This window comes from Acidobacteriota bacterium, from assembly GCA_028875575.1.
Lineage (GTDB): Bacteria > Acidobacteriota > Terriglobia > Versatilivoradales > Versatilivoraceae > Versatilivorator.
The window spans coordinates 90,472-134,412 of record JAPPDF010000100.1 but is presented as its reverse complement, the minus strand read 5'-3'; the positions used below and the strand labels follow the sequence as shown (position 1 = coordinate 134,412).

35 protein-coding genes and 2 tRNA genes (1 of these 37 only partly in view) are annotated in these 43,941 nt (G+C 59.1%); 16 read left to right on the top strand and 21 right to left on the bottom strand.

Features of this window, described 5'->3' with window-relative positions; all coding sequences use genetic code 11:
* Positions 1 to 39 precede the first annotated feature (39 nt).
* A complete protein-coding gene (locus tag OXI69_17495) occupies positions 40 to 1,257 on the top strand; it encodes an acetyl-CoA C-acyltransferase (GenBank protein MDE2667938.1) in 1,218 nt (405 codons plus the stop codon).
* A 246-nt stretch (positions 1,258 to 1,503) separates the two neighbouring features.
* Here the strand turns inward: OXI69_17495 and OXI69_17490 are convergent, their stop codons facing one another.
* Positions 1,504 to 1,782 (bottom strand): helix-turn-helix domain-containing protein, encoded by a 279-nt coding sequence (locus tag OXI69_17490; protein ID MDE2667937.1) that lies wholly within the window; start codon positions 1,780 to 1,782, stop codon positions 1,504 to 1,506.
* Entirely contained in the window at positions 1,779 to 2,135 is a 357-nt protein-coding gene (locus tag OXI69_17485) for a type II toxin-antitoxin system RelE/ParE family toxin (GenBank protein ID MDE2667936.1), read from the bottom strand. The genes OXI69_17490 and OXI69_17485 overlap by 4 nt, the downstream gene beginning before the upstream one ends.
* Positions 2,136 to 2,533: 398 nt before the next feature.
* Between OXI69_17485 and ahcY the strand changes: the two genes are divergently transcribed.
* Positions 2,534 to 3,802 (top strand): adenosylhomocysteinase, encoded by a 1,269-nt coding sequence (gene ahcY, locus OXI69_17480; GenBank protein MDE2667935.1) that lies wholly within the window; start codon positions 2,534 to 2,536, stop codon positions 3,800 to 3,802.
* A gap of 553 nt (positions 3,803 to 4,355) precedes the next feature.
* Here ahcY and lptF read toward each other — a convergent pair.
* Positions 4,356 to 6,698, bottom strand: coding sequence for an LPS export ABC transporter permease LptF (gene lptF, locus OXI69_17475; protein MDE2667934.1), 2,343 nt, complete (start codon positions 6,696 to 6,698; stop codon positions 4,356 to 4,358).
* Between the two features lie 636 nt (positions 6,699 to 7,334).
* Between lptF and OXI69_17470 the strand changes: the two genes are divergently transcribed.
* The 4 genes from OXI69_17470 (at position 7,335) to OXI69_17455 (ending at position 12,936) form a co-directional block, all read left to right on the top strand.
* Complete coding sequence (locus OXI69_17470; protein ID MDE2667933.1) at positions 7,335 to 9,311, top strand: cation:proton antiporter; 1,977 nt, start codon at positions 7,335 to 7,337, stop codon at positions 9,309 to 9,311.
* A gap of 366 nt (positions 9,312 to 9,677) precedes the next feature.
* Positions 9,678 to 10,580: an aldo/keto reductase gene (locus OXI69_17465; GenBank protein MDE2667932.1), complete on the top strand. Its 903-nt coding sequence runs from the start codon at positions 9,678 to 9,680 to the stop codon at positions 10,578 to 10,580.
* Between the two features lie 257 nt (positions 10,581 to 10,837).
* On the top strand, positions 10,838 to 11,638 hold the full coding sequence (locus tag OXI69_17460) for an SDR family NAD(P)-dependent oxidoreductase (GenBank protein ID MDE2667931.1): 801 nt from the start codon (positions 10,838 to 10,840) through the stop codon (positions 11,636 to 11,638).
* Between the two features lie 5 nt (positions 11,639 to 11,643).
* On the top strand, positions 11,644 to 12,936 hold the full coding sequence (locus tag OXI69_17455; protein ID MDE2667930.1) for a putative sulfate exporter family transporter: 1,293 nt from the start codon (positions 11,644 to 11,646) through the stop codon (positions 12,934 to 12,936).
* On the opposite strand, the gene OXI69_17450 is transcribed toward OXI69_17455, so the two are convergent.
* Positions 12,933 to 13,325, bottom strand: coding sequence for a 6-carboxytetrahydropterin synthase (locus tag OXI69_17450; protein MDE2667929.1), 393 nt, complete (start codon positions 13,323 to 13,325; stop codon positions 12,933 to 12,935). The two genes, OXI69_17455 and OXI69_17450, sit on opposite strands and share 4 nt — an antisense overlap.
* 167 nt (positions 13,326 to 13,492) lie before the next feature.
* Here OXI69_17450 and OXI69_17445 point away from each other — a divergent pair, with 167 nt between their 5' ends.
* Positions 13,493 to 16,105, top strand: coding sequence for a DNA internalization-related competence protein ComEC/Rec2 (locus OXI69_17445; protein ID MDE2667928.1), 2,613 nt, complete (start codon positions 13,493 to 13,495; stop codon positions 16,103 to 16,105).
* Positions 16,106 to 16,208: 103 nt separating this feature from the next.
* On the opposite strand, the gene OXI69_17440 is transcribed toward OXI69_17445, so the two are convergent.
* The 7 genes from OXI69_17440 to recO all read right to left on the bottom strand — a co-directional run bounded on the left by OXI69_17440 (position 16,209) and on the right by recO (position 26,680).
* On the bottom strand, positions 16,209 to 17,402 hold the full coding sequence (locus OXI69_17440) for a hypothetical protein (protein ID MDE2667927.1): 1,194 nt from the start codon (positions 17,400 to 17,402) through the stop codon (positions 16,209 to 16,211).
* 60 nt (positions 17,403 to 17,462) lie between these two features.
* Positions 17,463 to 18,491, bottom strand: coding sequence for a FecR domain-containing protein (locus OXI69_17435; protein ID MDE2667926.1), 1,029 nt, complete (start codon positions 18,489 to 18,491; stop codon positions 17,463 to 17,465).
* 92 nt (positions 18,492 to 18,583) lie between these two features.
* The gene (locus OXI69_17430; protein ID MDE2667925.1) at positions 18,584 to 19,744 is read right to left on the bottom strand and encodes a 6-phosphofructokinase; all 1,161 of its coding nucleotides are present in this window, start codon (positions 19,742 to 19,744) and stop codon (positions 18,584 to 18,586) included.
* A gap of 71 nt (positions 19,745 to 19,815) precedes the next feature.
* Positions 19,816 to 22,575, bottom strand: a complete 2,760-nt coding sequence (gene ppdK, locus OXI69_17425; protein MDE2667924.1) for a pyruvate, phosphate dikinase — start codon at positions 22,573 to 22,575, stop codon at positions 19,816 to 19,818.
* 331 nt (positions 22,576 to 22,906) lie between these two features.
* Entirely contained in the window at positions 22,907 to 24,997 is a 2,091-nt protein-coding gene (glyS, locus tag OXI69_17420; GenBank protein MDE2667923.1) for a glycine--tRNA ligase subunit beta, read from the bottom strand.
* Between the two features lie 75 nt (positions 24,998 to 25,072).
* Positions 25,073 to 25,921: a glycine--tRNA ligase subunit alpha gene (locus OXI69_17415; protein MDE2667922.1), complete on the bottom strand. Its 849-nt coding sequence runs from the start codon at positions 25,919 to 25,921 to the stop codon at positions 25,073 to 25,075.
* A 3-nt stretch (positions 25,922 to 25,924) separates the two neighbouring features.
* The gene (recO, locus tag OXI69_17410) at positions 25,925 to 26,680 is read right to left on the bottom strand and encodes a DNA repair protein RecO (GenBank protein ID MDE2667921.1); all 756 of its coding nucleotides are present in this window, start codon (positions 26,678 to 26,680) and stop codon (positions 25,925 to 25,927) included.
* 345 nt (positions 26,681 to 27,025) lie between these two features.
* Between recO and OXI69_17405 the strand changes: the two genes are divergently transcribed.
* A complete protein-coding gene (locus OXI69_17405; protein MDE2667920.1) occupies positions 27,026 to 28,513 on the top strand; it encodes an ATP-binding protein in 1,488 nt (495 codons plus the stop codon).
* Between the two features lie 318 nt (positions 28,514 to 28,831).
* Here OXI69_17405 and OXI69_17400 read toward each other — a convergent pair whose 3' ends face one another.
* Positions 28,832 to 29,989 (bottom strand): site-specific tyrosine recombinase XerD, encoded by a 1,158-nt coding sequence (locus tag OXI69_17400; GenBank protein ID MDE2667919.1) that lies wholly within the window; start codon positions 29,987 to 29,989, stop codon positions 28,832 to 28,834.
* A gap of 81 nt (positions 29,990 to 30,070) precedes the next feature.
* On the opposite strand from OXI69_17400, the gene lpxD reads away from it, so the two are divergent.
* Positions 30,071 to 31,087, top strand: coding sequence for a UDP-3-O-(3-hydroxymyristoyl)glucosamine N-acyltransferase (gene lpxD, locus OXI69_17395; protein ID MDE2667918.1), 1,017 nt, complete (start codon positions 30,071 to 30,073; stop codon positions 31,085 to 31,087).
* 30 nt (positions 31,088 to 31,117) lie between these two features.
* Entirely contained in the window at positions 31,118 to 32,701 is a 1,584-nt protein-coding gene (murJ, locus tag OXI69_17390) for a murein biosynthesis integral membrane protein MurJ (GenBank protein MDE2667917.1), read from the top strand.
* 42 nt (positions 32,702 to 32,743) lie between these two features.
* On the opposite strand, the gene OXI69_17385 is transcribed toward murJ, so the two are convergent.
* Together OXI69_17385 and thiS are read right to left on the bottom strand one after the other, a co-directional pair.
* Positions 32,744 to 33,019 carry a cupin domain-containing protein gene (locus OXI69_17385; GenBank protein MDE2667916.1) on the bottom strand — a complete coding sequence of 92 codons (276 nt, stop codon included), beginning with the start codon at positions 33,017 to 33,019 and terminating at the stop codon, positions 32,744 to 32,746.
* Between the two features lie 34 nt (positions 33,020 to 33,053).
* The gene (gene thiS, locus OXI69_17380) at positions 33,054 to 33,344 is read right to left on the bottom strand and encodes a sulfur carrier protein ThiS (GenBank protein ID MDE2667915.1); all 291 of its coding nucleotides are present in this window, start codon (positions 33,342 to 33,344) and stop codon (positions 33,054 to 33,056) included.
* 213 nt (positions 33,345 to 33,557) lie between these two features.
* Between thiS and OXI69_17375 the strand changes: the two genes are divergently transcribed.
* The gene (locus OXI69_17375) at positions 33,558 to 33,803 is read left to right on the top strand and encodes a type II toxin-antitoxin system Phd/YefM family antitoxin (protein MDE2667914.1); all 246 of its coding nucleotides are present in this window, start codon (positions 33,558 to 33,560) and stop codon (positions 33,801 to 33,803) included.
* Positions 33,800 to 34,186 (top strand): type II toxin-antitoxin system VapC family toxin, encoded by a 387-nt coding sequence (locus OXI69_17370; GenBank protein MDE2667913.1) that lies wholly within the window; start codon positions 33,800 to 33,802, stop codon positions 34,184 to 34,186. Before OXI69_17375 ends, OXI69_17370 begins: the two co-directional genes overlap by 4 nt.
* Before the next feature lie 46 nt (positions 34,187 to 34,232).
* Here OXI69_17370 and OXI69_17365 read toward each other — a convergent pair whose 3' ends face one another.
* The gene (locus OXI69_17365) at positions 34,233 to 34,814 is read right to left on the bottom strand and encodes a class I SAM-dependent methyltransferase (GenBank protein ID MDE2667912.1); all 582 of its coding nucleotides are present in this window, start codon (positions 34,812 to 34,814) and stop codon (positions 34,233 to 34,235) included.
* A gap of 266 nt (positions 34,815 to 35,080) precedes the next feature.
* Between OXI69_17365 and OXI69_17360 the strand changes: the two genes are divergently transcribed.
* The 4 genes from OXI69_17360 (at position 35,081) to OXI69_17345 (ending at position 40,025) form a co-directional block, all read left to right on the top strand.
* Positions 35,081 to 35,156 (top strand) — tRNA-Thr (locus OXI69_17360).
* A 237-nt stretch (positions 35,157 to 35,393) separates the two neighbouring features.
* The gene (locus OXI69_17355; GenBank protein ID MDE2667911.1) at positions 35,394 to 37,370 is read left to right on the top strand and encodes a radical SAM protein; all 1,977 of its coding nucleotides are present in this window, start codon (positions 35,394 to 35,396) and stop codon (positions 37,368 to 37,370) included.
* Between the two features lie 81 nt (positions 37,371 to 37,451).
* Positions 37,452 to 38,264: a phytanoyl-CoA dioxygenase family protein gene (locus tag OXI69_17350; GenBank protein ID MDE2667910.1), complete on the top strand. Its 813-nt coding sequence runs from the start codon at positions 37,452 to 37,454 to the stop codon at positions 38,262 to 38,264.
* Between the two features lie 210 nt (positions 38,265 to 38,474).
* Positions 38,475 to 40,025, top strand: a complete 1,551-nt coding sequence (locus OXI69_17345; GenBank protein ID MDE2667909.1) for an altronate dehydratase family protein — start codon at positions 38,475 to 38,477, stop codon at positions 40,023 to 40,025.
* 122 nt (positions 40,026 to 40,147) lie between these two features.
* Here OXI69_17345 and OXI69_17340 read toward each other — a convergent pair whose 3' ends face one another.
* The 6 genes from OXI69_17340 to OXI69_17315 all read right to left on the bottom strand — a co-directional run.
* On the bottom strand, positions 40,148 to 40,990 hold the full coding sequence (locus OXI69_17340; protein ID MDE2667908.1) for a tetratricopeptide repeat protein: 843 nt from the start codon (positions 40,988 to 40,990) through the stop codon (positions 40,148 to 40,150).
* Positions 40,991 to 41,028: 38 nt separating this feature from the next.
* The gene (locus tag OXI69_17335) at positions 41,029 to 41,844 is read right to left on the bottom strand and encodes an SAM-dependent chlorinase/fluorinase (GenBank protein MDE2667907.1); all 816 of its coding nucleotides are present in this window, start codon (positions 41,842 to 41,844) and stop codon (positions 41,029 to 41,031) included.
* Between the two features lie 131 nt (positions 41,845 to 41,975).
* Positions 41,976 to 42,812 (bottom strand): M23 family metallopeptidase, encoded by an 837-nt coding sequence (locus tag OXI69_17330; protein ID MDE2667906.1) that lies wholly within the window; start codon positions 42,810 to 42,812, stop codon positions 41,976 to 41,978.
* A gap of 405 nt (positions 42,813 to 43,217) precedes the next feature.
* Positions 43,218 to 43,307 (bottom strand) — tRNA-Ser (locus OXI69_17325).
* Positions 43,308 to 43,448: 141 nt separating this feature from the next.
* Positions 43,449 to 43,856, bottom strand: a complete 408-nt coding sequence (locus OXI69_17320) for an MOSC domain-containing protein (GenBank protein MDE2667905.1) — start codon at positions 43,854 to 43,856, stop codon at positions 43,449 to 43,451.
* A 25-nt stretch (positions 43,857 to 43,881) separates the two neighbouring features.
* Positions 43,882 to 43,941, bottom strand: the end of a protein-coding gene (locus OXI69_17315; GenBank protein MDE2667904.1) for a hypothetical protein. It continues 132 nt past the right edge of the window; the window shows 60 of its 192 coding nt (coding positions 133-192); the start codon falls outside the window, past its right edge; its stop codon occupies positions 43,882 to 43,884.

Sequence of the window (43,941 nt, the reverse complement as noted above, 5' to 3'; positions counted from 1 at the left end):
GCCGCTGCGGAACTGAAGCAAACCACCGGGAAGAGACCCATGAAAGAGGCTGTCATCGTCGCCGCCACCAGGACTCCTGTCGGGAAAGCCAAAAAGGGAGCCCTGAGACATACCCGACCCGACGACCTGGCTGCCGTCGCCATCTCGGAAGCGGTCCGGCGCGCCCCCGGACTGAAGACCGGCGAAATCGAAGACCTCATCCTGGGGTGCGCCATGCCGGAGGCGGAGCAGGGAATGAACGTGGCCCGTATCGCGGGATTGAGGGCCGGTCTTCCGGTCGAAGTCCCGGCTGTCACGGTCAATCGCTTCTGCGCCTCGGGCCTCCAGTCCATCGCCTTCGCCGCCGAGAGAATCCGATGCGGCTCGGCCGAGATCATCGTGGCGGGCGGAACGGAAAGCATGAGCCTGATCCCCATGGCCGGCCGGCATTTCTCGCCCAATCCCGAGTTGGTGGATTCCTACCCGGACGTCTACCTCAACATGGGATTGACGGCGGAAAACCTGGCCCGCAAGTACGACATCTCGCGCCAACAGCAGGACCGCTTTGCCCTCCAAAGCCACCGCAAAGCGCTCCAGGCCATGCAGGACGGACACTTTAAGGATGAAATCGTTGCGTTGGAGCTGACCGCGGATGGACTTGGCCGTGCCGCATCCGATTCTCTCGAGGGCCAAGGCAACGGGCAGGGGAAGAGAGAGACAGTCCGCACCCGTTTTGATGAGGACGAGGGCCCACGAAAGGACACCAGCCTCGAAGCCCTGGCTCAACTGAAGCCCTCCTTTCACGCCAGGGGTTCCCTGACTGCCGGAAACTCCTCGCCCATGAGTGACGGCGCTGCCGCAGTGGTGCTGTCGTCTCGCGAGAGGGCCAGGGATCGGGACTGGAAAATTCTGGGAAGGTTCGTTTCCTTCGCCACTGCCGGAGTGCCTCCCGAGGAGATGGGTCTCGGCCCCGTCCAGGCCATTCCCAGGGCACTGAAGCAGGCGGGCCTCGATCTCCGGCAGGTGGGTCTGATTGAATTGAACGAAGCCTTTGCCGCTCAAGCGCTGGCGGTCATTCGCCAATCCGGCCTGGACCCCGACCGGGTCAACGTCAACGGAGGTGCGATCGCCCTCGGCCATCCCCTGGGCTGCACAGGCACCAAGCTGACGGCAACCCTGCTTGGCGAGATGCGGCGGCGACAGGTTCGGTTCGGAATGGTCACCCTATGCGTCGGAGGCGGAATGGGCGCCGCGGCAATCCTGGAGCTGGTCGATTGACCGGCACGAACCGGATTTCCGCTACCAACCTGTTTTCGAAATTGGCTTACAGGTGGAGGAGACATTCGAGTAGAAACCAAAACAGGTGGTGGCGGATGCGGGTTATTGCAATAAGGCGGACTTGCAGGAGCTGGAAGACAGGGGGTGGACGGCAACGTCACACTGGGGCGTGAGGTGAAACGGGCGGTCGGGGTAGATCCCGGCCGGTATCCGACCAGGAGTCGTATACGGTTCCGTTTGCTTCCACTACACCAACTCGATGTTAACGCGGCGCCCGACCATGGCAGCAGCTCGTTGCAGGCTGCCAAGCGTAATGTCGCTTTCCGGATTGAGCAACCGGTCCACCTGGGTGCGGCTCGTCTTCAGCAGCTTCGCCATCTTGTTCTTGGAAATTTTCTTCTTCCTCATGGCTTCTGCAAGCTGCCATGCGACGACTTCCTTGATTGCCTGCGCCTGCGCTTCCTCGAAGATGCCTTCCTCCTGGAGAAAAGCATCGATGCCGGATCCCATATGCTGCTTGCTCATCGCTCCAATTCCTTTCGACGCCTTCGCGCCGTTGCCAAATCCGAATCCGGTGTTACCCGCGTTTTCTTGATGAACCCGTGCAGAACCACCAAGTGCTTGCGGTAGAGACAAAGCAGCACGCGCGCTGACCGTTTCGTTGGCAGGTCCGTCCGGATTTCCCAGAGGCCGTCTCCCATAGGGCGGCACAACGGCATGCCTGCCGGCCAGTGCCATTGTGCCCGCAGCAGGTCCTTCCCTATCTCGCGACGCTCGACCTCATTCAGCCCCCTCAACCACTGCCTTACGGGTTCGTTCCCCGACCGCGTGCGGTAGAAGACCAGCGGGATTTTCTGTGGCTTTGGTTCATCAGCCATCCCGAACCTTTCAATGTACAGTGAACCATATAAAGTGCATATCTGCAAGCCTTGTCGGCTGCTGACTGAAGAGCCTTGCTTGGGACGTTGTTGAGTTACTGGAGTAACTTGTAAAGACCGCGCAGGAGACGATATTGAATCAGAGCTATTCAGCAGTAGCTGATCGAAGTTATTCCAGTAATTCAACAACGTCCCCTATTCACTCACGATGAGACATATTGTTTTGTGACTGTTGTGCTTTTTGTGGTGAACCCGCCTTTCTCGCCAGATCGCACCTGACTCGGTAGCGTGGGATATTCCTGCCATCAGTCCCTCCGTATTTGACCCCACCTCGGGCAATGTGCTAGGGTGCCGTCTCCATTCAGTGATTCCTTTGCTATCAAGGAGATACAACGTCCATGTCAAATGATATCCAGTGCGACATCAAGGATCCGTCCCTGGCCTCGACCGGCCGGAAGCGGATCGATTGGGCCGGCCGATCCATGCCGGTCGTCCGGCAAATTCGCCGGCGCTTTCTCGAGGAACAACCGCTCAAGGGCATTCGCATTTCGGCCTGCCTGCACGTCACCACCGAAACCGCCAACCTGATCATTGCCCTACGGGACGGCGGAGCCGATGTCACCCTGTGTGCCTCCAACCCGCTGAGCACCCAGGATGACGTGGCTGCCTCCCTGGTCGAAGACCATGGGATATCGGTCTACGCCATCAAGGGCGAGGACAATCCGACCTATTATTCCCACATCACCGCAGCCCTGGATCGACGCCCCCAAATCACCATGGACGACGGCGCCGATCTGGTCTCCACCATACACTCGGACCGCCGGGAACTCCTGCAGGAAATTATTGGAGGGACCGAGGAGACCACCACGGGTGTCATTCGATTGCGCAGCATGGCCAACGACGGCGTGCTGGAGTTTCCCATCGTCTCTGTGAACGACGCCGACACCAAGCATCTGTTCGACAATCGTTACGGCACCGGGCAGTCCACCCTGGACGGGATCATCCGCGCCACCAACCTGTTGCTGGCGGGACTCAACGTGGTGGTGGCCGGATACGGATGGTGCGGACGAGGGGTGGCCAGTCGGGCCAGGGGGTTGGGAGCCCAGGTGATCGTGACCGAAGTCGATCCCACCCGAGCCCTGGAAGCGGTCATGGACGGCTTTCAGGTGATGCCCATGCTGGAGGCCGCTGAAATCGGCGATATCTTCATCACCGTCACCGGAAACAAGACGGTCATCGCAGGATCCCACTTCCAAAAGATGAAGGACGGGGCCGTGGTCTGCAACTCCGGTCACTTCAACGTCGAGATCGATATACCGGCGCTGGAATCGCTTAGCCGCGGCACGGAAACCGCCCGGGAGTTCGTGGAACAGTACAATCTGAAAGACGGTCGAAAGATCTTTCTGCTGGGGGAGGGACGCTTGATCAACCTCTCCAGCGCCGAAGGCCACCCGGCCTCGGTCATGGACATGAGTTTCGCCAATCAAGCGCTGTCGGCGGAATACCTGACCAAAAACTTCAGAAACCTGCCCAAGGACGTGGTTCCGGTTCCTCCCGAAATCGATCGGGAAATCGCACGGCTCAAGCTTCAATCCATGGGCTGCCGCATCGACGATCTAAGCGCCGAGCAGGAGAAATACCTCGCCTCCTGGTCGGAGGGAACTTGACCCGCGCTTCTCACCAAGGGCAGGGCGTATCGGTTGTCAATCCACGGAGGCATCGGAAGGACAAAAAGATATCCACGAAGGGGCACGAAGGACGACGAAGGTACACGAAGAAAGTGTATCTTGCGACTTTCTAAACTGGCCAGGTCATTGTGTCGCCGAAAGTGATGTCCTGCCTTTTTCAATATCGGGTGCGACCTGGTGAGCGATGCGGGTTCACCACAAAAAGCACAAAAGTCACAAAACGCGTTGTCTAATTTCGAGTCTTGACGATCCGAAGTTGATTCGCATGGCGTCGCCTTGACCGGCTTTTTTGTTATTTTGTGCCTCTTGTGGCCATTCCCTGCAAAGATCCCCCTGACGAATTTTGCAAACGCCTCGAAGAAGGGCTGGACGAAAAACGAGTTCTCTCGCCACCAAGCAGCGGTAACCGCACTCGAACTCCACAGTGCCGACCCTGGTTCCCGGACTGATCTACACGAATGGACAGGATGAAAAACCCGATCGGCTGCTCCCTCGGCTGCTTAATGAGTCAACGCAATTTAAAAGCCCAACGCTAGGTTCGAACGGTAAAGAGCAGATAGACGCCTCCGGCCCCGAAAACCAGGTTGGGGGCCCAGGCGGCCAGTAGTGGCTCCAGCTTGCCCGCGCTCCCGATCTGTTCGAAGAACCCCTGCAAGACCCAGTAGCTGATTCCGACTACGATGCTGAGGCCGATACCGTAGAGTGAACCTCGCCGGCCCGTCGAAAAAGCAAAGGGAATCGCAATCATGGCCATGGTCAAGCTCACCAGCGGAAAGGACAGCTTGCTGTGCCAGGCGACCTTCAGCCGCACGACGTCGAACCCGCTCCGACCCAGATCCTCAATATAACTCCCCAATTCCTGGTAACTCATTTTGGACGACTGACGCACTTCTTTCTTGAAGTAGTCGGGCCGCTCTCCAATGGACCCGATCAGCTCTCGGTCAAACGTCAGAAACTGGGCCTGCTGGGGCCGGTCATGGCTGAACCCCTGAGCCCAGCCCTCCTCGAACACCCATCCGGACCGATTCCGGTCCCACCCGGCTTTCTCGGCAAAGACCATCCGGGTCACCGCAAGCGTCTGCGGATCGAAGTCAAACACGGAAATTCGATTGAAGACATTGATCTCATCGTCGAAAAAATTGTAGTGGAAGATACGGTTCCGTTCGCCCATCATCCATTTGCGGGTGGGGCGTTTGGTCTGAGGATTGCGCCCCTTGATGACACGCCTCAAATCATCCTGCTTCTGGTTGGCGGATGGGAGGATGTGTTCCTGCAACATGAAGGAACCGGCGCTGAACAAGAGGGCGGCAAGCAAAACCGGAGAAGATAGCCGGTAAAGACTGATTCCAGAGGATTTCATGGCCACGATCTGCGAGGTTCGCGTCAGCAGGCTGAAGCTCACCAGTGCGGCTACCAGGACGCTGAACGGGATCATCTGCACCAGGATGTGGGGAATCAGGAAAAGGAAGTAGTCGAAAACGGTCCAACCGGAAATGCCTTGCTCCACGATGTCACTGAGCAGTTCAAAGAAGGTAAACAGCACGAAGAGCACGACGAAGGCGGAAAGCACCAGAAGGAAAAATTTCAGGAAGCCGCTGAGGATGTACTTGTCCAGGGTCCAACCGGCAGGGAAGTGCATGATGCCGCCCCGTGGACTCCTTTGACTTCGAATGGGAGCGCGGGAACCGACACCGTTCTCGCGCAGTCTGCGGGCAACGCCCCAGAGAGAGTTGACCAGAGGACGAAACAGCCTCCCCCAGGAAAACTGTCTTTCCGCGGTCAGCAAGAGAAACAATCCCAACATCAGAAACACCAGGTTCGCCAACCAGGGACCCAGGAAGGCCGGGATATGACCACTTTCGGCAAAAGCCAGACCCTGGGAAAAAAGGATGAAATAGACCAGGAAGATGATCAGGCTGATGACGAACCCGAAAGACTTGCCGCTCCTCCTGGTGACAACTCCCAGTGGGAGCCCGAGAATGGAAAACACAAAGACCGCCAGGGGAAGCGCCAGTCGACGATTGAACTCAATGACCGCCTTTCTGCGGTGGATGTCGCTGCCGGTCGAGGCCTCGGAGATCAGCTTGCCATAGAGCTCGAGCGAATCCATCTCGGCTATGGTCCTGTCCCTGGGTGCATCGGCGGGGGCACCCATAGCCTTGAAGAGGGGAACCGTAGCTTCCTCGAAGGAAGTGACACGCACGGTGCCTTCTTTTCCCGGCACCACCTCGTAGGTCGCACCCTGTTGAAGATTGAGCTGCAGCTCACGCCGGCCCGGACGGTTGAGCAGTCCACCCTGGCGGGAAAAGGTGGTCTTGGGCCAATTGGCCTCGGTTACCTCAGCCAGAAAAATACCCTTCCAGGAACGCCGGTCGGGGGTCGTATCCATGACGTAGACCACTCGACCGGGAAAACGCTCTTCGAAAACGCCTCTCCGGACGGCGGTGTTGAGCGACTTGAGCGCAATTTCATCCTTGATCAGTGTCAAGCGGTGAGTGGCTCTGGGAGACCACAAGTTGGAATTCAACAGGGCCAGAGAACCCACCACCGCCGAAAAGATCAATACCGGCCACAGCAAGTTTCTGAGACCGATTCCGGAAGATCGCATGGCAGTAATTTCACTGTCGGCGGACAGGCGCCCAAAGCAGATCAGAATGCCCAACAAGACCGACATGGGAATGGAGAAGGTCAGCACCTTGGGCAGGATGCAAAGGAAAAGCAAACCGGCTTCCTGCAGGGTGATGTTCTCCTGAACCAGGGTCTCCATCAGCCGACTGGACACTTCGTTGGTCAACAGGACAGCACTAAATACCAGCGCGCCCAGCCCGAAGGAGCCTGCGATTTCCAGGAATATCGATTGGCGAAGAATTCTCATTGGGCGCCGCCGGCCACTGCTTCCATGCTCATCGGCATGCCTGCCACGTTCGGTTAACCACCGCTACGCCTATTCTAGCCCGCATTTCTCACCAGGGGGCATGATCATGGCGCAGGAATTTTCCCTTCAGCGCGTGCTCGCGACCGAAGAGCGTAGCGGTTTCTACGGTCGAGGGAGCCTGTGCGCGCTGAAGGGAAAAGGACAAGCCAGGGCATGCCCAGCGCCGTCTGTTTCCCGCATGGCCTTTATTGGGAGCCAATCAACCTACTGAAGATTAACTGCTTTTCATCATGCCACCAGAGGCCTGGTGAGGAATGCGGGCTAGCCAAGACAGCTGCTTCGACATGATCTTCACGCTCCGGACTTGTCCCGCCCGGCAGGGAACCGATGTCCACCCAAGCCACCCTGCACACTCGCAGGTTCACGCGGTTTTTATAAAAGTTGACATAAGATACGTTATCGGAAGTTGTGCTCGGAGGCCCGGATGCGCCGATTCTTCCCGAAGCCGTGCCTGAAGGGCCAGCCAATATGGCATGGAACCATTCCAGCGGCGCTCGATATACTACCCATTGCAGGCTCTGTTCCATTCCGCGCTTTCGGGCCGCCTGCCTGTAATCTCTCAATTTTCTCATTGCCATGAATGAAATAGGCCTCGCAAACGTTCTCCTGCTTCTGGGATCAGCCGTGTTGGTCGTAACCGTATTCCGGCGACTGGAGCTTCCAACGGCGCCGGGATACATCCTGGTGGGAATGCTGTTGGGGCCCGCTGTGTTCGGCTTGTTCTCCTCATCCGGCGAAACCGGATTCCTGGCGGAGTTCGGGGTCGTTTTCCTGCTCTTCACACTGGGCCTTGAATTCTCCTTGCCCCGAATGGTCGCCATGCGCTGGCAAATGATCGGCGTTGGAGGCGCCCAGGTTCTGGTGACTACGCTACTTGCTGCAACGGTTGCCTCTTGGGCGGGGCTTCCACTCTCCTCTGCGGTCATTCTGGGCGGCGCGGTGGCCATGTCTTCGACCGTGATCGTGATCAAGCAGCTTCGCGAGCAACTGGAGTTGGACCAGAGCCACGGCCGTTGCGCGGTGGCGACTCTCCTGTTTCAGGATATGGTCGTCATTGCCTTTCTCATGCTGATCTCGTTGGCTGCCCAAGGCGATCGGCTGCCGCCCGTCCAGATTCTATTGGCACTGGGTGAAGCCGTTGCAGCGCTGGTCATCGTCCTGGTGGCCGGCCATCGCTTGCTGCGGCCACTCTTTCACGAGGTCGCCCACAGGCGCAGCCCCGAGCTCTTTACCTTGACCCTGTTGCTGATTGTACTGGGCGCGGCATGGTTCATGCACGCCGTCGGCATGTCGCTTGCCGTAGGTGGTTTCCTTGCCGGCCTGATGCTTTCGGAGACCGAATACCGGCACCAGGTTGAAGCCGACATTCGGCCCTTTCGGGACGTCCTGCTGGGACTGTTTTTCATCGTCATCGGCACCCGGCTGGATTTTCTGGTGCTGGCCGACCAGATCGCCTCGGTGGGCTTGACGGTGTTGGCTCTAATAGTTGGTAAGGGAGTGATTATATGTATTTTATCTCGTTTTTCCCTTGGCGGTTGGCATGCCTCGCTTCGGGCCGGGCTGGTTCTGGCCCAGGGAGGCGAATTCGGCATCGCTCTGCTGGCGCTGGCATTACAGGAGAACGTGCTGGACCCGGGTGTCGCCCAGTTGCTGCTGGCGGGCATCGTCGCCAGCATGGTCCTGAGCTCAATGCTGATTCGCCATAATCGGACCCTTGCGGGATGGCTGATTTCCGGAGAAGATCCCGAGGCCCATCAGTTGGCTCTTCAGCAAGCTGCCACCAAGGCAGTAGCCAAGCGGCGGCACGTCATCATCTGCGGCTACGGCAGGGTGGGCCAGAACCTGGCCCGAATTCTCGAGCAGGAGGGCTTCGAATATATTGCACTGGATCTGGATGCCTACCGTGTACGGACCGCCAGGCAGGCCGGCGATCCGGTCAACTTCGGGGATGCGTCTCAACGCGATGTCCTGGAAAGCGTCGGCCTCGCCAATGCCAGCGTGGTTGTCATCAGCTTCTCCGACAGCCTGGGCGCCCTCAAAGTCGTCCGGACGGCAAAAGAGCTACGCCCGGACGTGCCCATTCTGGTTCGCACGCGCGACGATACGGAACTGAACAGCCTTCAGACTGCCGGGGCCACCGAAATCGTCCCGGACTCCCTGGAAGCCGCGCTCATGCTGGCTTCTCACCTCTTGCTCCTTCTGGACATGCCCATCTCTCGAATTGTGCACAAGGTGGCCAGAATCAGGGGCCACCGCTACCGCATGCTCCGCAGCGTCTTTCCCAGGGAAGACGCCCAGGTGCTGGACGAGTCCCATGCATTCCGGGAGCAATTGCAGGCGCTGACCCTTCCTGAAGGAGCCGCCGCAGTGGGTCGTTCCCTGGCCGAACTGCGTCTTCCCGACGAGGGAATTCTGGTCACCGCAATTCGACGGCAAGGGATCGTCGGACGACAACCGAACGCCGACACCGTGTTGAAGCAAGACGATGTGCTGGTGCTTTACGGCACCCCGGAATCGTTGGAGCATGCAGAAACCCTGCTGCTCAGCGGCTGAGTTGCCGGGTTGACCGCCGCCTGCCTTGCCTCGCGGATCATTCAAAGGAAAACAGCCCATCGATTTTGAAGACGAACCACGCATGAGCACCAATAAACGGATTGATGCGTTGAGCCTTTTGCAAGATTCGGCAGCGGGACGCTTACCAGGATTGGCCACAAGAGGCACAAAAACAAATTGTGACTCTTGTGCTTTTTGTGGTTGGAAAGGTTGATCTGAATTCGTGTCTATTGGTGTTCATTTGTGGTTCATCTTGACTAACGATTGACCGATTTTTCTCGAATGATTCGCACCGTAGGGTGGTGACACGGCTATCCACCAGTCACTGTGATAGGCTAATCGACCAAGCCGGAATGAGGAGTGGAAGTGGAACTCAGAAGACTGGGCAAAACCGACATGGAGGTCAGTATCCTCGGTTTCGGGGGCGCCGAAATCGGTTTGGAAAGTCCGGGGGCATCGCTGGAGACGGTGACACGCCTGCTCAACGCTGCTTTGGACGAGGGATTGAACCTGATCGACACCGGCGAGTGCTACGGGTCCAGCGAGGAGCTCATAGGGCGGTCCGTTTCGGGACGCCGCCAGGATTACTACCTGTTCACCAAGTGCGGCCATCCGAATGGACTGCCGGGGGAGGACTGGCGGCAGGACTCGCTGCTGCGGAGCATCCAACGCAGCTTGCGGCGACTGCGGACCGACTGCCTGGACCTGGTCCAACTGCACAGTTGTTCGGAAGACGCTCTGCTCGAGGGAACGGTGATCGAAGCCCTGCAGCGTGCACGGGAACGGGGCTATTGCCGCTACATCGGTTACAGCGGCGACAGCCGGGCCGCCTATTACGCGGCGCAATGCCAGGCCTTCGATTGCCTGCAGATTTCCATCAGCATTGCCGATCAGGAAGCGCTGGATCTGGCGCTTCCCCTGGCCCATGAACAACACCTGGGCGTGATCGCCAAGCGCCCGCTGGCCAATGCTGCCTGGAGAACCGGAAGGCAGCCCGCCAATTCCTACCACCACACCTATTGGGATCGCCTCCAGCGGTTGAACTATCCCTTCGTCAAGGACGAACTGGAGACTTCGATTTCGACGGCGCTGCGTTTCACCTTGAGCGCCCCCGGCGTGCACACGGCCATCGTGGGCACGCTGACGCCAGGGCGGTGGAGACAGAACGCTGCCCTGCTCGAAGCCGGTCCCCTGCCCTCCTCTCAATTCGATGCGATCCGTAAGCGTTGGAGCGAAGTGGCGGAGGCATCCTGGTTCGGACAGACTTGAGGCCAATCCTCCGGTTTCCCCGGCACTATTTCAGCCACGGATTTCATGGGGCTGACCGACCGCGGAGCAGGATTGACAAGCTCAGCCCTTTCAGGCCGCCTGGTCAGGCTTGCCAATAGCCAAAGGGTTCCCATCACTCCTTATCGAATCGGTTTAACACATGACCTTCAAGTTATTGATGGCTTGAAATTATTCTTCACAAGGAACGAACCGGCGAGATATTTCGGAGCGGCTCGTCCTTAACCAAAGGAGGCAGGATGCGACTCAAGGACAAAGTAGCTGTAGTGACCGGAGCCTCCGGTGGCCTGGGAGCCGGCATCTGCGAGGCTTTCGCCTCGGAAGGCGCCGACTGCGTGGTGGTCTATCACAGCGACCGGGCGGAAGCGGAGAAAACAGCGGCCAAGGTAGCTGGCCTGGGGCGCCGGGCCGAGGTCTTGAGAACCGATGTCTCGGATGAAGCCCAGGTCAAAAAGCTGTTCGCAACCACCCGCGACCGTTTCGGGCACCTGGATATTCTGGTCGCCAACGCGGGAATCGGAGTCGCCAGACCCCTGCTCGATTCCACCCTCGACGACTTTGAGCGGGTCATTCGGACCAATTTGATCGGCACCTATCTGACGGTCAGAGAAGGAGCCCGCCTCATGACCGGGCGAGGGCGCGGAAAGATCGTGACCATGTCTTCCGTCCATGGACTCGGAGGCACACATCAGGGGTCGCTTTACGAAGCCACCAAGGCCGGCATCATCAACTTTACCCGGGGAGCCGCCTTTGATTTGTCCGAATGGAATATCCAGATCAACTGCATTGCTCCGGGAGCCGTCCCGGTTCCCAAGGACCCTCCGCCTGCCGCGGACTCGGCACTCTACAAGGCCTGGATGCAGTACACACCTCTGGGCCGATTCGGGACACCTCACGACGTCGCCAGGACGGCAGTGTTCCTGGCCAGTCCCGATACCGACTGGATCACCGGCCAGGTGATTTCAGTCGACGGCGGTATTACGGCCGGCCCGCTGATTCCCTCTTTCAACCACTATGGACCCAAACCCAAAATGGAGTGACCGATATGCGCGCCTGGAAAAAACTGGTTACCGTGGAGGACTGGTGGGCCGTCTGGATCGGATTCCTGGTTTTGGGAGCAGTGTTTCTGGGTGTGGTTTCGGCGGTTCCCAAAATTCCCAAGTGGCAGACCCTCGATGAAGTCCTGGCGGCGGTACCCGGGGTGCCGTTGCTGCTCCTGATGATTGGGCTTGGAGGGTTGTCCGTGCTGGCTATGGGCGCCATCCAGCGGCAGGCCGGTCGTTTCGCGGTCGGATTCCCTGTTCTGTTCTGCCTGGCCCTGCTCAGTTTTCTCGTTGCCGGGAATCGCAGCCTGGCGGCTTACGGCCTGAGTTATGCCCTGTGGGCTCTACTGATCGGACTGGCCTGGAGCAACCTGCTGGGAGTCCCTTCATGGCTGAAACCCTCGGTGCGTTCGGAGCTATTCATCAAGACCGGCCTGGTGATCCTGGGGGCCGAGATCATATTTGGCAACATCCTCACTCTTGGCCGGTACGGCGTCCTCGTAGCCTGGGGAGTCACACCGGTTGTTCTGGTCTCCATGTTCTGGTTTGGTTACCGGCGGCTTAAACTGGCGCCGTCCTTCGCCGTCACCATCGCCGCGGCTACATCCGTCTGCGGGGTCTCCGCGGCCATCGCCGCGGCCAGCGCCAGCAAGGCCAAGAAGGAGGAACTGACACTGGCCGTGGCCATGACCCTGATCTTCACGGTGCTGATGATGGTCCTCATGCCTCTGGTCTGCCGCTGGATGGAACTGGACATGATTGTAGCCGGCGCCTGGCTGGGAGGGACCATCGACTCCACCGGCGCGGTGGTGGCTGCCGGACAGATGTTGGGAGACCAATCCATGCAGGCGGCTGCGGTGATCAAGATGATTCAAAACGCTTCCATTGGCCTGGTAGCCCTCTTGATCGCCCTCTATTGGGTCACACGAGTGGAGCCAAACGAGGGCCGTCGTCCCGGAGCGATCGAGATCTGGAATCGGTTTCCCAAATTCGTCCTGGGTTTCATTGCAGCCTCCTGCGTGGTTTCGCTCGTGCTGGTCCCCCTGCTGGGAACCGAGTCGGTAGGCCAGTCCCTGCAGGCATCCAAGGCCATTCGTACTTGGCTGTTCTGCCTGGCATTCCTTTGCATAGGACTTGAATCCGACTTTCGTGCGCTGGCGCGGCAAATGGCCGGGGGACGGCCGTTGCTGCTCTACTGGTCGGGTCAGACGCTGAATATCGTACTCACCTTGCTGGCAGCCTGGCTGGCCTTTTCCGGGATCCTTTTTCCGAAAATTGTTTTGGAAATTCCCTAACCCGGCGCCCGCCGACCATAGGAAGCGAAGGAATTGGGCGTCTCCCAGAGCCGGACTTCGGCGACCTGCAGTCCCTGAGAATGCGCATATTCGTAGATAACCTTGGCGATATTTTCGGCAGTGGGGTTGGCGTCCATCAGGTAACAGGGTTGCCGATGCTCGTGAAACACGGCGACCAGCGGGTCCTCCCGATGCAGCAGCATCTTGTGATCCAGTTCGGCATCGATCCAGGTCTTGATGACCTTGTTGATGTCGCCAAAATCGACCACCATGCCCCGATGGTCGAGATGCTTGCTGGCAACCTCTACTTCAACTCTGCCGTTGTGGCCGTGGAGATGCCGACATTTCCCCTCATAGTTGAGCAGGCGATGGCCGTAGCAGAAATCGATGTGTTTAGTGACTCGGTGTAAAATAGACCCTCCTCCCTCTCTAGGCCCAAAGCGGCCGGGCTTCCGACGTTTCCACGATTTTCCGAGCCGATCATAGCAAAATTCCCTGACGACTGCTGCTCGGGATCTTCCCTCCGCCGAGCAGCAAAAGCGGGCAATTCAAAGCGATGGCGCACACTCCTCTGCTGTTGCCGACGGTCGCATTCTGTCTCGGTCTTGCCGCTCATTCCCAGGTCGCCAACTCCGCGACAACCCTATGGGCCGCCGGCGCTCTCACGCTGTGCCTCTCATGGATTCTCTGGGGAAGGAAAAGAGCCTGGAGTTGTTGGATCGTGCTGCTCCTGGCCTTTTGCATGTCTGGAATGGCCTGGAAGGCCATCCACGAACTCCAGTTCGACCGCAACCACCTTCGAGCTCTGGTCCGATCCGGCGCATTGGACCTGGCGGCGCCCTGTCGGGTGAGGGGGCGTTGCGTCCGTGTTTCTGACGGAAGGGCCGGGGCGATCCACCTGGAAGTGGAAGTTCAACATCTGACTAACCGATTCGCCAGCTTTGAGACCCGGGGAAAGATACGCCTACACCTCAACCCCATGGGCGGTTCCCTCGACTCCTCCCCTCTTCCGCAAGCAGGAGACCAGGTAGAGATCCTCGCCTACCTGCGACGACCGGATAATTTCAACAATCCGGGGCAGTTCGACTATCGGTCCTACCTGGAGCTTCGCGGCATCTTTCTGACCGGGAACTTGAAGGACCCACTCCTGCTGACCCGTCTCACACGACAACCGGAATTTTCCTGGAAGGACATTGCCAGCCGAATGCGTCAAGGCTGTATTGGTGCGCTGGATGCCCTGCCGGCATCCGAGCCGGCCAGGGCCGTTCTGAAAGCCGTCCTGCTCGGAGATGACAGTGACCTTGCGGAGGAAACCAGGTCCCGTTTTCGATTGAACGGTCTCTATCACGTACTGGTGGTCTCGGGACTGCATGTGGGCATGATGATTGCCATGGTCTTTGCCCTGCTCAAACAACTCCGGCTTCCGCGCTGGTTGGCCCTGACCTTGACCATGGCGTCGATCGGCCTCTACAACCTCCTGGCCGAGGGACAGATCGCCATTGACCGGGCCTCGATCATGGGTTGCCTGTTTCTGGCCAGCCTCTATTTCGACCGGGACCGCAACCTGCTCCACTCCCTTTGCCTGGCGGCCTGGTGGGTCCTGCTTAAAGATCCCGGATGGTTGGATGACTCCGGTTTCCAACTCTCTTTCTCGGCCGCGCTGGCGATCGCCATGGTGGGACTGCCTATACTGCGCCTCACCACTCAACCCTACGGGAAGGCTCTCAGGTCTTTGGAATCTATCCACCTGGATCGCAATTTTCCCCCTCGCCTGGCCGCTTGGCGGGTCGGCTTGAGACTCCGCAGCTCGAGCCTGGCGGAGTCTTTGGGCATTCCGCAATCGGCCGTTTGTCTCGGTCTGTTGGTCTGGACCTACAAGCTTCTCCTGGGACTCCTGGACATTGTCCTGGTTTCCATTGCCATACAGGCCGTGCTGCTGGTTCCCTTGATGGTCTATTTTCACCGGGTGGTGTTACCGGTCGTATTCCTCAACATGCTGGTCATTCCCCTGGTCGGAATGATCATACCCCTTGGATTTTCATACCTGGCCTGTGCCGGTCTGTTCCCGCAAGCTTCCTGGCCGCTCGGTTGGATATGCGGACTCCTGGCCGAATGCCTCTTGAGCCTCAATCTCACCTTTTCCGAAATCCCCTGGCTCGGGTTTTCCCTGCCCCAGTTTCCCCTGGGCTGGGTGTTGGCCTATTACGGCACCCTGGCCCTGTGTGTGGCCCATGGAGTCCCCCGGTTCTTGAGGCTGTTGGGCAGCTCCATCTGGATCGCCTCGCTGGCGGTCCTGCTGTCGGGCACACCGGGAGTCAAGTCGGAATCGCAGGAGTTGAGCTTGACCTTTCTGGATGTGCGACAGGGAGATTGCCTCCTGGCAAGCTGGCCGAACGGCCCCCACCTTCTGGTCGATGGCGGTGGCAGTTGGTCCGGAACCGGCCACCGATCCCAAGCCAGGGCAACGGCCTTCGATGTTGGAGAACAGGTGGTTGCGCCCTATCTCTGGAACCGTGGAGTTCGATCTCTGGAAGCGACGATCCTGACCCACGCCCACCAGGATCATATGGGGGGCCTGGACTTCATTCTGGACAACTTCGAAGTCAAGGAGTTCTGGCTCGGAAACAGCACCGTTGGACCCGATTTGCGTGATCTGCTCAAGAAAGCAACGGCACGCGGACTCAAAATCAGGGCATTCCAGGCCGGGGACACACTCAATTTCCACGGCTCCCAATTGGAATTCCTCAATCCCGGCTGCGGCCCTTCCGACGAAAACATCAACAACGATTCTCTTGTTCTGAGAATGACCTACGGTCGGCGCTCATTCCTGTTGACCGGTGACATCGAGGAGCCTGTAGAGGAATGCCTCGCAGCCCTTGAGGCCGACCTTCAATCGGACGTATTGAAGGTGGCCCACCATGGAAGCGCGACTTCGACCTCTTCACACTTCCTGAATGAAGTGAATCCGGTAATTGCCGTGATTTCGGCGGGCAAGGTCAATCCGTTTGGCCATCCTCACCCTGAAGTGGTCAGGCGTTTGCAGACCTTCCCCTTGCAACTGCTCCGCACCGACCGACAGGGAGCTGTCACCATCCGCACCGACGGGAACTACCTGCGAACCTCCGCCTTTTCGGAGGAAGGCGGAATTTCGATTCGCTTCAATCAGTAAGGGATTGCGGGCTGAGTGCGCCCAGGCCCCCTGCCAGTCGTGTGCGGCAATGGGAGGCTGGGGGTGTCGGCAATGAAGGTGGCAGCGGCTGATAGCCTGCCCGTCACTCGGTCACAAACTTCACCTCGCTGCCGAACCTGCGGTACTGCTTGAATTGGATGACGTTCCTGGTGTGGAGTCTGGCGGAACGATTCTCCAGCAGGACCTCCGCACGGACCGGAAGCCAGTGCTGCTGTTCCGCGATCTCCACCCGATCGTACTGGGTGGAACCCTCGGAGCGGGTAATGGGAAAAGTTTCGGGGATTCTGTAGGCCCGCTCCTTGATCTGGACGACCTGGAGCGAACCCGGGTCAATCCAGCATCTCCCCCGGTAGGGTGTGACCACGCCGACCTCCGTGGTCCCCTCCCTGAAAATGATGCTTCTCTTGGAGGTGTCCTTGGGCACGCGAAAACCGACACGCACCGTGGGCGAGCCCCGACTGTGGTCGATTCCCTCAAAACGAAATTGGGTGCCGGTTGCCGGGTCGAAGAGGTAGTTCAAGGAGGAGCCGAACTCACCGGTTGAAGTCGTCCCCTTCAGTGATTCCAGCGTGGCATCGGAGGCCGCCGAGCGATTTCCGACCGACACCAGCTTGTAGTGCTCCTGCTTGTCGTAGTAGGTGAGCTCCGCCACAAAGTTGTCCACCCGCACCCAACCGGTTTTTGGAAGCCGGCGAAGATAGCGCTGGGTGATCTGGGTGCAGATGAAATTAGGCAGGTTTTCGGTGTAGGCCATCGCGGTGCTGCGAACCTGTTCCAGGAATTGCGGCCAGGTTTCCCGGTCGGGCAATCCGGACCGCCCAGGCGTGGTGGCCGGCTCGGTTGCGGCTGTCGCCGGGGGAGTTGCTGCCGGTTTCGGGGTCGGCGCCGAACCTGGTGCCGCGGGCTCGGTTGCCGACGGTTCGACAGGAGGAGGGATAAAGACCGGTGGCGGCGGCTCGACTCCCGGCGGCGGTCTCAGGACGGATGCGGGCGGCCCGGTCTGTCGGTGTTCCTCAACTGCCCGGATGATGGCGGGATCGGCCTCGCGAGCTTTCAGTTCCTGCAGAAGGATGTCCTTGACACGAAAGCCGATCCCCCTCTCCCGGATCAACTCCACCACCCGTTGAGGAGTCACCGCTCCAATGCGTGTCGTGGTGACCAGGGCCAGAAGTTCCTCCTGGCTGATCGGACCTTCGGCCGTCAACAGGTTCAGGGGAACTCCGACCAGGATGATCGGCAGCAGGCATCCCAATGCACAACGGGTCGAGCGTGACACGGTAGAAAAAATACTGTTCGCTATGTTTGCAGCAACCTGGTGAGAAGTGCGGCCGGGTGGTTACCTCCCGCGAATGCTGCTGCTGGCGGCGCCACGGCTCTGCTGTGCCGCTGAGCCGGCAGCAACACTGCTGGAGGTGGAAGTTGCTGCCGAAGATCGGTGCACGCTGGTTGTGGCGGGTGTATAGCTCGTGGAGCCGGAGTTGCTGAGGCCGGAACCGCCATATCCTCTGGATGCGTAGACGGGACCGTACGACCGCCAGGTGGGACAATAGTTGCCGTAGGCAAGACCGTAGGGAGACCGCAGAAGGTTGTGGAAGGGAATGAAGGTATACATCCGGGAAAACGGATCAAAGACCCACCCTCCGTTCGACCTCAGGCCATACCTGGACAAGGCCGACCGAGACATCCAGGAGGGGATCTTGGAATTGGCCGCGATCAATGCGACCGCCCGTTTGCGACTCCAGCGATCGATGTCGTCGAAGGGCTCCTTCTCCACCTTGGCATAGCGCAATCGCCTTTTCTCGGAACGGTTCAAATCAAAGACCTTTCCCGACTTCAGCGCTGCGACCTTGGTCTCGCCCCGCATCCATCTCAGTTTGCCGGTATGGACCGTCACCCGAACCTCGCCCGCGGCACCGACTTCAAAGCGATACAAGCCCTTTTTGAGTACTCTCAGATCTCCAGACGGCGTCAGGATATGAAGTCGGTGGACCTTGCGCCGCAGGCTCAGCGACTCCAGGATGGCCGTGCCTCTTTCCAGTGCAAACCGCATGTCTTCGAAACCGGTCGCCACCACCCGAACCCGACTGTTTTCCGCCACCCGCAGGTAGGTTCCCGGGTTGAGCAGCATTTCCACCCGTTGATCCGCTTCCGTCTGCAGCACATCCCCCTCGACGAGCTGATGCCGGGGCAAGACCTGCCGCGCATCGGAGAGTTCCAGATTGCTGACGGTGGGCTTGCCTTCCACGTAGTTGATCATGCCGGACTTGGCCGAGATGAAGTACGCGGACGTTTCGGTCGCGTTCACCGCTCCAGCGTTGGCAAGCAGCAGGACGACGAGCCCAAGGTAGGCTTTTGGTTGCAGCATGGTATCGCTCCTGGGTAACACCTGCGGAATCGACAATGGTTTTTCGTGTCTTTATACCTTCGGATGAGTTCAGTCTAGACCAATATTCCGGGTTAGTAAAGAAACATCGGCTTACCGTCCACATGGCGTACCTTGGGACGATAGTGGTCTCGATCGTACAGCTCATCCACATCCACCCGCTTCAGGCCTTCTCCGATCCGACTGAGGGGCAGGTTGGTATAGCGGCCCTCCCGCATCGCTACCAACCGGCCGAACTGGCGCTTCATGATCAGCGACATGGCCATATTGGCATAATTCAAGGACACCATGAGATCCAGTGAATCGGGGGAACCGCTCCTCATGAGATAAGAAAGTTGCTGATAGATGATGTTTTGCCCCGTAACCCGCTTGAGCGCCCGCCCCGTGGCTGCGCCGATTCCGCCCAGCTTCCTGTGTCCATAGGCATCGGCCCGGCCCGATTCCACCGGGACTTCTCCAACCATCTGAGCACCCTCGGATATGCTGACCATGGCGTAGTTGCTGGGATTGTCGCGCTTGTCCGCCATCAGCAGGCCGGCCAGTCGATCCGGACAGAAGGGAACCTCTGAAATCAGCGCTCGATCGGTGCCCGCCAGGTAGGAGGATATAAGGGAGGTTTCACCGCTGTTTCGACCGAAGAGTTCCACCACCGCAATGCGCTCGTGGGATCCTGCCGAAGTCCTCAACTGATGCAGGAAGTTCACGCTGCGGGTCACCGCCGTAGAGAACCCGATGCAGTAGTCGGTCCCGAAAACATCGTTGTCCATGGTCTTGGGGATGGCCACCACCGGAAAGCCCTCGCGGTGGAGCCTTTCCCCATACCCCAGGGTGTCGTCGCCCCCGATAGGTATCAATGCATCCAGCCTCAGCTTCTCCAGGTTGCTCACAACGTGGGCGGTGCAATCCAGAAAAGGATTCTTCCCTGCCCCTTGCCGGCAGGTGGACTGCAGGAATGGAGGCAACTCGTCAGCCGACACCCTGCCCGGATTGGTTCGGGAGGTGTGGAGGAAGGTGCCCCCGGTTCTGTCGATAGTCCGAACCACCGCGTTATCCAGTTTCACGGTGCAGGCAGCCAGCGAGGACGGGTCCTCGGGATCGAGCATCAGCAATCCCCGCCACCCGCGCCTGATGCCGAGAACCTGCTGACCTTCGACTTCGGCCCGATTGACCACCGCCTTGATGCAGGAATTCAGTCCGGGAACGTCGCCGCCTCCCGTCAGGATTCCGATGCGCATGGTATTCGGTGCCCTAAATCAGTTTCAGTTGGAGTTGATTGCTCTGTCAGGGGCTTAGGCGACCGCCGTCTTTACCCCCGTGCGGCTGCCCTGGCTTCCTCGGAAGTTTCTTCAGAGGGGTGAGAGAGCCGGATCGCCGCCTGGGCCGCGGCCAGGCGGGCAATGGGGACACGAAACGGGGAGCAGCTGACATAGTCCTGCTCCAGTTGATGGCAGAACTCGATGGTGGAGGGATCGCCTCCATGTTCGCCGCAGATCCCGATCTTGATTTCAGCTCGGGTGGCCCTGCCCTTCGCCACGGCAATCTTCATCAACTCTCCAACCCCGGCAACATCGAGGGACTGGAATGGATCCCTGGGATAAATGTCACGCTGCAGGTAGGGCACCAGGAACCGGTCGGCATCATCGCGGCTCAAAGCCAGGGTGGTTTGAGTCAAGTCATTGGTTCCGAAGCTGAAGAAGTCCGCCGAACGCGCAATTTCGTCCGCGGTGAGAGCTCCCCTGGGAACTTCGATCATGGTGCCCACCTGATACTCGATCTCCAGTTTCCGGGAATCCATCACCTGCCGGGCCACTTGACGCACGATGCCGGCCTGATCTTCCAGTTCCTTGACGTTGCCGACCAGCGGAATCATGATCTCCGGCACGGCTTTCTTCCCTCGACTGATTACATTTGCGGCCGCCTCGAAAATCGCCTGCGCCTGCATCCGGGTGATTTCGGGATAGACGATCCCCAGGCGGCAGCCGCGAAATCCAATCATGGGATTGAACTCGTGAAATGAATCCACTTTCGCCTTGACCGCCTCAAAGGAAACACCCATGTCCGAAGCCAATTCCCTTTGGGCCGACGCCTCGTGAGGAAGAAACTCGTGCAGAGGCGGATCAAGGGTTCGGATGGTGACCGGCCTGCCCTCCATCACTTCGAAAATGTGCTCGAAATCCTCCCGTTGGAGGGGCAATAGCCTGGACAAGGCGCGCTCCCGCATTTCCGGGGTCGAAGCCAGAATCATTTCCCGCATCGGGCCGATCTCTCCCTCGCCGAAGAACATGTGCTCGGTTCGGCACAAACCGATCCCTTCTGCCCCGAACGCGATGGAAGCCGCCGCCTGGTCCGCCTGGTCCGCGTTGGCTCGGATTTCAAGGGTACGAACCCGGTCCGCCCATTCCATCAGTTTCCGATATTGCCGGTAAACCCGCGCCTCCTTCCTTTCAGGTAGCTGGTGCAGGAGAACTTGTATGACCTCCGAGTCACGCGCCGCAATGGGCCCCTGGATCACCTCGCCGGTGGTTCCATCCAGCGACAGGAAGTCACCTTCGCGGATAACACGTCCATTGACTCGCATCTGGCGTTGAGAGTAGTCGATGGCCAGGGCGCTGCAGCCGGCAATGCACACCTTGCCCATTTGCCTGGCAACCAGAGCGGCATGGGAGGTCGTGCCTCCCCGAGCCGTCAGGATCCCCTCGGCCGCGTTCATTCCCTTGATATCCTCAGGCGAGGTCTCGATGCGGGTCAGAATGACCCGTTCCCCACGACTCTTCCACTCTTCGGCATCCGGCGCGTTGAAGACGACTCGGCCGACGGCTGCGCCGGGGCCGGCGTTGAGGCCCTTGGCCAGGAAGCGGCCCTGCTCGATGGCTGCCGCTTTCTCCGCCGGATCGAACACCGGCCGCAGGAGCTGGTTCAGTTGATCCGGCTCCACCCGCAAGAGCGCCTCATCAGGAGTGATCAGCCCTTCATCCACCATGTCGACGGCAATCCTGATGGCGGCGAATGCCGTCCGTTTCCCAACCCGACACTGCAACAGGTAGAACGTTCCCTGCTGAATGGTAAACTCGATATCCAGCATGTCCCGGTAGTGCTTCTCCAGGATCCTGCGCGCTCGATCCAACTGCCCGTACAGCTCCGGCCTCTCGCGAGCCAATTCGCCAATGGAGGCGGGGGTTCGGGCTCCCGACACCACGTCTTCCCCCTGAGCGTTTCCAAGATACTCCCCGTAGAGCACGTTTTCACCGGTTGCGGCGTCCCTGGTGAAGGCCACCCCGGAGCCGGAGTCGGATCCCATGTTCCCGAACACCATGGCCTGCACGTTTACGGCCGTTCCCCAACTGGAAGGAATTCCGTTGAGCCTTCGATACTCTTCAGCACGAGGATTCATCCAGGAACCGAAAACGGCTCCGATGGCTCCCCAAAGCTGCTGAAGGGGATCGTCGGGAAAGTCCACTCCCACCCGTTGTCTGATCTCGCGCTTGAAAAGACTCACCAGATCCTGGAGATCGGTCGTGGTGAATTCCGTATCCAGGACCAGTCCGCGCGCTTCCTTCTTCGCCTCGATCATGCGTTCGAAGGGATCGACCTCATCCTTTCGGGTCGGCTTCATCCCAAGTACGACGCTTCCGTACATTTGCACGAATCGGCGATAGGAATCCCAGGCAAACCTCGCATTGCCTGTGCGCAGGGCCAGTCCCTCCACCGTGCTGTCGTTCAATCCCAGGTTCAGCACCGTGTCCATCATGCCGGGCATCGAGGCCCGGGCCCCCGAGCGCACCGAAACCAGCAGGGGATTTTGGGCATCGCCGAACCGCATTTCCATAAGCGCCTCCATTTTGTGGAGCGCCCGGGAAACCCGTTCAGACAGACCGACGGGATATTGCTCCTTTTCCCTGTAATAATAGGAGCAGACATCGGTGGAAATGGTGAAGCCGGGGGGAACCGGCAAACCCAGGTTGGTCATCTCCGCCAGATTGGCTCCCTTGCCGCCCAGCAGGTCCTTCATGTCGGCCCGCCCATCGGCCATGCCGTCGCCAAAAAAGTAAACCGACTTTTCAGCCATTGTCACTCTCCGATTCAACTCGCCAGGACTCCAGCCCGCATTTCTCACCAGGCCGCTGGTGGCATGACGAAAGGTAGTTTATCTATCAGCACCTTGATTGGCTCAATGTAAGGGGCTTGCGGGTAACAGACGGCGCTGGGCACGCCCTGGCTGGTCTTTTTCCCTTCAGCGCGCACATGCTCCCTCGACCGTAGTGACCGCTACGCTCTTCGGTCGCGAGCACGCGCTGAAGGAAAAAATCCTGCGCCATGATCATGCCCCCTGGTGAGAAATGCGGGCCAGTCCTGTTCCCTCTCGAAACATGTCATGTCGACGCGCCGACATCGGCCCGTCAGGTCGTCACCATCTCGGAAACATCAGCCACCCTCAGAAACGTCTGAAGGAGAAATGCCAGCAGGGCGAGACGATTCCTCCGCACCCGCGGATCCTCATCCATCACCAGCACCCGGTCAAAGAAGGAGTCCACCGCGGGCCTCAGCGAGGCCATCATTCCCAGAGCTGCCTCGTGCCGTCCGGCGCCAACAGCCTTGGAAATACCGCGGTCAAGCGAAACGACCTGGGCGTGGAGCAGACCCTCCTCCGGCGTTGTAAACAGCGCCGAATCGATGGCGCAGGCTGCTCGAGGATCCACTTCGGCTTTCAACAGAATGTTCTTGATGCGCTTGAAACTGGTTGCCAGCGACCGGAAATCGGAACTCTCCCGCATGCCGGCGATGGCGCCCAAGCGCTTCCGGCTTTCCACCGGATTATCCCAACACACTTCCAGCACCGCATTGATCTCATCATAGCGAAACCCCTGCTCCCGGAAGAGGAAACGCATCCGGTCCTTCAGGAAGTTCCGAAAAATCAGGGACGTATCCTCCAACGATCGATCGGCGAACCTGCGAACTCCCTCATAGGCCTTGCCCAGCATTCGTTCGCAGGAAAGGTCCAGTTCTTTCTCCAGCAGGATACGGATCAACCCCATGGCCTGGCGGCGCAACCCCAGCGGGTCCCGCGATCCGGTGGGCACCAGGCCCAGGCAGAAAGCTCCCGCCAGTGTATCCAGTTTATCGGCCATGGCGACAATCGCTCCGGCAAGGCCGCGCGGCACACCGTCCTCCGAAGCAACCGGCAGGTAGTGATCGTATATGGCCTCCGACGCTGCCGGCTCCATACCCTGGACACGGCCGTAGAGCCCCCCTACGACTCCCTGCAGATTGCTGAATTCCCGGACCATCTCGGTGGTCAGATCGGTCTTGCACAACTCGGCGGCCTGCTCCACCGGAGCAAGGAGTTCAGGGTGTCGGATACTCTTGACCATAACCTTCGACAAGGCTCTTATCCTTCGAGTCTTATGAAATAGAGTGCCAAGATTTCTCTGATAGGTGATCTTCTTCAGCAGACCGATGCGGTCCTGCAGCGATACCTTGAGGTCAGACTCCCAAAAAAAGGCAGCGTCCGACAGGCGAGCGCTGAGCACGCGCTCATGCCCAGCTTGAATCTGTCGGGAAAAAGCCCCGTCCGAATCCACCACCGCCAGGAATTTGGGGAGCAGTTTCCCCCCGGGGTCCTGGAGCGAAAAGTATTTCTGGTGCTCTCTCATCACCGTGATCAGCACCTCTGCCGGGAGCTTCAGGAACGAGGGGTCAAAGTCCCCGCACACCACGCTGGGATGCTCGCTGAGGTGGGACACGGTCTGCAGCAGTCTTCGGTCCTCGACCAGACGACCGCCCTGCCCAAGCGCCGCTGCCTCCAGATCTGCCTCGATCCTGCTCAACCGTTTCATCGAATCGATTTCGACATCCGAATCTTGAAGTCTCTGCCGGTAATCCGCGAAATCGGTCACCACCGCTGGACGGTTGCCGGCCAGAATCCGGTGCCCGTAGGTACGGTCGCCAGCCCGGACCGAGGCCAGTTGAACGGGCACAACCCGTCCGTCAAAGAGGCAGAGAATCCAGCGAATCGGCCGCAGAAACAGAAACTGGCTCGATTCCCATCTCATGCTCTTGGGCAACTCCAGTCCCTTGATGGCGTTGGGAACCTCCTCCGCCAATATGCCGTCGGCCCCGCGACCGGGGACCTGCTTCCGGTAGGCGAGATAACTGCCCTTTGGGGTCTTGACCCGAGAAAGAGCCTCCACCCCGACCTGGTGCTTGCGGGCAAACCCCAGGGCGGCGGCCGTGGGGTGGCCGTCCCGGTCAAAGGCGATGGCCCAGGGTGGGCCGGTGATTTCCTCGCTCCGGGCCGGCTGGGTGGTAGCCACGCCACGGGCGTGCACAATCAAGCGACGCGGCGTCGAATAGGCTTCGATTTCGTCAAAGCCCAGAGAATGATCGGAGAGAGCCTGTTGAATATTCCGTTTCAATTGCTGCGAGGCCCCCGGCAGGAATCGCGCCGGTATCTCTTCACAGCCAATCTCCAATAAGAACTCTGATACCATGGGTTTAAAGCGGAATGTCTAATTAGAAACTTCAGATTCAGGCAGTCTTCTGGATCCCTATCTGGTTCCGGATTTCTACGGATGGTCTTCGCCGTTCAGATATTGTCGCGCGATGCGGCAGGCGAGGGTGCGCACACGCTGAATCATCTGGGTGCGTTCGGAGACGCTGATGGCGCCCCTGGCATCCAGGATATTGAAGGTGTGGGAGCATTTGAGACAGTAATCGTATGCCGGCAGGATCAATCCCTCTTTGATGAGACGATCCGCCTCCTTTTCGTAATCATTGAACCAGCCGAAGTGCAGGTCGATATCGGCAGATTCGAAATTGTATCGGGAAAACTGGACTTCGTCCGCGTGCCTGAGGTCTCGATATCCCACACTGGCATTCCACTTTAGGTCGAACACGTCCGATATGTGGCTCAGGAACATGGCAATCCGTTCCAACCCATAGGTGAGTTCCACCGAAACCGGGTTCAGCTCCAGTCCCCCGGCCTGCTGGAAATAGGTAAACTGGGTAATCTCCAGCCCATCCAGCAGAACCTGCCAGCCGGCTCCCCAGGCCCCCAGCGTGGGCGATTCCCAATTGTCCTCTTCAAATCGAATATCGTGACCACGCAGGTCAATGCCTATCTTTTCCAGACTCTGCAGATAGAGGGACTGCACCTCGGGCGGGCTGGGCTTCAGAACGACTTGAAGCTGGTGGTGCTTTTGGACCCGGTTGGGATTCTCCCCATATCTGCCGTCTGCAGGACGCCTGCTGGGCTCCAGATAGGCCACTCGATAGGGATCGGGGCCGAGTACCCGGAAGAAGGTCTCGGGGTTCATGGTTCCCGCCCCTTTTTCCACGTCATAGGGCAGATGGATGACACACCCCTGCTCTGCCCAGAACGTCTGCAATTCCATGAACAGTTGTTGGAACCACATGATCTACCGATTCTCGGATTCCCGCCGTAGCAGCGACAGCGAATCGAACTTTCGCTCGAACGCGGCCTGAACCATCTCCTCTGCGACCGCATTGAGCGCTGAAACAGCCTCCAGTGCGACTCGCCCGCCTGCCAGATCCGGCAGAGACTTCTTCACCACCAGACCGGCCAACTCCATAACGTTTCCGCCAACTCGACGTCCTGTCCCTTTCCGGCACTCCCGACAGAAAAACCCAGGGGTATCCCGCTGGGAGTAGGCTCCCGTTCCGGAGCCCAAACCCGCGCCGCAGCCACTGCACGCGGAAAGGCTGGGAAGCAATCCTGCCAGTTTCAAATGCCAGATCTGGAAGTAGACGGAGGCCAGCCGGGACTTGTGACTATCCCCCAGCAACGGTAGCACATGCAGCAGCAGGCGAAACAGAGAATCGTTGGCCTCATGTTCGGGAACCGTTTCCATCAGGAGTTCCAACAAATAGGAGGCACGCAGGTAAGCCTGGTAATCCTGCATTTCCAAGCCATAACCCTTGAGCAACTCCACCTTGTCGATTGATACCAACTCCTGATTACGCCCTTCAAAGGCAACCAGCTCTACCCATGACAAGGGCTCCAGACGACCGGAGAATCGGCTCTTGATCCGACGGCTTCCGCGAGCCACCCCGCGCACCTTGCCGTATTCTCGAGTATAGGCCACCACAATCTTGTCTGTTTCCCTGAGCGGATAGGTCCGCAGGATGATGGCTTCACTACTCAGAATCCCCATCGATTATCCAACCACGATTGGACGTCGACACCAGTCTGGGACACCCCTGTTTCGGCCCTTGTGAGCCGCCCCGTCGTCGCGGAAGGGGGACGGCTTTCCGGAAACGGGTCGCCGGTGGTCCTGCTTCCCGGTGCGCACTCGGCCTCAGGTCCTGAGGCATCGGCCAGACAAGCGCCCCAAAGTATCACAAAATTCCGGGAAACCAAACAGACCCCACAGCCCCTCTGGCGGGGGGCCGATGAGGCTTCGGAGTCGTTGACCGGTCTCATGGTCAATGTTAAGATTCCGCCCTCCCCAACTCCTTCCCACCATCGCCATACGGGACTCCCTCTGTTGGAGGCCTAGTTGCGCGCTCTTCTCCGACTCAACCTGCGGATGAAGTTGATATTGGCAACCGTTGTGCTGGTCGCCTCGGTCCTTCTGCTGGCGATCTCATTGCTGAGTCACCATATGCGCAACGTGATTCGCGACCACACTCGGCAGCGCGGCATCGCCATCGCCCGGATCTTCGCCAGCGGAGCCAACTTGACCCATTTGAAGACCTACAACTACCGCATGCTCCAGGTCAACGCGCAGCTGGCCCGGCGGGAGGGCCAGCTCCTCTATGCCATTGTCTATGACAAGGAAGGCAAGGTGGCTGCCCATTCCGAAGACGCCTCCTTGATCAATACCCATCCGACGGGAGCCGCGGCCCGGCAATCCCTGCAAGCCGAGAAACCACTGTTCCGTCAACTCAATCATCGTTTGGGCGACGGTTCTTCCGAGGTTCCGATTTTCGATTTCACGGTTCCGGTCCTCTCGTCCGAGTCCGGGCTACGTTGGGGCACGGTCCGCCTGGGCTTTTTGACCGATGGCATGAGGCAGAGGGTCAGGGAGATTCAGTTTGTCATTCTAAGGGTCGGTCTGGCGGCGGTTGTAGCGGGAATTCTGGGCGCCCGTGTCCTGGCCAACCGCATCACCGAACCCGTTTCGACCATCGCCGGGGGAGCCTTGAGGGCCTCGGCGGGCGATCTCTCTCACCGGATTCAAGTCAAGACGGGCGATGAGCTGGAGGGATTGGCCAACCACTTCAACGACATGATGGACCGCATCCGGCAGAGTCAGGAGGAGAGAATCAAGACGGAAAAGCTGGCGGCGGTCGGCAACATGGTCAACACCATCGTTCACGACTGTCGAACACCAATTACCGTTATCAAGGGCTTCAGCTCGATTCTGAGTGACCATGACCTGTCGTCCGACAAAAAAGAGGAGTGCCTGGCATTCATCCACTTCGAGATCGAACGCATGGAACGAATGCTGGATGAAATACTGCATTTTTCCAGGGTAAGGAAGACTCGCATGTCGGTGGAAACCTGTAACCTCGATCAGGTTCTGAGAAACTGCTGCATTGAGATCCAGGCCCTGTTTCGAGACAACAAAACCCGTTTTGTGCAGAAACTCGACTGCGATGCCCCGGTTGCCATCGACAAGGACAAATTCAGGAGGGCTCTTCTGAATATCGCGGTCAATGCCAAGGATGCCCTGAAGGGTCGGGGCACCTTCGCTATTCTCAGCCACACACGGGCGGACCAGGCCTGCATCCGGCTCACCGACGATGGAGCCGGCATTCCCCCCCACCTTCAAGCCACTCTCTTCCAGCCCTTCTTCACTCAGGGCAAACACACGGGGTTCGGATTGGGAATGTCCATTACCAGGAAGATCATCGAGGACCACGCGGGCAGTATCGGTGTAGAAAGCCAGGTTGGCCGAGGGACATCCTTCCTGGTCTCGATTCCCCTGGCTGGAACCGCCGTGCAAGAAAACAAAAAACGAACCACCAATGGACACGAATGAACACGAATTTCTTTTGAAGAGAGCCTCTTGCAAAATTCGGCAGCCGGACGTCTACCGGGAATGGCCACAAAAGGCACAAAAACACAAATTGTGCCTTTTGTGCTTTTTGTTGTTAGACAGCATTTTTGACCAGGTCGCACCCAATGTTGAAAAAGGCAGAACCTCGCGTTTGCCGGCAAGATGACCTGCCCCGCTACGATTTTTGCAAAAGGCTCAAGAGAGAAGTGTTCCGAGTCGTCGGTTGCGCGTTGGAAGTTCTGAACAGGCTGGGAAATCCCTTGGCTGCGGCGTCGGTCAATTCACATTGAAAACGCGACACTAAACCCTGGGATGGTGTTCCCGGTAGATCGCCTTCAGGCGTTCCTTCAATACGTGGGTATAGATCTGGGTGGTGGAGATATCGGAGTGACCCAGCATCATCTGAACCGCACGCAGGTCGGCTCCCCGCTGCAACAGGTGGGTTGCAAAGGCATGGCGCAAGGCATGGGGCTTGAGAGACGACCGGATCCCCGCCTCCTTGCCGTAACGCCTGAGCATCTTCCAGAACCCCTGTCGAGTCATCCCCTGCCCTCGGTTGGTCAGGAAGATCATGGGAGAGCCCTTCCCCTTGAGCAAACTCTGTCGGGCATGATGCAGGTACTGCTCCAATGCCTCCTTGGCGGAATCACCCAGCGGAACGGCCCGAAGCTTTTCACCCTTTCCCAGCCAGTGCAGATACATCAGGTCGTAATTCCGGTCGCGATGCAGGTCCCTGACCTGCAAAGAAACCAACTCCGAAACACGCAGACCGGTTGCATAGAGCACTTCCAGCATGGCCTTGTCTCTCAGCAGCATGGCCTTGTCTTTGGGACCTCGGGACTGCTTCCGGTCGGGCTGGGACAGCAATTCCTCCACCTGTTTCAGTGACAGCACCCCTGGCAGCTTCTTCCAGACTTTTGGCGATTCCAGGTTTTCGGAGGGATTATCGAAGCGCTTTCCTTCTAGAACCATCCAGCGGCAAAGCCCACGAACCGCGGACAGATTTCTGGAAACGGAGCGGGCGTCACGCTGAAGTGTCCGGATAAATTCCTGTTGGTCGCTTTCAGTCAGGGATTCCAGAGGGAGTTTCCGCTCTTCCAGAAAGTTTCGGAGTCTGGACAGAATTCTGGAAGTGGAGCGGGCATCGAGTTGAAGCAACTGGATTAAGTCCTGCCGTTGGCTCTTGGTCAGGGATGCCGGCGAGGGTTGCCGCTCTTCCAGAAATCTTCGGAGTGTGGACACAATACTTGAAATAGAGCGACCGATGAACGGTTCTCGCTGAAGTGTCCGGGCAAATTCCTGCAGGTGGCTCTGAGTCAGCGAGTCCAGAGGAAGTTTCCGCTCTTCCAGAAACCTTCGGAGATTTTCCAGATCCGACCTGTAGGCATTCAGGGTGTTTCTGGAGAGTCCTTTTTCGACCGTAAGGTAGTTGATGAATCCTGATATTTCGCTGATCATTGAGGCATGGGTTTCCTTGACGCTACTGTTATCCTAATATAATTTCAGCCGTTGCCGGAAGCTGCCCCGAGCCTGCCCGCCATGACTCTAGCCGAGATTGCCAAGGCTCTGAACTGCGACCTCGAGGGGGACGGCGATCTCCCGATCAGCGGCGTCGCTCCCATTGAAGAAGCCCGGCCCGGCCAGCTGACATTCCTCGCCAATCGAAAGTACCTGAAGCGTCTTGGCTCCACCCGGGCTTCGGCCATCATTGTGTCCAGGGACTTCCCGGCCCTCGCGATCAGCACGCTCCGCTCCGGCAACCCCTATTTGAGTTTCGCCCAATCGATCGATCTGTTTTACAGGCCCCCGCTTCCGCCGCCGGGAATCCATGCCACGGCCGTCATTGCCGACACCGCGGTAATTGGCAGCAACCCCTCGATCGGGCCCTTTGTGATCGTCGACCGGGACGTGATCATCGGGGACAACGCCGTTCTGCACCCTCATGTCGTCATCTATTCCGGGGTTACCATCGGCCACGACTTTACCGCCCACTCCCATGCCTGTGTTCGCGAGAACTGCTCCATCGGCAACGGCGTGACCCTGCAGAATGGCGTCGTCATCGGCGCCGACGGCTATGGCTTCGCCAAGCGGGAGGACGGAAGTTACGCCAAGATCACTCAGTCCGGACCCGTCGTTCTGGAAGATGAGGTCGAGGTTCAAGCCAATGCCACCGTGGACAGGGCGGCCGTTGGCGAGACCCGCATCCGCAAGGGAGCCAAGGTGGACAATCTTGTCCAGGTGGGACACGGCTCCAAGGTGGGGCGCAACACTCTTCTCTGTGCCCAGGTGGGTCTCGCCGGTAGCACCGACGTGGGTGACGACGTAATCTTGACCGGTCAGGTAGGTGTGGCCGGCCATTGCCGAATCGGCGACGGCGCCATCGCAACCGCGCAAACGGGAATCCCCTCCGACGTCGCGCCGGGCAAGTTGGTCTCCGGCTATCCCGCCATCGACAACCGACTATGGTTGAAGTGTTCGGCGATCTTCACCAAGCTGCCGGAAATGAACAAGTCTCTCAGACAACTTCAACGAAAAGTTGAAGACCTGATGAAGTAACTTGCATTCACTTCCCCGGCAGTTGCCCCGATGACCCACGAGTCCCCTCCGCTAGTCAAATCCGCCGGGCTGATCAGCCTTGCGACCATCATCAGCAGGATCCTGGGACTGGTACGCGAAACCATCCTGGCAGCACTGTTCACCCGCTTTCAAACCGACGCCTTCTACGCCGCATTCAGGATCCCCAACCTGTTGAGGGATCTCTTCGCCGAAGGGGCCATGAGTGCGGCTTTCGTGCCCACCTTCACCAAGATCCTCCAGCGCCAGGGTCCCCAGGCCGCCTGGCATCTGGCCTCACTGGTCATCAACTTCCTGGTGATTGTCCTGGGCCTGATCGTCCTGCTGGGAATTTTCAATGCCCCTTGGATCGTGGACATCGTCGTTGGCGGGTTCAAGGACGAACCGGGCAAGTCCGAACTCACCGTCCTGTTGACCCGGATCATGCTTCCCTTCCTGCTGCTGGTGGCCCTGGCTGCCGTCGCCATGGGAATGCTGAACTGTCACGGCAAATTCTTCATTCCGGCTCTGGCGCCGGCCGTTTTCAACCTGGGATCCGTTCTGGTGGCGCTTTCGCTGTACTGGCTGCTGCCGGACTATGGGGTCGATCCGGTGGCGGGAATGGCCATAGGAGTCATTGTCGGCGGGGCTCTACAAGTGGCGGTCCAGCTCCCTTCCCTCTTCAAACTCGGATTCCAGTACAGCCTGGGATTTTCTTTCGACCATCCGGGCCTCAAGAAGATCCTGCTGCTGATGGGTCCGGGAACGTTGGGCCTGGCCGCCACCCAGGTGAACCTTTTGGTAAACACAATCCTGGCAAGCTACCAGCAGCAGGGGGCAATAACCTGGCTCAACTTCGCATTTCGTGTGATGTATCTACCCATCGGCATCTTTGGAGTGGCTATCGCTTCGGCGGCTCTGCCTACCCTTTCCGCCCATGCCACACACCATCGGATCCAGCAGCTTCGCGACACGCTTTCTTCCTCCTTGCGCCTCTCGCTCTTCTTCAACGTTCCGGCATCTCTGGGACTCATCTGCCTCAGCCATCCGGTGGTATCCCTGATCTATGAACGAGGACGATTTACCGCTGCCGACACCCTGGAGACCGGATGGGCGCTCATATACTACGCGCTGGGACTGGCCGCCTACTCGGCGATCAAGCTCATGGTGCCGGCCTTCTATGCGCTCGATAGACCCCGAATCCCGGTTCTCATCAGCGCCGCGACCCTGGCCCTCAGCATCACCGCCAATTTGTTGCTCATCGATAGCATGGGCTACCGGGTGCTGGCGCTGGTCACCTCCCTGGCAGCGCTGCTTAATGCCTTTCTTCTCTATTACTGGTTGCAGAAAACCACCGGAGCCCTGCAAACGGCGAAGATCCTGACCACTCTCCTCAAGGTCCTGGGAGCCTCTCTGGTGATGGCGCTGGGCACGTTCCATCTCTACCGATGGCTGGCAGGCGCCTTTTTGCCGGTCGCCTTTGCCGGGAAGGCCTTGATCCTTGCCCTCTCGGTAACGGCCGGAGTCTCAATCTACGCGCTCTGCTGCAGGCTGATCGGGGTACCGGAACTGGACCAGGTGCTGGAGTCGATCAGGAGACGATTGCAGTCGAAATGAGGTGGGCCGCGGTCAAACCCCGGGGTTCCGAGAGACTCCGGGTTAATGGTTCGGGTTGGGGGCCATCACCACCAGCAGATTGAGGGGTTGCGGCGTATGGTTGGTTACGCCGTGGACGGCTCCGGAAGGAGCCAGCACAATCTCTCCGGCCTCAAGCTCTTTCTCCTCCTCTCCGACCACAAAGGTTCCCCGTCCCTGCAGAACGAAATAAATCTTGTCGGCGCCCTGATGGGTGTGGGGCTTCTGGGATTGCCCGGGCCGCAGGCAATAGAGATCGCAAAAAAGGTTGGCCGTGTCGAAAAGGCTGACCTTCTTCATTTTTTCAGAGGAATATTCCTGTTTTCCGAGTACTTCAATGGATTGCATGTGACGATGCCTCTCGCTGGTTTGGACTCGTTGAATGACAGCGACGGCGCGACCGTGGACCGGCGCCTGCGCCTCCCCCCACAAAGTGAACGACCTCAACTCGATCCCCATTGGCCAGGGCGGTTGCCGCCCAATGCTTCTTTTTGAGGATGTGGAGGTTGTATTCGATCGCCAGACGGTCCGGAACCAAACCCAGTTCCCGGACAAGCTCCTCCACCGTGGTCCCGGCCTTCAGCTGTCGGGTCTCTCCGTTCACAAGAATTTCAACCAGAACCATGGTGTTACTTCCCCTGCCCAGGGAACGGACCGGCTGCGCCGCAGTTCCGCTCCGCCTCAAAATATCGTATCGGGAGGCCTGTTTGGAAGAGGCTATTCATCAGGCTCTGTTTCTGCGTGGTATCAATTTCCCATCTCTGAAGTCCACGACAGCAGCTCCAGGAGCTTGCGATAACAGACTAAGTTATATAGACTAAGTTCAAGGAGTCAGGTCATGCGCACATTCAACATGCACGAAGCCAAGACCCATCTCTCACGTCTCGTCGAGGCTGCCGCTAACGGCGAGCCATTCATTATTGCGCGCGCGGGCAAGCCCGTCGTCAAAGTCGTCGCCGTGGAAGCGCCGAGTGCCGGGACCGCCCGTCGGGTCGGATTCATGGCCGGGAAAATCTCGGCACCCAAGCATTTCGACCGCATGGGTTCCGAAGAGATCGAAGCCCTGTTCGAAGGTGACGGTTGAAACTCCTTCTCGACACACATGTCTTGCTCTGGGCAGCGGGCGCGTCACGTCGATTGCCGGCCGATGGGCGTGCGCTGTTGGAAGATCCGGAGAACGAGGTGGTCTTTAGCGCCGCTTCGCTTTGGGAGGTAGCCATCAAGAGGGGAATCCGGCGAGAGGAGTTCAGCGCCGACCCGCGCCTGCTGCGCCGGGGGTTGCTGGAGAACGATTATGTGGAATTGCCTGTAACCGGCGCTCACGCAGCGGCTGTGGATCTGCTTCCCCCTATACACAAGGACCCGTTCGACCGTATCCTGATCGCGCAGGCCCAAATCGAAGGGCTTACGCTCTTGACGGCGGACGAAGTCGTCGCGCGTTACCCGGGGCCAATCCAGTTGCTTTGACCACCACCAAAATCCCGCACATGGTCAGAGGTCGGCATTGGGCAAACTATCCGGACTTCCTGGCGCAGATGCGGGCCGTGGCCGCCCGCGCGTGGGGGGATTCCGGGTAGTTGCCCTCGGCATAGTCGAGAACTTCCCAATCACCGAAGGCCCTGAGCAGCTCCTTTTCAGCGAGCCGATAGTGGGGTTGATCCTTCTTCGGCCGCTGCGGATCTGTCACAAAGGACTCCATCAGGAGTACGCCGCCAGGCTTGAGGCTGTTCCTGATTTGGGGGAAAAGACGGCGATTCAGATAGAAAAAGCAAAGGACCGCATCGAAACGATTCACCGGCAGCGGAAAATCATCCAGATCGGCAACGATCAGCTCGAGCCTCAAGCCACGGGACAAGGCGGTCTGACGCAGTGCCTTGACAGCACGTTCCGAGATATCGATCCCGAGTACTGAAGCTCCCCGGGCAGCCACGTACAAGGCGTTGCCTCCAAGTCCCATGCCAAGATCAAGCACGCGTCCGCGCGGAATCACCTCGGTCCAACGGCGCAGCCACCGGGCAGGGGGCTGGGGTGGGCGTCGACTCGAAGGCAGTGAGGCGTACCTGGCTTGCCATTTTTCCTGCTCGACCCTGGTCATGACTCAATATCCATGATGTAAAGAAACTGAAGCAGGGATTTCCATTGAACAATTCAAGAAACAGATATTAATCCATCTAGGCGTTTTCTTGGGCTCCTCGCTCGATTCTGGTCGTTTCAAAAATCCGCTTGACAACAAATGCCTCAAGACACTATAGTTACCAGTTAATGGTGGGTATTGACTTGTTAAGTCAACCCTCTCCTCTTTGAAAATGCCCATCCTTCGGGGTGGGCATTTTCTTGTGCCGGCAAGCGCATTCGGCTCGGGCCGACGTAGCTCAGCTGGTAGAGCGGTCGATTCGTAATCGACAGGTCAGCGGTTCAATCCCGCTCGTCGGCTCCATTTTCAGGAACCGTGGCCCGCATTTCCCGTCCGACAACCACGGCGCCGACCTTCAATCCGGCCACGGTCTGGCGGACACTATCCGGGGAGTACTCAGTAGACAGTTTTTGCTGGACATTGCCAACCCCAGGTTGGTACCCTTTTGCGGGGTAACTAAAGGCCTTTGATTCGGTTACGGCCCCTACCAGCCAGCCTCGGTAGTGTGCGGTCTCAATTCCCTCAATCCCGGAGGCGTTGATGTACACAGACCACATGTTTAGAGAGGGTCGGAACCAAAGCTGGTGGCACCAGCTTTCGGGGTCATCCTTTCTCTCCAGTGTAGCCGATTTGACCTGGAAGACTTTCCAGGCCGTCAATCGAAGCCTCCCGGAGGGCCAGCTCCCGACTCCCAGCTGGGCTCCAGGTAAAATGCTCAAGAGCCGCGAACGCTCGGCCCCCACCCTGGGATTCCCCAGGATTACCGACTCCTTGTGTCCGCGCTGCGTGCCCGAGGTTCGCAATGCCATCATCAACGGCGAAGCAGACCTCTCCACCCTGATGTCGGGACACCCGGGTGAAATCAAGGCCCAGATTCTGGAAGAGGGCGGCAAGGTGATCATGCGAAAGGTGTGCGACAAGCACGGGCCTTTCGAAGACGTGCTCTCCACCAGCCCCGAATTTACCCGTCGAATCGAAGGTCTCTTCTTCGGACGGGATTTCCGTTGTTCCGAGGATGACCACGTCCATCGCCATGGAAATTCCAGCATCAAGTTCGGACGCGGCGCCGTGCTGACCGTGGATCTGACCAACCGATGCAACATGATGTGCAATCCCTGCTTCATGGATGCCAATCAGGTCGGTTATGTTCACCAGCCGGAATTCGATGACATCAAGGCCATTCTGGACCGTGCCGTCTCCTACAAGCCGCGGCGCCAGGTGATCATTCTTTTCTCCGGGGGAGAACCGACGCTGTCCCCATACTTCATCGAAGCCGTCGCCTACGCCAAGAAGATCGGATTCTATCGGGTTCTGGCAGCCACCAACGGGATTCGCTTCGCACAGAGCGAGGAGTTCACCCAGCAGGCTCATGAGGCGGGCCTTCACGGAGCCTATCTGCAGTTCGACGGCACCAGCGAAGAAAACAACCGCCACCGCGGTGTCGGCAATCTGTTCGACGTCAAGTTGCAGGCCATCGAGAACATGGCCAAGGTGGGCATGAAGACCACGCTGGTGACCACCATCGTCAACGGTGTCAATAACGATGGAATCGGGTCCATCGTGGATTTTGCCGCCCGTAACGTCGACAAGATTCAAACCATCGCCTTCCAACCCGTATCCTTCACCGGTCGGGATGAAGACGTCGATGACGAAACCCGATACGCGCAACGCTACACCCTGTCTCAGATGACCCAGGATCTCAAGGGCCAGTTATCGGCCGACTGGCAGCCCCTGCGCGACTGGTTTCCCCTGTCGTCCTACAGCGCCTTCACCAGCGTGATGGATCTCCTGCAGGGGGCGGACGCTTCCTGGGGATGGAGCGCCTGCAACTGCCACCCGAACTGCGGCATCTTCAGCCTGCTGGTGGTCAATCGCCGCACCGGCGAATGGACTCCCCTGTTCAAGTTCTTCGACTATGAACAATTCATCCGAGACGTGGCGGTCATTACCGACACTGCTCGCGGCAAGGCCTTCACCGGTGCCCAACTGGCTCTGGCCATTTTGCGCAACTTCAAGGCCGACCTGGCTCCCCGGGGGTTTCCCATCTCGCAAATCGTCAACCTGTTCAAGCCAAGTTCGGCGCGATCGGACAGCGACCGCAACGACCGCATGAAGACCCGCAACGACAAGGACGACTGGCGGGTGCTGTGCGTGGAAGGCATGTGGTTCCAGGATCTGTGGACCTACGATTTCCGGCGCACCGAGATGTGCGTCATCCCCTATGGCACCCAGGAGGGAGAAATTTCCTTCTGCGCCTATAACACCGGGGTCGGCTGGAGGCAGATCATCGAAAACATGCATCAAACGGCCACCCTGGCGGAGTGGCACAAGACTCGGGGACGACATGAGATCTTCGCCAAAGGCAAGAAGGTGTCCCTCGACACAACCCAGCACAACCTGACACTGCCGGTCATTCAAGACTCGGCTTCCTCCGGCAGTTGCTGTAATGAGAATCCTGCCATCCTGGAGAAAGATCGAGAGGCTCTGGAAGCCGTCAAAACCACCCAACGGGTCTAAGCCCCCCATATCTCCAGGCTTTTTTCCTTCAATCGATACCCAGAAACCCGGGCCGAAGTCCGCAACCCGGAAGAGACCGGAGTGAACGCAAACCACACCGCATTGGCATCCCAACTTCAGGATCGGGGCTATTGCCTCATTCCGGGAGTGGTTCCCTCCCGGGAACTGGAGGACCTGCGTCGGAGCGTTGCCAGAGACGTCAGAATTCACACCGACATGCCCATGCCCGTCGGGCACGTCCCCGGATTCTTGAGAGTGAACCAGGCCCTGGCGCCCTTTCTGGCCCATCCACGGGTGCTGGGGCTGGCCCAGTCTCTGCTGGGCTCCCATGTTCGCATTTCCATGCTGACCGGCTCGGTCAATGGCCCGGGAATCCCCCGCGGGTCATTCCACGCCGACTGGCCCTACAACCAGAAAAGCGCTGCCTGCATTCCGGCCCCCTACCCCGATCTGCTCATGCACCTGGTGACTTTCTGGATGCTGACCGATTTTACCGAGGAGAACGGGGCTACCATTGTAGTCCCCGGCAGCCACCGCAAGCCCAACCACCCCATGAAAGGGGGCCCCGTCGACCCCGACGCCCCTCACCCCGACGAGCGTCGCCTGCTGGGATCGGCCGGAACCGTTGCCGTCTGCGACGCGCGCCTCTGGCATGCCGTGGCCACCAATCGAACCGATCGGGACCGGGTTGCGGTGATCGTGCGCTATGCCCCCTGGTGGTTGAACCTGGACCCTCTCCGGCCCGGGACCATCGATCGCGAGGATATCGTGGACGCCACCGGCGGCGTCAATGCCGAGGTGCCTTCCCTGCCGGCTTCGGTATTCGAGCGCTTGCCCGAAGAGGTCAAGGGATTGCTCAGGTATTCCGTTGGCGGGTCGGGGTCCGCCGGGTGAAGTGAAGCGCTCGGCGACCTCAAGGATTCCTGCAGTGCCTCTGTCCTGCCTCACAGGCACGCGATTTCACTCCCGTGTGCCAGAGACCATCTGGTATGATGGCCCTCCGGATCAGGGCGTGGCATTGGACCCTCGAACCGGATAACTCCTCTGTCTGCAATCCCATGCCTACAGGCACCTGAAGGTCTTAGCCAATAAGGGTCCATGTCCATGAGCGAAGCCAGACTGTCGGATAAAGCCATCCTTGTTCATCCCGATGACAACGTGGCCGTGGCCAAGGCCACCATCGGCCAGGGTACTCTGTTGAGCTCCAACGGCACCCGTGTGATGGTCACCCAGACGGTGCAGCCGGGCCACAAGATCGCATTGCGAGGGATCGCCTCCGGCGAGACCGTCCTCCGTTACGGGGAAGTCATCGGCCTGGCAACCTGTCCCATTCCCCAAGGTGGCACAGTCCACAATCACAATATGGTTCCGGACACCAAGGGCCGGCGGAAGCCGACCGGAATCGATCCCAAACCGGTCCGGTTTCGCCCTTCCGGCGAGGTTCCACGCTTTCAAGGCTACCAGAGAGAATGGGGGGGCGTCGGCACCCGTAACTACGTGGTGGTGCTCTCAACCGTGATCTGCTCCAGCCATCCGAGCCAGCTCATCGCCAGGCACTTCGAGCAACAGTTTCAGGACGATCCCAATTTCGACGGGGTCATACCCATCACTCACCAGGAGGGATGCGGCGGCGAGAAGGGCGAGGACATTGCCCAACTGATGCGGGTCTACAACGGGATCATGTACCACCCCAACGTTGCGGCTGTCCTGGTTGTGGGTCTTGGGTGCGAGGAAAGCAACGTGGAATGCGTGCAGGGGTGCCACTCCAGCCTTCCCCTCCAGTTGCAGACCCATACCCGGGGGCGGGTGCGCTATCTGACCATCCAGGGAGCCGGAGGCACCACCCCAACCGTGAAGCAGGGCATTCAAATCGTTGAGGAACTGGTGGAACAGGCCCGAAAATGCAGACGCACCAGCGTGTCCGCCAAACACCTGCTGCTGGGCCTGCAGTGCGGGGGGTCGGATGCCTACTCGGGCATCTCAGCCAATCCGGCGCTGGGACGGGCCAGCGACCTGATCGTGAGTTGCGGCGGCACGACCGTGTTGCCTGAGACCCCGGAGATCTACGGCGCGGAACATCTGCTGATGAGGGGTGCGGCCTCCAGCCAGGCCGCCGAGGGCCTGTGGCGCATTCTGGAACGCTACAAGGCCTATGCGGCCGCCCTGGGAGGAGAATTGGATGAGAATCCTTCACCGGGCAACATCGCAGGCGGAATATCCAACATTGTAGAGAAATCGCTGGGGGCCATTCGCAAGGCAGGGAGCACTCCACTGCAAGGGGTCTTCGACTACGCCGAAAGAATCAATCGATCCGGCTTTGTGATCATGGACTCACCCGGTTTCGACACCCCGTCGGTATCCGGGTTGGTGTCCAGCGGCGCCAACGTCGTCTGTTTCACCACCGGGCGGGGGACTCCCACCGGCAATCCCATCGTCCCGGTCCTCAAGATCGCGACCAACAGCCGCATGTTCCACCATCTTGAAGAGAACATGGATATCAATGCCGGCACGATTATCGATGGGACTCAATCCCTGGACGAGGTTGGCCAGAATATTTTCGACACCATCCTTGCCACAGCCTCTGGCGAACACGCCAAGAACGAGGTCACCGGACACCGCGAGTTCGCCCTCTGGCGGGCCGGTCCGATGTTGTGAACGGACGTGCGGTCACTCCCGTACGCTTCCCAGCCGTTTGGTTATTGCCACACACGTCCTGGCCGAGTCTCAAGGGCGGTCGGCCCCTTCCCGACCCACCACTTCCCCTCGGCCCCTTCCCTTCAATTGCGCAGACCGATTTGGGTTGCAGCCACCTTCAGGTTCTGCTTCACCTCCTGGAGGTCTGACGCCTGGGGCTTCATGGCCAGATAGCGATTCCAGTCCCGAATTGCCGCGGAAAAATGTTGCAGCCGAAAGGAGACGGAGCCACGGTCCCGGATCTCTCCGGCTGCATCCGGAAAGATGAGAATGATCTTATCGATCACGTTGAGGGCTCTTCCGAAATCCCTCTGGACCAGGTAGATCATCTTCAGGTTGGCCAGGAGACGCCCCAGAATCTGACGCTTGGTGACGCAATCCAGAAAGGAGCGTTGAAAGGAAAACTTCTCTCCATGCAGTCGTGTGAGGCGATGGCGGCACTCCGCTTCGGTGACCGTCTTTCCTCCGAAGAAAGGATCGATCAGCCACTCGCCGCTGGCCGCCACGCACTTCACAAGAAAATGGCCGGGCAGGCCGACGCCACGAATATCCAGTCCGAGCCGCCGCCCCACCTCCATGTAGATGATGGACAGGGTAATGGGAATTCCGGTGCGACGGTCGAGAACCTCATTCAGGAAACTGTTGCGGGGGTCATAGTAGACGTCGGAATTTCCGGAAAACCCTTCCTCGCGATACAAGGTCCGGTTGATGCCATCCAGGCTGTCGATGACATCCGGTTCCACCGAAAGGGAAAGCTGGCCCGCGGCTCTCTCGGCCAGCCGGTCCAAGCGCGTCAGGTAGTCTGCCAGGACGAGATCGGGATATTCTTCCGAGGCAATTTGCAAAGCCGCGGCTGCCAGGTCCAACTTGACCTCGGGCTGAGTCAGCAAGTTCTTCAGCCCTTCGGTTGCCGGTGTTGGTTGCATGAGAGTCGTCCCTGCTCGCCGGAAAAAAGTTCTGCACTTCACTCAAAGCGCAATTCAAATCCGTCGTGGACGCCCGCTTCCAGGCGCTTGCTTGCAGATGCCTGGTTGCAGGATATCTCCAACAGACCCAGACTGCCCCAGATCACGAACGGCTCGGGGCCCTTGGACTCGCGGTAGGACCGACACAGGCGGTCGACTCGGTGTCCGCCAATGCTCAGCACGAATTTTCCCGCTTGTAAGCGCTCCCGATAATTCTCGGCCCGGAGATTGGTGATCAGGTTTCCGAATTTGTCGACACGCAGTACCGTTCCCGCCAAACCGTTCCGCCCCGATATCCGCACCTCCGGCAGGCGAAGGGTAACCCTGTTATCGACCAAGCTGCCGAATTGCTCGGGTTCAACCCCTCGACTGAGCCAGGCCGCGACCGGAGCGAAAACATCGCGCCCGTGAAAGGTGTTGCTGACCGGGTGGCGGAAGAACCGCGCGGCCGTCAACTCCAGGCAGGCGACCCGGGTGGAGCCGGTATAGATCTCGCTGAGCACACCGTTGTCGGGAGCCACAAAATAGGCATGCTCGGTGGCGACCAGCAGCGGGCGCCTGCGGCTGCCGACTCCCGGGTCGACCACCACCAGGTGTATGGCGCCACCCGGAAAATAAGCGTAGCTGGACCCGATCACCAGGGCCGCTTCCGTGACATCGTGGGAACGGATGCCGTGGGTCAGGTCCACAATCCTGACGTCCGGAGCAATCGAGAGAATAACGGCTTTCATCATGCCGACGTAGGGGTCCCCCACCCCGAAGTCGGTAGTCAGAGTGATGACAGGGTTGCTCCCGATTGTGGGTCGCCACTGCATGGTCCTGAGTCAAATCGGCAGGTCAACGCCCTGGCCGTCCCTCGTCGATGGAGAGCGGCGGCACGCCGCTCTTGTGGTTGGTGCGGCGCGACTCGTCTTTGGAGGCGCGTGGTGGCGAGCACCGAACCCGGCTACGGTCCGGCATCGGAGTCGGACGTCAATGTAGTGAGGTTGAGTGGATTGACACGTGCACCGTTGATGCGACAGCCCCAGTGCAGGTGGGGGCCGGTCACCCGACCGGTGGCGCCGACCTCCCCGATGACTTGGCCCTGCGCCACCTGGTCTCCCGTCTTGGTCCGCATCCTCGAACAGTGGGCATAGACGGTATAGAGCCCCAGCCCATGGTCCAGAATGATGGTCTTGCCGGCAAAAAACAGATCCTTGGCCATCACCACCCTGCCCGCATTGGTAGCCCGGATCGGAGTTCCGGTGGTGGCTTTCAGGTCGACTCCCGAATGCGGGCTGCGAGGTTCTCCGTTGACGATTCTGCGTCTGCCAAAACCACTGGTCAGCTTGCTCGCAACCGGCCGGATAAAGGGCTCCGTCCACATCCTTCGAGCCGTGGCCGACTGCCAGATTTCGGTCAACTGCCGGTGCTCCCGCGCAGCCCTCTCCGAGTCCTTCGGGTTGAGGGTGACGTACTTCTGCCGGACTCGTATACGCTGCGTTGGAAATTTCTTGGGCAGAACCCTGAGGCTCTTTCGGATCGGCTTGGACCGCCCGTCCGACGTCCAAACCGTTCCGGACAAGGAATGAAGGCCCGGCTTGACTTCCAGATCAACTCCGGCAAGAGCCTCCCAGCGTCTCCCGTCCCCAAGGGGGTAGAACATCACCTGTTGTTCGATAAAGGAACACTCGATCCGGCTAATGGGACTCTGGGCGTGCAATCGAACCTGCAGAAGGTCTCCCGGCACCAACGCCTTGGAGGGAATCTCCACCAGAACCGGCGCATCGGCCGACTGACCCACTGGAATCCACCCAAGCAACAGGACCAGGGCAGTCGCGATGGAGGGCCAACGGTGCAGAAGTCTATCTCCTTCGATTGTTTCTCGGAAATGCGGTCGGACTTCCGGCCTGACCGCCCCTGAATCCGATCTTGCCGGTCCGGCTCAATTCATCTGCTGGCACATGCCCGGGCGTTCAGCGCCACAGGTCGTGCAGCCCGACGCTGCTTCCGACCCAGCGGAGTTGCCTGCTCCAACCGCGAAGGCGGAGTAGCGTTTCTCCACCCGGGTACTCCCGCAGGAATCGCAGGTGGGGGTGGCGGACGTCCGGCAGACAATTTTTTCGAATTGAAGACCGCAATCTACACACTCGTATTCATAGATGGGCACGGTTGCTGTCCTCGCTCGTCACGGCAAAGCGGTAAGGTCTGGCGGAGAGAGCGGGATTCGAACCCGCGTTAGAGTTTCCCCTAAACACGCTTTCCAAGCGTGCGCCTTCAGCCACTCGGCCATCTCTCCCCTTTCAATTGGGCCCGATTGTAATGAAATCAGGTGGGCTCGTCCAGAGGACTTCGAATTCCTGGTCCGGCGGCGCTACGGTGTCGCTGCGAAGCGAAGGATTGCAACAATTCGCAGGCTGATGCCAGCCTCGTGCCTCCATCACAGAGTCCGGATCGGATCCCCCACCGAGATGGAGCCACCGGATTCGACCCTTGCGAGCACGCCCCGGCGTCCCTCCAGCTCCCGCTGCAGACCGGCCCGAATCTCGTCCATGCGGCTGCATGGCAGGCAGGGCTTGGTGATCCGCAGCCGCACCTCCGACCCGATCTGGAGGATGCTTCCGTTTTCGAGGCCGGTCAGGACGATTCCGCGAGTGGTCAGGTTCTCCCTGACTTCACCGATGGGCAGGTTCATGGATTGCAGGGTCTCCTCTTCGATGAGGAGGAGCTGGCGTTCGCTCCCTGTCCTTGCGTGATGATCTTTCTCCATACCGAAATCCTTAATGAGCCTGGCCGGATTGACCGACTGCATGGGCCGGCGCGACCCGGGAAACCTCTGGATGCTCACAATCATTCCTGTGGAGGAACCCGTCTCAGACGCTTTGACCATTGTAGTTCTCACCCCCTGACGAGCCTCGGAATCCGTCCTGTTC

What these genes read in the sequence shown, in the direction of transcription:
- OXI69_17460 (MDE2667931.1), top strand. Translation starts at nt 10,838, where the DNA reads ATGCGACTCAAGGACAAAGTAGCTGTAGTGACCGGAGCCTCCGGTGGC.
- OXI69_17430 (MDE2667925.1), bottom strand. Translation starts at nt 19,744, where the DNA reads ATGCGCATCGGAATCCTGACGGGAGGCGGCGACGTTCCCGGACTGAAT.
- OXI69_17345 (MDE2667909.1), top strand. Translation starts at nt 38,475, where the DNA reads ATGAGCGAAGCCAGACTGTCGGATAAAGCCATCCTTGTTCATCCCGAT.
- OXI69_17340 (MDE2667908.1), bottom strand. Translation starts at nt 40,990, where the DNA reads ATGCAACCAACACCGGCAACCGAAGGGCTGAAGAACTTGCTGACTCAG.
- OXI69_17470 (MDE2667933.1), top strand. Translation starts at nt 7,335, where the DNA reads ATGAATGAAATAGGCCTCGCAAACGTTCTCCTGCTTCTGGGATCAGCC.
- recO (MDE2667921.1), bottom strand. Translation starts at nt 26,680, where the DNA reads ATGGGGATTCTGAGTAGTGAAGCCATCATCCTGCGGACCTATCCGCTC.
- OXI69_17490 (MDE2667937.1), bottom strand. Translation starts at nt 1,782, where the DNA reads ATGAGCAAGCAGCATATGGGATCCGGCATCGATGCTTTTCTCCAGGAG.
- OXI69_17455 (MDE2667930.1), top strand. Translation starts at nt 11,644, where the DNA reads ATGCGCGCCTGGAAAAAACTGGTTACCGTGGAGGACTGGTGGGCCGTC.
- OXI69_17355 (MDE2667911.1), top strand. Translation starts at nt 35,394, where the DNA reads ATGTACACAGACCACATGTTTAGAGAGGGTCGGAACCAAAGCTGGTGG.
- OXI69_17375 (MDE2667914.1), top strand. Translation starts at nt 33,558, where the DNA reads ATGCGCACATTCAACATGCACGAAGCCAAGACCCATCTCTCACGTCTC.
- OXI69_17485 (MDE2667936.1), bottom strand. Translation starts at nt 2,135, where the DNA reads ATGGCTGATGAACCAAAGCCACAGAAAATCCCGCTGGTCTTCTACCGC.
- OXI69_17435 (MDE2667926.1), bottom strand. Translation starts at nt 18,491, where the DNA reads ATGCTGCAACCAAAAGCCTACCTTGGGCTCGTCGTCCTGCTGCTTGCC.
- thiS (MDE2667915.1), bottom strand. Translation starts at nt 33,344, where the DNA reads ATGGTTCTGGTTGAAATTCTTGTGAACGGAGAGACCCGACAGCTGAAG.
- glyS (MDE2667923.1), bottom strand. Translation starts at nt 24,997, where the DNA reads ATGGTATCAGAGTTCTTATTGGAGATTGGCTGTGAAGAGATACCGGCG.
- lptF (MDE2667934.1), bottom strand. Translation starts at nt 6,698, where the DNA reads ATGAGAATTCTTCGCCAATCGATATTCCTGGAAATCGCAGGCTCCTTC.
- OXI69_17495 (MDE2667938.1), top strand. Translation starts at nt 40, where the DNA reads ATGAAAGAGGCTGTCATCGTCGCCGCCACCAGGACTCCTGTCGGGAAA.
- OXI69_17385 (MDE2667916.1), bottom strand. Translation starts at nt 33,019, where the DNA reads ATGAAGAAGGTCAGCCTTTTCGACACGGCCAACCTTTTTTGCGATCTC.
- OXI69_17445 (MDE2667928.1), top strand. Translation starts at nt 13,493, where the DNA reads ATGGCGCACACTCCTCTGCTGTTGCCGACGGTCGCATTCTGTCTCGGT.
- ahcY (MDE2667935.1), top strand. Translation starts at nt 2,534, where the DNA reads ATGTCAAATGATATCCAGTGCGACATCAAGGATCCGTCCCTGGCCTCG.
- OXI69_17335 (MDE2667907.1), bottom strand. Translation starts at nt 41,844, where the DNA reads ATGCAGTGGCGACCCACAATCGGGAGCAACCCTGTCATCACTCTGACT.
- OXI69_17365 (MDE2667912.1), bottom strand. Translation starts at nt 34,814, where the DNA reads ATGACCAGGGTCGAGCAGGAAAAATGGCAAGCCAGGTACGCCTCACTG.
- ppdK (MDE2667924.1), bottom strand. Translation starts at nt 22,575, where the DNA reads ATGGCTGAAAAGTCGGTTTACTTTTTTGGCGACGGCATGGCCGATGGG.
- OXI69_17415 (MDE2667922.1), bottom strand. Translation starts at nt 25,921, where the DNA reads ATGTGGTTCCAACAACTGTTCATGGAATTGCAGACGTTCTGGGCAGAG.
- lpxD (MDE2667918.1), top strand. Translation starts at nt 30,071, where the DNA reads ATGACTCTAGCCGAGATTGCCAAGGCTCTGAACTGCGACCTCGAGGGG.
- OXI69_17400 (MDE2667919.1), bottom strand. Translation starts at nt 29,989, where the DNA reads ATGATCAGCGAAATATCAGGATTCATCAACTACCTTACGGTCGAAAAA.
- murJ (MDE2667917.1), top strand. Translation starts at nt 31,118, where the DNA reads ATGACCCACGAGTCCCCTCCGCTAGTCAAATCCGCCGGGCTGATCAGC.